Source organism: Micromonospora yongxingensis (assembly GCF_052601155.1).
Genome location: NZ_JBQXEO010000038.1, coordinates 1 through 48,433 on the forward strand (window position 1 = coordinate 1; position 48,433 = coordinate 48,433).

General features: G+C 71.7%; 41 protein-coding genes. 10 read left to right on the forward strand and 31 right to left on the reverse strand.

Features of this window, described 5'->3' with window-relative positions; translation table 11 throughout:
* Positions 1-285 precede the first annotated feature (285 nt).
* Positions 286-582 (forward strand): DUF1540 domain-containing protein, encoded by a 297-nt coding sequence (locus tag ACTWLT_RS29890; RefSeq protein WP_445321234.1) that lies wholly within the window; start codon positions 286-288, stop codon positions 580-582.
* A gap of 33 nt (positions 583-615) precedes the next feature.
* Here ACTWLT_RS29890 and ACTWLT_RS29895 read toward each other — a convergent pair whose 3' ends face one another.
* The gene (locus ACTWLT_RS29895; RefSeq protein WP_445321235.1) at positions 616-2,622 is read right to left on the reverse strand and encodes an ethylmalonyl-CoA mutase; all 2,007 of its coding nucleotides are present in this window, start codon (positions 2,620-2,622) and stop codon (positions 616-618) included.
* A gap of 151 nt (positions 2,623-2,773) precedes the next feature.
* Here ACTWLT_RS29895 and ACTWLT_RS29900 point away from each other — a divergent pair, with 151 nt between their 5' ends.
* Together ACTWLT_RS29900 and ACTWLT_RS29905 are read left to right on the forward strand one after the other, a co-directional pair.
* Complete coding sequence (locus ACTWLT_RS29900; RefSeq protein WP_445321236.1) at positions 2,774-3,625, forward strand: ABC transporter ATP-binding protein; 852 nt, start codon at positions 2,774-2,776, stop codon at positions 3,623-3,625.
* A complete protein-coding gene (locus ACTWLT_RS29905) occupies positions 3,622-4,467 on the forward strand; it encodes an ABC transporter permease (protein ID WP_445321237.1) in 846 nt (281 codons plus the stop codon). The genes ACTWLT_RS29900 and ACTWLT_RS29905 overlap by 4 nt, the downstream gene beginning before the upstream one ends.
* 51 nt (positions 4,468-4,518) lie before the next feature.
* On the opposite strand, the gene ACTWLT_RS29910 is transcribed toward ACTWLT_RS29905, so the two are convergent.
* Both ACTWLT_RS29910 and murA read right to left on the reverse strand, forming a co-directional pair.
* Positions 4,519-5,367 carry a 3-hydroxyacyl-CoA dehydrogenase family protein gene (locus tag ACTWLT_RS29910; protein WP_252418753.1) on the reverse strand — a complete coding sequence of 283 codons (849 nt, stop codon included), beginning with the start codon at positions 5,365-5,367 and terminating at the stop codon, positions 4,519-4,521.
* A gap of 76 nt (positions 5,368-5,443) precedes the next feature.
* Positions 5,444-6,886, reverse strand: coding sequence for a UDP-N-acetylglucosamine 1-carboxyvinyltransferase (murA, locus tag ACTWLT_RS29915; protein WP_445321238.1), 1,443 nt, complete (start codon positions 6,884-6,886; stop codon positions 5,444-5,446).
* On the opposite strand from murA, the gene ACTWLT_RS29920 reads away from it, so the two are divergent.
* Positions 6,885-7,457 (forward strand): cob(I)yrinic acid a,c-diamide adenosyltransferase, encoded by a 573-nt coding sequence (locus ACTWLT_RS29920; RefSeq protein WP_445321239.1) that lies wholly within the window; start codon positions 6,885-6,887, stop codon positions 7,455-7,457. The genes murA and ACTWLT_RS29920 overlap by 2 nt on opposite strands.
* Positions 7,433-7,855 (forward strand): VOC family protein, encoded by a 423-nt coding sequence (locus tag ACTWLT_RS29925; protein WP_445321240.1) that lies wholly within the window; start codon positions 7,433-7,435, stop codon positions 7,853-7,855. Before ACTWLT_RS29920 ends, ACTWLT_RS29925 begins: the two co-directional genes overlap by 25 nt.
* A 135-nt stretch (positions 7,856-7,990) precedes the next feature.
* Here the strand turns inward: ACTWLT_RS29925 and ACTWLT_RS29930 are convergent, their stop codons facing one another.
* The 13 genes from ACTWLT_RS29930 to glyA all read right to left on the reverse strand — a co-directional run bounded on the left by ACTWLT_RS29930 (position 7,991) and on the right by glyA (position 18,990).
* Positions 7,991-8,446 (reverse strand): DUF2550 domain-containing protein, encoded by a 456-nt coding sequence (locus ACTWLT_RS29930; protein ID WP_445321241.1) that lies wholly within the window; start codon positions 8,444-8,446, stop codon positions 7,991-7,993.
* 12 nt (positions 8,447-8,458) lie between these two features.
* Complete coding sequence (locus ACTWLT_RS29935) at positions 8,459-8,740, reverse strand: F0F1 ATP synthase subunit epsilon (RefSeq protein ID WP_252418748.1); 282 nt, start codon at positions 8,738-8,740, stop codon at positions 8,459-8,461.
* 89 nt (positions 8,741-8,829) lie between these two features.
* Positions 8,830-9,972 (reverse strand): LCP family protein, encoded by a 1,143-nt coding sequence (locus tag ACTWLT_RS29940; RefSeq protein ID WP_445321261.1) that lies wholly within the window; start codon positions 9,970-9,972, stop codon positions 8,830-8,832.
* Positions 9,973-10,194: 222 nt separating this feature from the next.
* The gene (gene atpD, locus ACTWLT_RS29945) at positions 10,195-11,631 is read right to left on the reverse strand and encodes a F0F1 ATP synthase subunit beta (protein WP_445321242.1); all 1,437 of its coding nucleotides are present in this window, start codon (positions 11,629-11,631) and stop codon (positions 10,195-10,197) included.
* Positions 11,631-12,560, reverse strand: coding sequence for a F0F1 ATP synthase subunit gamma (locus tag ACTWLT_RS29950; RefSeq protein ID WP_252418746.1), 930 nt, complete (start codon positions 12,558-12,560; stop codon positions 11,631-11,633). The genes atpD and ACTWLT_RS29950 overlap by 1 nt, the downstream gene beginning before the upstream one ends.
* Positions 12,561-12,564: 4 nt before the next feature.
* Complete coding sequence (gene atpA / locus ACTWLT_RS29955; protein ID WP_445321243.1) at positions 12,565-14,217, reverse strand: F0F1 ATP synthase subunit alpha; 1,653 nt, start codon at positions 14,215-14,217, stop codon at positions 12,565-12,567.
* Between the two features lie 116 nt (positions 14,218-14,333).
* On the reverse strand, positions 14,334-15,155 hold the full coding sequence (locus ACTWLT_RS29960) for a F0F1 ATP synthase subunit delta (RefSeq protein ID WP_445321244.1): 822 nt from the start codon (positions 15,153-15,155) through the stop codon (positions 14,334-14,336).
* Positions 15,155-15,694 carry a F0F1 ATP synthase subunit B gene (locus tag ACTWLT_RS29965; RefSeq protein ID WP_445321245.1) on the reverse strand — a complete coding sequence of 180 codons (540 nt, stop codon included), beginning with the start codon at positions 15,692-15,694 and terminating at the stop codon, positions 15,155-15,157. The genes ACTWLT_RS29960 and ACTWLT_RS29965 overlap by 1 nt, the downstream gene beginning before the upstream one ends.
* A gap of 28 nt (positions 15,695-15,722) precedes the next feature.
* Positions 15,723-15,965, reverse strand: coding sequence for an ATP synthase subunit C-like protein (locus tag ACTWLT_RS29970; RefSeq protein WP_130404096.1), 243 nt, complete (start codon positions 15,963-15,965; stop codon positions 15,723-15,725).
* A gap of 66 nt (positions 15,966-16,031) precedes the next feature.
* The gene (gene atpB / locus ACTWLT_RS29975) at positions 16,032-16,829 is read right to left on the reverse strand and encodes a F0F1 ATP synthase subunit A (protein WP_252418742.1); all 798 of its coding nucleotides are present in this window, start codon (positions 16,827-16,829) and stop codon (positions 16,032-16,034) included.
* 11 nt (positions 16,830-16,840) lie between these two features.
* Positions 16,841-17,077, reverse strand: a complete 237-nt coding sequence (locus ACTWLT_RS29980; protein WP_252418741.1) for an AtpZ/AtpI family protein — start codon at positions 17,075-17,077, stop codon at positions 16,841-16,843.
* A 205-nt stretch (positions 17,078-17,282) separates the two neighbouring features.
* Positions 17,283-17,708 carry a hypothetical protein gene (locus ACTWLT_RS29985; RefSeq protein WP_252418740.1) on the reverse strand — a complete coding sequence of 142 codons (426 nt, stop codon included), beginning with the start codon at positions 17,706-17,708 and terminating at the stop codon, positions 17,283-17,285.
* Complete coding sequence (glyA, locus tag ACTWLT_RS29990; protein ID WP_445321246.1) at positions 17,701-18,990, reverse strand: serine hydroxymethyltransferase; 1,290 nt, start codon at positions 18,988-18,990, stop codon at positions 17,701-17,703. The genes ACTWLT_RS29985 and glyA overlap by 8 nt, the downstream gene beginning before the upstream one ends.
* A gap of 35 nt (positions 18,991-19,025) precedes the next feature.
* On the opposite strand from glyA, the gene ACTWLT_RS29995 reads away from it, so the two are divergent.
* Positions 19,026-20,489, forward strand: coding sequence for an SDR family oxidoreductase (locus ACTWLT_RS29995; protein WP_445321247.1), 1,464 nt, complete (start codon positions 19,026-19,028; stop codon positions 20,487-20,489).
* Positions 20,490-20,651: 162 nt separating this feature from the next.
* Here the strand turns inward: ACTWLT_RS29995 and ACTWLT_RS30000 are convergent, their stop codons facing one another.
* From ACTWLT_RS30000 to prmC, 4 genes are all read right to left on the reverse strand, one after another.
* Positions 20,652-22,766 (reverse strand): transglycosylase domain-containing protein, encoded by a 2,115-nt coding sequence (locus tag ACTWLT_RS30000; RefSeq protein ID WP_445321248.1) that lies wholly within the window; start codon positions 22,764-22,766, stop codon positions 20,652-20,654.
* 106 nt (positions 22,767-22,872) lie between these two features.
* On the reverse strand, positions 22,873-23,484 hold the full coding sequence (locus ACTWLT_RS30005; protein ID WP_445321249.1) for an arsenate reductase/protein-tyrosine-phosphatase family protein: 612 nt from the start codon (positions 23,482-23,484) through the stop codon (positions 22,873-22,875).
* Complete coding sequence (locus ACTWLT_RS30010) at positions 23,485-24,132, reverse strand: L-threonylcarbamoyladenylate synthase (RefSeq protein ID WP_393214160.1); 648 nt, start codon at positions 24,130-24,132, stop codon at positions 23,485-23,487. It abuts the gene before it with no gap.
* A complete protein-coding gene (gene prmC, locus ACTWLT_RS30015) occupies positions 24,132-25,079 on the reverse strand; it encodes a peptide chain release factor N(5)-glutamine methyltransferase (RefSeq protein WP_445321250.1) in 948 nt (315 codons plus the stop codon). The genes ACTWLT_RS30010 and prmC overlap by 1 nt, the downstream gene beginning before the upstream one ends.
* A 72-nt stretch (positions 25,080-25,151) precedes the next feature.
* Here prmC and ACTWLT_RS30020 point away from each other — a divergent pair, with 72 nt between their 5' ends.
* Positions 25,152-26,699, forward strand: a complete 1,548-nt coding sequence (locus ACTWLT_RS30020) for a GGDEF domain-containing protein (protein ID WP_445321251.1) — start codon at positions 25,152-25,154, stop codon at positions 26,697-26,699.
* Positions 26,700-26,747: 48 nt separating this feature from the next.
* On the opposite strand, the gene prfA is transcribed toward ACTWLT_RS30020, so the two are convergent.
* On the reverse strand, positions 26,748-27,836 hold the full coding sequence (prfA, locus tag ACTWLT_RS30025; RefSeq protein ID WP_252418733.1) for a peptide chain release factor 1: 1,089 nt from the start codon (positions 27,834-27,836) through the stop codon (positions 26,748-26,750).
* Between the two features lie 105 nt (positions 27,837-27,941).
* Positions 27,942-28,166 carry a 50S ribosomal protein L31 gene (rpmE, locus tag ACTWLT_RS30030; protein ID WP_007464546.1) on the reverse strand — a complete coding sequence of 75 codons (225 nt, stop codon included), beginning with the start codon at positions 28,164-28,166 and terminating at the stop codon, positions 27,942-27,944.
* Between the two features lie 275 nt (positions 28,167-28,441).
* Between rpmE and ACTWLT_RS30035 the strand changes: the two genes are divergently transcribed.
* Positions 28,442-29,338: a phosphatase domain-containing protein gene (locus ACTWLT_RS30035; RefSeq protein ID WP_252418732.1), complete on the forward strand. Its 897-nt coding sequence runs from the start codon at positions 28,442-28,444 to the stop codon at positions 29,336-29,338.
* 77 nt (positions 29,339-29,415) lie between these two features.
* On the opposite strand, the gene ACTWLT_RS30040 is transcribed toward ACTWLT_RS30035, so the two are convergent.
* The 9 genes from ACTWLT_RS30040 to argS all read right to left on the reverse strand — a co-directional run bounded on the left by ACTWLT_RS30040 (position 29,416) and on the right by argS (position 46,775).
* The gene (locus ACTWLT_RS30040; protein WP_445321252.1) at positions 29,416-32,814 is read right to left on the reverse strand and encodes a phosphodiester glycosidase family protein; all 3,399 of its coding nucleotides are present in this window, start codon (positions 32,812-32,814) and stop codon (positions 29,416-29,418) included.
* A gap of 153 nt (positions 32,815-32,967) precedes the next feature.
* Positions 32,968-35,073 carry a transcription termination factor Rho gene (rho, locus tag ACTWLT_RS30045; protein WP_445321253.1) on the reverse strand — a complete coding sequence of 702 codons (2,106 nt, stop codon included), beginning with the start codon at positions 35,071-35,073 and terminating at the stop codon, positions 32,968-32,970.
* A gap of 295 nt (positions 35,074-35,368) precedes the next feature.
* Positions 35,369-36,313, reverse strand: a complete 945-nt coding sequence (gene thrB, locus ACTWLT_RS30050) for a homoserine kinase (protein ID WP_445321254.1) — start codon at positions 36,311-36,313, stop codon at positions 35,369-35,371.
* 64 nt (positions 36,314-36,377) lie between these two features.
* Positions 36,378-37,619 (reverse strand): MFS transporter, encoded by a 1,242-nt coding sequence (locus ACTWLT_RS30055; RefSeq protein ID WP_445321255.1) that lies wholly within the window; start codon positions 37,617-37,619, stop codon positions 36,378-36,380.
* A gap of 150 nt (positions 37,620-37,769) precedes the next feature.
* Complete coding sequence (locus ACTWLT_RS30060) at positions 37,770-41,051, reverse strand: efflux RND transporter permease subunit (RefSeq protein ID WP_445321256.1); 3,282 nt, start codon at positions 41,049-41,051, stop codon at positions 37,770-37,772.
* A 152-nt stretch (positions 41,052-41,203) separates the two neighbouring features.
* Positions 41,204-42,253 carry a threonine synthase gene (gene thrC / locus ACTWLT_RS30065; protein ID WP_445321257.1) on the reverse strand — a complete coding sequence of 350 codons (1,050 nt, stop codon included), beginning with the start codon at positions 42,251-42,253 and terminating at the stop codon, positions 41,204-41,206.
* A 137-nt stretch (positions 42,254-42,390) separates the two neighbouring features.
* Complete coding sequence (locus ACTWLT_RS30070) at positions 42,391-43,710, reverse strand: homoserine dehydrogenase (protein WP_445321262.1); 1,320 nt, start codon at positions 43,708-43,710, stop codon at positions 42,391-42,393.
* Positions 43,711-43,718: 8 nt separating this feature from the next.
* The gene (gene lysA / locus ACTWLT_RS30075) at positions 43,719-45,101 is read right to left on the reverse strand and encodes a diaminopimelate decarboxylase (RefSeq protein ID WP_445321258.1); all 1,383 of its coding nucleotides are present in this window, start codon (positions 45,099-45,101) and stop codon (positions 43,719-43,721) included.
* Positions 45,102-45,107: 6 nt separating this feature from the next.
* The gene (gene argS / locus ACTWLT_RS30080; RefSeq protein ID WP_445321259.1) at positions 45,108-46,775 is read right to left on the reverse strand and encodes an arginine--tRNA ligase; all 1,668 of its coding nucleotides are present in this window, start codon (positions 46,773-46,775) and stop codon (positions 45,108-45,110) included.
* Positions 46,776-46,872: 97 nt separating this feature from the next.
* On the opposite strand from argS, the gene ACTWLT_RS30085 reads away from it, so the two are divergent.
* A complete protein-coding gene (locus ACTWLT_RS30085) occupies positions 46,873-47,670 on the forward strand; it encodes a thioredoxin-like domain-containing protein (RefSeq protein ID WP_252418723.1) in 798 nt (265 codons plus the stop codon).
* An 8-nt stretch (positions 47,671-47,678) separates the two neighbouring features.
* Complete coding sequence (locus ACTWLT_RS30090; RefSeq protein ID WP_445321260.1) at positions 47,679-48,347, forward strand: DUF305 domain-containing protein; 669 nt, start codon at positions 47,679-47,681, stop codon at positions 48,345-48,347.
* The last annotated feature ends 86 nt before the right edge of the window (positions 48,348-48,433 follow it).

Sequence of the window (48,433 nt, forward strand, 5' to 3'; positions counted from 1 at the left end):
CGCCAGGCGGGTAGTGCGGGGACGAACCGGCGACCACCGACGGGGTGGGGCCCGCCGTGCCCGGCGCAGGGATCAAGCCTGACCGCCCGGAGCCGGGCACGGCGGGCCCCACCCCACCCCCCACGCACCCGGCACAGTGCAGGGGCCGGAGGCGTCCTGGGCACAACCAGCACACACCCGCCAAACCGACAGGCAAGCCCGCCCACCGCCGACGGCAGGCCGCCATAGCCAGCCCGGGAAGACGACAAAAGCCTAGGATCGGGGCAAGAGCCAGAGGAGGCCGGCATGACCGCAGCGATGGAGATGCCCCGGGTTCAGGAGTGCGTGGTCGTGGCTTGCGCGTACAACAGCGCCGGTGACTGCCACGCCTTCGCGATCACGATCGGCAGCATGGATCACGCGCACTGCCACACCTTCGTCGAGTCCCCGGTCCGTGGCGGCGCGGACGATCTCATCGCCCAGGTGGGCGCGTGCCAGCGTTCGGACTGCCGGCACAACGAGCAGTTGGAGTGCCACGCGCCGTCGATCAGGGTAGGCCCGGACAACGACATGGCCGACTGCATGACCTACGACGGCCGCTGACCTGCCGAGACGGTTCGGGCGGGTCCGACCCGGTCACGGCAGGTCGTTCGCCTCGCGGATGACTGTCACCAGGTCGTCGATGATGCCGGTGAGGGCGAAGTCCTTCGGGGTGAAGACCCGGGCCACCCCGGCGGCGCGCAACGTGTCGGCGTCGCTGGCGGGGATGATGCCGCCGACGACCACCGGCAGGTCCGCCCGGCCGGCCGCGCGTAGGCCGTCGAGCACCGCCGGCACGGCGGCCAGGTGCGAGCCGGAGAGCACGGAGAGCCCGACCAGGTCGACGTCCTCCTCCACCGCGGCGGCGACGATCTGCCCGGCCGTCAGCCGGATGCCCTGGTAGACGACTTCGAAGCCGGCGTCGCGGGCGCGTACCGCGATCTGCTCGGCGCCGTTGGAGTGCCCGTCCAGGCCGGGCTTGCCGACCAGCAGCCGCAGCCGGCCGCTGCCCAACTCGCGGGCGGTGGCGGTGACCCGCTCACGGACGGCCGTGAGGCCGGGGTCGCCGCCGGTGCCGGTGGCGCCAGCCAACCCGGTGGGCGCCCGGTACTCACCGAAGACCTGGCGCAGCGCGCCGGCCCACTCGCCGGTTGTCACCCCGGCCCGCACGCACTCCAGGGTGGCCGGCATCAGGTTGGTGGTGGTCGCGGCGTCGGCGCGGAGTCGGGCCAGGGCCGCGTCGACGGCCGCGCCGTCCCGGTCGGCCCGCCACCGGTGTACGCCGTCCACGGCGGCGGCCTCGACCGCCGGGTCGACCTGTTCGACGGCCTCCGCTCCGGCCGCGGTCAGCGGGGAGGGTTCGGTCTCGACGAACCGGTTGACGCCGACCACCACGTCCGCGCCGGACTCCATCCGGCGGCGGCGCTCCGCCAGTGAGGCGACCAGCGCGCTCTTGAGGTAGCCGGTCTCCACGGCGGCGACCACACCGCCCAGCTCCAGCACCTTGTCCAGTTCGACCCGGGCCCCGGTGACGATCTCGTCGACCAGCGCGGTCATCACGTGCGAGCCGTCGAAGAGGTCGGGGTATTCGAGCAGGTCCGACTCGTACGCCAGGACCTGCTGCATCCGCAGCGACCACTGCTGGTCCCAGGGTCGGGGCAGGCCGAGCGCCTCGTTCCAGGCGGGGAGTTGCACCGCGCGGGCCCGGGCGTCACGGGACATCGTCACCCCGAGCATCTCCAGCACGATGCGCTGGATGTTGTTCTCCGGTTGCGCCTCGGTCAGGCCGAGCGAGTTGACCTGCACGCCGTAGCGGAACCGCCGCTGTCTGGCCTCGCCGACTCCGTACCGGTCGCGGGTGATCTCAGCCCAGAGCACGCCGAACGCGCGCATCTTGGCGATTTCCTCGACGAAGCGCACCCCGGCGTTGACGAAGAACGAGATCCGCTGCACCACGTCGCCCATCCGCTCGGCGGGCACCTGCCCGGAGTCACGGACGGCGTCGAGGACGGCGACGGCGGTGGCCAACGCGAAGCCGACCTCCTGCACCGGCGTGGCACCGGCTTCCTGGAGGTGGTACGAGCAGATGTTGACCGGGTTCCAACGTGGCATCTCGCGCAGGGTGTACGCGACGACGTCGGCGGTGAGCCGCAGCGACGCGGCCGGCGGAAAGATGTACGTCCCCCGGGACAGGTACTCCTTGATGATGTCGTTCTGGGTGGTGCCCGTACAGCGGACCAGCTCGGCGCCCTGCTCCAGCCCCACCGTGCCGTAGAGGGCGAGCAGCCACATCGCCGGCGCGTTGATGGTCATCGAGGTGTTCATGTCGGCCAGCGGGATGCCGTCGAAGAGCGCCCGCATGTCGCCGAGGTGGGCGACCGGGACGCCGACCCGGCCCACCTCCCCGCTGGCCAGCTCGTGGTCGGGGTCGTACCCGGTCTGGGTGGGCAGGTCGAAGGCGACCGAGAGACCGGTCTGCCCCTTCGCCAGGTTGCGGCGGAAGAGGGCGTTGGTCGCGGCGGCCGAGGAGTGGCCGGCGTAGGTGCGCATCACCCACGGGCGGTCCCGCTCGGGCAGCCGCCCCGAAAGTGCCTTCTCGTCCATGGCCGGAGTTTAAGTTACCGTTCAGTAAAACGGGCTGTGGAAAACCACACAGGTCCATGTCGCGGACGTCCGGGTGCGAAGCGCCCGCAGTGGCGCGGACCGCCACACCCCGGGCGGCGGACCGCGCTGGCCAGGACGCACACTGGACGCCATGGATGACGAGCTGGCCATCTCCGTCCGGGGGGTGCGCAAGGCGTACGGCGACAACGTGGCGGTGGCGGGCGTGGATCTGGACGTCCACCGTGGCGAGGTGTTCGCCCTGCTCGGCCCGAACGGCGCCGGCAAGACCACCACCGTGGAGATCCTGGAGGGCTACCGGAGCCGGGACGCCGGAGAGGTCTCCGTGCTCGGCGCGGACCCGGCGCACCCGGATCAGGGCTGGCGTTCCCGGGTGGGCATCGTGCTCCAGGGCACCGGCGAGTTCGACGAGCTGACCGTGGCCGAGGTGATCCGGCACTTCTCCGGCTTCTATCCCGACGCCGACGACCCCGACAAGGTGATCGAGCGGGTCGGGTTGGCCGGCAAGGCGAAGGCCCGCACGCACACGCTCTCCGGCGGGCAGAAACGCCGCCTCGACGTGGCGCTCGGCATCATCGGCCGCCCCGAGCTGCTCTTCCTCGACGAGCCCACCACCGGCTTCGACCCGGAGGCTCGCCGCGAGTTCTGGGAGCTGATCCGCGACCTCGCCGCGGCCGGCACCACCATCGTGCTGACCACCCACTACCTGGACGAGGCCGAGGCGCTGGCCGACCGGGTCGGAGTGATCGCCGGCGGCCGGCTGGTCGAGGTGGCCGCACCGAACCGGCTGGGCAACCGGCAGGAGGCGCTGGCGACGGTCTCCTGGCGTACCCCGGAAGGGACCCTGGAGAGCGCGCAGAGCGCGACGCCGACGGCCCTCGTGGCCGACCTGGCCGCGCGCTACGGCGGCGAGGTCCCCGGCCTCACGGTGACCCGGCCGACCCTGGAGGACGTCTACCTCACCATGATCGGACACGCGCGATGACCACCACGACGAAGCCGGCGACGCCGGTCACCGCGACCCGCGGCCGTCGGCCGGGTGCCGGCGCGCTGGCCCTGCGGCAGGGCCGGCTGGAGATCACCCAGTTCCTGCGCAGCCGGGAGTCCGTGGTCTTCACGATGGGCTTCCCCATCATCATGATCCTGATCTTCGCGTCGATCTTCGACGGCACGATCGGCGGCGGGGTCAAGTTCACCCAGTACTTCATCACCGGCATGATCGCGACCGGTCTGATGACGGTGAGCTTCCAGAACCTCGGCATCTGGATCCCGATCGAGCGGGACCGGGGCGTGCTCAAGCGCTACCGCGGCACGCCGATGCCGAAGTGGGTCTGGTTCGCCGGCAAGGTGATCATGGTGGTGGCGATCGGCATCGCCGAGACGGCACTGCTGCTGGCGGTCGCGGTGGCCCTGTTCGACCTCGACCTGCCGGGCACCGCCGGGAAGTGGTTCACCTTCGGCTGGGTCTCCGTGCTCGGCGTGACCGCCTGCACCCTGTGCGGCATCGCCATCTCGTCGCTGGCCCGCACCGCCCGCAGCGGCTCGGCGGTGGTCACCCCCGTCGCGCTGGTGCTCCAGTTCATCTCCGGCGTGTTCTTCGTCTTCACCGACCTGCCCACGTGGATGCAGCAGGTGGCCGCGCTGTTCCCGCTCAAGTGGATGTGCCAGGGGCTGCGGTCGGTCTTCCTGCCGGAGAGCTTCGGCGCGCAGGAACCGGGTGGCTCGTTCGAGCTGGGCCGGGTGGCGGTGGTGCTCGCCCTGTGGTGCGTGATCGGCGTGGTGCTCTGCCTGACCACCTTCCGCTGGACCACCAAGCGCGACGGCTGACACGAGAAAGGGGGCGGGCGATGTGCGCCCGCCCCCTTTCCATGTCCCCGCTCAGTACGTGTAGAAGCCCTTGCCGGTCTTGCGGCCCAGGTCGCCGGCGGTGACCATCCGCTGGAGCAGCTCCGGCGGGAAGAACTTCTCGTCGGCCGTGTCGGTGTAGATGTTCTTCGAGGCGTGCAGCAGCACGTCCACGCCCGTCAGGTCGGTGGTGGCCAACGGGCCCATGGCGTGCCCGAAGCCCAGCCGGCAGGCGGTGTCCAGGTCCTCGGCGGACACCACGCCGGACTCGACCAGCTTGACCGCCTCCACCACGAGGGCCGAGATCAGCCGGGTGGTGACGAAGCCGGCGATGTCCCGGTTGACCACCACCACCGTCTTGCCGATCTCCTCGGCGAAGGCCCGCACGGTGGCCAGGGTGGCGTCGCTGGTCTTGTAGCCGCGGACCAGCTCGCAGAGCTGCATCATCGGCACCGGGGAGAAGAAGTGGGTGCCGACGACCGCCTCGGGCCGCTCGGTGACCGCGGCGATCTGGGTGACCGGGATGGCCGAGGTGTTGGTGGCGAGCACCGCGTCGGCCTTGCAGATCTTGTCCAGGGCGCGGAACACCTCGTGCTTGATCTCGAGGCGCTCGAAGACCGCCTCGACCACGATGTCCGCGTCCGCCGCCGCCTCCAGGTCGGTGGTCGGGGTGATCCGGGCGAGCGTCGCCTCGACCTCGGACGCCTCGATCTTGCCCTTCTCGGCGAACTTCTCCAGCGACTTCCGGATGCCGCCGAGCCCTCGGGTGGTGGCCGCGTCGTCCAGGTCGCGCAGCGTCACCTGCCAGCCCGCCTGCGCCGCCACCTGGGCGATGCCGGAGCCCATCAGCCCGGCCCCGACGACCGCGAGTCGACCCGCCATCTGCTTCTCCCTCGCCTGTTTGAGTGCCTGCCTGCACCCTAGTCGGCGGGCCTGAACGACGGCTAAGGGAGTGCCCTCAGATCTCCAGCGAGGGCTCCTCCGGCGTGGTGCCCCTCTCGACGGCCACGCCGAGCGCACGCAGGTCGGCCGCGAAGTCCGGATAGCCCCGGTCGACGTGGTGCACGTGGGAGACCTCGGTGACCCCGTCCGCGCAGAGCCCGGCGATGATCAACCCCGCTCCCGCGCGGATGTCGGTGGCCCGCACCGGCGCCCCGGAGAGCCGGTCCCGGCCCCGCACCACCGCGTGGTGCCCGTCGGTCTTGATGTCCGCGCCGAGGCGGGCCATCTCGTTGGCGAACATGAACCGGCCGTCGAAGATGTTCTCGGTGATCAGCGAGGCACCGTCGCTGACCGCGGCGAGCCCGATCGCCATGGGCAGCAGGTCGGTGGCGAAGCCGGGATACGGCAGCGTCACCACGTCGACCGCCCGCGGCCGGTCGTCCATCCGTACCCGGAAGCCGTCTCCCCGCGTCTCGACCAGGCCGCCGGCCGCGACCACCTTGTCCAGCGCGACCTCGAGGTAGGCCGGGTCCAGCCCGGTCACCGTCACGTCGCCGCGGGTCATCGCCGCGCCGAACGCCCAGGTGCCGGCGACGATCCGGTCCCCCACCGTGGCGTGCCGCACGGGGCGCAGCCCGGGCACCCCGGTGATCTGCAGGGTGGACGTGCCCGCCCCGGAGATCTGGGCCCCCATCTGGTTGAGCATGGTGCAGATGTCGACGATCTCCGGCTCCCGCGCCGCGTTGTCGATCGTGGTGGTGCCCTCGGCCAGCACAGCCGCCATCACCAGGTTCTCGGTCGCGCCCACGCTAGGGAAGTCCAGCACGATGTCCGCGCCGCGCAGCCCGTGCGGGGCGGACGCGATGACGAAGCCGTGCTCACCGGAGATGTCCGCGCCCATCCGGGTCAGCCCGGAGACGTGCATGTCCAGGCCACGGGAGCCGATCGCGTCGCCGCCCGGATGGGCCACCCGCACGAACCCCCGGCGGGCCAGCAGGGGGCCGAGCACGCAGATCGACGCGCGCAGCCGGCGGACCAGGTCGTAGTCCGCGTCCGCGCCCGGCTGGTCGGGCACGTCGATGGTCACCGAGCGGGACCGGGCCACCCCACCCCGGGCGACCATCGGGTCGACCGGGTCGTCGGCGTCGAACCGGACCTCGCAGCCCAGCCGGCGCAGCACCTCACCCATGATCGCGATGTCGGTGATCCGGGGGACGTTGGTGATCACGCTGCGGCCGGGTGCGAGCAGCGCGGCGGCCATCAGCTTCAACGCCGAGTTCTTGGCACCCACCACGTGCACGGTGCCCGCCAGGCGGGCGTCACCGCGTACCCGGATGACATCGACGTCGTTGGCCGCGGGATCGCCCGCGTCGCCGGGACCCACCACCGCCGGCCAGCCGGCGGTGGTGTCCGGCCGCGCCGGGATCGTCAGGTCCGGTATCCGTAGGCTGTGCGTCATGGCCGTCCACCTCACGCGCATCTACACCAAGGCCGGCGATGCCGGCATGACCAGGCTGAGCAACAACGAGCAGGTGCCGAAGACCGATCCACGGATCGCCGCGTACGCCGATGTCGACGAGTGCAACGCGGCGATCGGTGTCGCGCTCGCCCTGGGCCAGCTCGACGAGGAACTGCGGGCGGTGCTGGGGTCGGTGCAGAACGACCTCTTCGACGTGGGCGCCGACCTGTCCACGCCGGTCGAGCCGGACCCGAAGTACCCGCCGCTGCGGGTGACCGAGGAGTACGTCGAGCGCCTCGAGGGCTGGTGCGACGAGTACAACGCACGCCTGAGCAAGCTCGACTCCTTCATCCTCCCCGGCGGCACCGCGGGCGCGGCGCTGCTGCACGTGGCGCGGACCATCGCCCGGCGTGCCGAACGGGCAGCGTGGGCGCTGGTCAGCCACGATCCGGACCGCACCAGCACGCTCCCGGCAAAGTATCTCAACCGGCTCTCCGATCTGCTCTTTATCCTGTCAAGAACGGCAAATCCGGCGGGAGATGTGCTATGGGTGCCGGGCGGGAGGCGCTGACCGTCGGCGCGCTGCACCACGTCGAGGTCTGGGTTCCCGATCTCGGGGCCGCCACGCGTAGCTGGGGCTGGCTCCTCGGCGAGCTGGGCTGGACCGTCCACCAGGACTGGCCGGCCGGGCGCTCCTGGCGACTCGGCCCGACCTACCTGGTGCTGGAGCAGTCACCCGCGCTCTCCGGGGCGGTCCACGACCGGCTCGCCCCGGGGCTCAACCACCTGGCCTTCCACGCCGGCCGCCCGGCCGCCGTGGACCGGCTGGTGGCGACCGCACCGGCTCATGGGTGGGCCCTGCTCTTCCCGGACCGCCATCCGCATGCTGGCGGCCCGGGCACCTACGCCGCCTACCTCACCGACAACCAGGGCTACGAGGTGGAACTCGTCGCCATGCCAGACCAATAACGGCAGGTAGGAAACCACGCCTGGACGACGGACAGTGCCCCGCGAGGGTTTCCGGGGAGCCCGCCCGCGGAGGGGATCAAGCCTGACCGCCCGGAGCGGCTGGGCTCCCCGGAAACCCCCAACGGCGCGAAGGAACTAGGCAGCAGGCCAGTCTTGGGACGCCATACGTGGCGAGACCGCCCCCGGAGGGGCGGCCTCGAGCCAGGAGAGGAAACCGGTCACTGTCGACCGCGCCATGGCGATCTCCACCGGTGCGTGGTGACTGGTACAGCGGAGGATCACCCAGTCGGCCGGCATGGAGAGGCGTTCCTGCCCCTCGGGCAACCGGCGGCGCTCCACCGCGAGCCCTTTGCGGGACAGGACGCGCTTGGGTCGTAGCGCGAAGCTGAACATCCGGTACCAGCGCAGTTCGTCGCCGACGAACCGGCCGAAGCCTGGCGACCAGCCGCGGCCGTCGAGCATGGTGGTGACCCGGACGCTGAGCCGGATGATGCCTCCGCTACGGGTGACCAGTGCCCGCCGGACGAAGAGGATGAGGACCGCGCCGAGGATGACCGCGACGCCGATCCCGATTCCCTCGACGATCTCCATCCCCGGTACGGCTCAGTGGCTCTGCGCGGAGACCGGGGTAGCGCTCTCGGCCAGCACGGTGACGCCGTCGGCGCTCACCGAGAGGAAGCCGCCGTCAACGTCGTAGGCGACCTGCTGGCCACCGGCGAGCTTGATGCGTACCTGGCCGGGCTCGGCGAGCTGGCCGAGCAGCGGCGCGTGCCCCGGCAGGACACCGAGCTCACCTTCGGTCGTCCGGGCGACGACCATCTCGGCCTCACCGGACCAGACCTTCTCCTCGACGGCGACGAGCTCGACGTGAAGCTGCTGTGCCACGCTGTCTCCTTGCTGCGGCGACGGATCATCGAAAGTCTAGTCGGCTGGCCGACGCGTCCCCAACGCGGGTGGGGAGAGCTGGGCCACGACTACTTGGTCTTGTTCTGGAACTCCGGATGCTCCAGCAGGAACGGGTCCAGTTGTTCATTGTGCAGGGCGGTGAAGAAGTCCGACACACCTGGCTGGAACTGTTCGCCCTTGTACTTCTTTCCCTCGAAGACCCCGCCACCGGGAAGCTTGATCATCTCAATGGTGTTCGGTCGGATGTTCTTCAGGGCGAGCCCGAAGTCGACCACGCTGTTGCCCCGACCGTTGAAGATCAGCGACTGCCCGGCGGCGCGGAGCACCTTGTCGAGCTTGATCGGGTTGGCGACCACGTCGGCGCTGAACGCCTGCCCCACCATCGCCTTGACGAACTGCTGCTGGTGGCGCTGCCGACCGTAGTCGGCGTCGGGGACACCGTTCTTTTCATAGCGCTGCCGGACGTAGTCCAGCGCCTGCCACCCGCTGAGGTGGTGGTTGCCCTTCGGGTAGACCGCCTGCGGGCCGACGTAGCCCTCGCCGCGCGTGTTACCGGGGCGAGGCTTGCCGTCCGGCTGCTTGTGCTCGGACCGCACCTCCCGCTCGACGTACATGTCGACGCCGCCCATCGCGTCCACGATCTTCTGGAAGCCGGTGAAGTTGATGATCGCTCCGGCGTCGAACCGCTTGATCCCGGTAACCTTCTGCACCGTCGTCGCCAGCAGTTCGAAGCCGCGCGCCGCGTCGGGGTTCTCGCCCGGCACCCGGCTGCCGTACGACATGGCGGCGTTGAGCTTGTCGGTGGTGCCGTGAAAGTTCGACTTGGGGAACGCCGGGATGTCGACGTAGAGGTCGCGGGGCAGCGAGAAGAGGTACGCCCGGTCCATCGAGGCCGGCACGTGCAGCACCATCACCGAGTCGGCCAGCGGCGCCGCCGTGGGCGTGCGCGGGTCGATGCCGACCAGCAGGATGTTGAGCGGTCCCTTGATGTCGCTCTTCTTCGCCTGGGCACCAGCCGCCTGGTCGCCGAAGAGGTCGGCCTTGCCGACCGCGCCCTCGTAGCGGGCCATCAGCACCTCGGTGCCGACCAGCACCGCCCCGCTGAGCACCATCAGCACCGTGCCGAACACCGTGCAGATCCTGGCCCAGCGCGGCACACCCCGCCAGACGGACGACTTTCGGCCACTCTTGCCGGCCTTACCCACGAGAATCTCCGATCGTTACGCCCACGATCCAGGAGACGGGCGCACGTAGCCGAAAGGTTGCAAAGATCAACGCTCGTTCAGGTGAACGCGCGGAACGACCGTATCTCGGGTGGCGCGGAACCGACGACCGCAAGAAACGGACTGCGGCGATGGTAGGTCCTGAAGATGAACAAAAGACTGCCCCGGCATTGCCGGGGCAGTCTTTTATTTCCGATCAGATCGAGCTTGTCAGCTCTTCATCAGTTCCTCGGCCTTGCGCTCCAGGTCCTCAAGACCGCCGCACATGAAGAACGCCTGCTCGGGGAAGTGGTCGTACTCCCCCTCGCTGATCTTGCGGAACGCCTCGATGGTCTCCTTGATCGGGACCGTCGAGCCCGGCACGCCGGTGAACTGCTCCGCAGCGTAGGTGTTCTGCGACAGGAAGCGCTCGATCCGCCGCGCGCGCTGCACGGTGATCTTGTCTTCCTCGGAGAGCTCCTCGATGCCGAGGATGGCGATGATGTCCTGCAGGTCGCGGTAGCGCTGCAGGATCCGCTTCACCTCGGTGGCGACCTGGAAGTGCTCCTGGCCGACGAACTCCGGGGCGAGGATCCGGGACGAGGACGCCAGCGGGTCCACGGCCGGGTAGATGCCCTTGTCGGAGATCGACCGCTCCAGGTTGGTGGTCGCGTCCAGGTGGGCGAACGTGGTGGCCGGGGCGGGGTCGGTGTAGTCGTCCGCCGGCACGTAGATCGCCTGCATCGACGTGATGGCCTGGCCCCGGACGGAGGTGATCCGCTCCTGGAGCTCGCCCATCTCGTCGGCCAGGGTCGGCTGGTAACCCACCGCGCTCGGCATACGGCCGAGCAGGGTGGAGACCTCCGAACCCGCCTGGGTGAAGCGGAAGATGTTGTCGATGAAGAGCAGCACCTCCTGCTTCTTCACGTCCCGGAAGTACTCGGCCATGGTCAGCGCCGAGAGCGCCACCCGCAGCCGGGTGCCCGGCGGCTCGTCCATCTGGCCGTAGACCAGCGCGGTCTTGTCGATGACGCCGGACTCGGTCATCTCGGCGATGAGGTCGTTGCCCTCACGGGTGCGCTCACCCACCCCGGCGAAGACCGAGGTACCACCGAAGTTGCGGGCCACACGGGTGATCATCTCCTGGATGAGCACCGTCTTACCCACACCCGCGCCGCCGAACAGGCCGATCTTGCCGCCCTTGACGTACGGGGCGAGCAGGTCGATGACCTTGATGCCGGTCTCCAGCATCTCGGTCTTCGGCTCCAGGTCCGCGAAGGCCGGGGCCTTGCGGTGGATACCCCAGTGGTCGTCCGGGGTCAGGGTCTCGCCCTCTTTGAGGTTGAGCACCTCGCCGATCGCGTTGAACACGTGGCCCTTGACCGCGTCGCCCACCGGCACGGTGATCGGCTCGCCGCGGTCACGCACCTCCGCGCCACGGACGAGGCCGTCCGTCGGCTGCATCGAGATGGCGCGGATCAGGTTGTCACCCAGGTGCTGGGCGACCTCCAGGGTCAGCGTCTTCTCACCGCCGGACAGGTTGACGTCAACGTTCAGGGCGTTGAACAGGGCCGGCATGGCGTCGCGCGGGAACTCGGCGTCGACGACCGGGCCGATGACCCGGACCACGCGACCCGTGGCCGTCTTGGTCTCTACTGGTGCAGTCATCACACTTCACTTCCCGACGCGGCCAGCGCGTTCGCGCCGCCGACGATCTCGCTGATCTCCTGGGTGATCCCGGCCTGGCGAGCCGAGTTCATCTCACGCGTGTACTTCTCGATCATGTCCTCGGCGTTGTCGGTGGCGCTCTTCATCGCCCGCCGCCGTGCCGCCGACTCACTCGCCGCCGACTCGATCAACGCCGCGTAGATCCGCGTGTTGATGTACCTCGGCAGGAGCGCGTCGAGCAGCGCCTCCGCCTCCGGTTCGAACTCGTACGCCGGCAGCAGCCCTTCGGAGCGCGGCCGGTCCTCGACCTGCATCGGCCCGATGATCTTGGCGACCGGGCTCTGCGTCATCAGCGAGTGGAACTCGGTGTAGACGATGTGCAGCTCGTCGACGCCCAGCACCCCGTCCGCCCCGGCGCCGCCGTCGGCGTCGTCCGCACCGGCCGTGAACGCCTTGATCAGCGTCTCACCCACCGTGCGGGCGTCCTCGAACGACGGCTGCTCGCTGAAGCCGGTCCAGTTCGCCTCGATGGGCCGGTCGCGGAACCGGTAGAACCCGACACCCTTACGCCCGATGACGTAGAGCACCGGCTCCTTGCCGTCCGCGCGGAGCCGCGCGATGAGCGACTCCGCCGTCTTGATCGCGTTGGAGCTGTAGCCGCCGGCCAGGCCACGGTCGCTGGTGACCAGCAGGACCCCAGCCCGCCGCACCCGCTCGCGCGGGGTGAGCAGCGGGTGGTCGATCCGCGCGTTGGACGCCAGCGCCGTGAGCACGCCGGTGATGGCCTGGGCGTACGGCAGGGACGCCTGCACCCGGGCCTGGGCCTTGGCGATCCGGCTCGTCGCCACGAGCTCCATCGCCTTGGTGATCTTCTTCATCGACTTCGCCGAGCGGATCCGTTGACGAAGAACGCGTACCTGGGCCGCCATGGGATCAGCTCTCGGCCGGGCGGTCGGTCGCGCCGTCGCGGAAGCGGGTCACCGTCTCGCGGTTCTCCTCGCCCTCCAGCGGCGCGGCCGGCGCGTCGTTGACCCGACGCTCGTCGCCCTTGCCGAGGAAGACCTGCTTGAACTCGCTGATCGCGTTGTCCAGGGAGCCGATGATGTCGTCGTTCCACTGGTTGTCGGCGATCCCGGCCAGCACACCCGCGTGCTTGTGCCGCAGGTACTGGAGGAACTCCGACTCGAAGCGCCGGACGTCACCCACCGGGATGTCGTCCAGCTTGCCCTCGGTGCCGGCCCAGACCGAGACGACCTGCTCCTGCACCGGGAACGGCGAGTAGTTCGGCTGCTTGAGCAGCTCGACCAGGCGCGAACCGCGGTCCAGCTGGGCCCGGGAGGCCTTGTCCAGGTCGGAGGCGAAGGCGGCGAACGCCTCCAGCTCGCGGTACTGGGCCAGGTTGAGCCGCAGCGAACCGGCGACCTTCTTCATCGGCTTCACCTGCGCGGCGCCACCGACCCGGGAGACCGAGGTGCCGACGTTGATCGCCGGACGGACGCCCTGGTTGAACAGGTCGGTCTCCAGGAAGATCTGGCCGTCGGTGATCGAGATGACGTTGGTCGGGATGAAGGCCGAGATGTCGTTGGCCTTCGTCTCGATGATCGGCAGACCGGTCATCGAGCCGCCACCCAGCTCGTCGGAGAGCTTCGCGCAGCGCTCCAGCAGGCGGGAGTGCAGGTAGAACACGTCACCCGGGTACGCCTCACGGCCCGGCGGGCGGCGCAGCAGCAGCGACACGGCCCGGTACGCCTCGGCCTGCTTGCTCAGGTCGTCGAAGACGATCAGGACGTGCTTGCCGCCGTACATCCAGTGCTGCCCGATGGACGAGCCGGTGTAGGGGGCGATGTACTTGAAGCCCGCCGGGTCCGACGCCGGGGAGGCCACGATGGTGGTGTACTCCATCGCGCCCGCCTCCTCCAGCTGGCCCTTGATGGAGGCGATCGTGGAGGCCTTCTGGCCGATGGCGACGTAGATGCAGCGGACCTGCTTCTTCGGGTCGCCGGTGCGCCAGTTGTCCCGCTGGTTGAGGATGGCGTCCAGGGCGACCGTGGTCTTGCCGGTCTTCCGGTCACCGATGATCAGCTGCCGCTGGCCCCGGCCGACCGGCGTCATCGCGTCGATGGCCTTGATGCCGGTCTGCAGCGGCTCGAACACCGACTGCCGGGACATCACGTTCGGAGCCTGCAGCTCCAGCTCGCGGTAGCCCTCGTCGGCGATGTCGCCGAGGCCGTCGATCGGCTGGCCGAGCGCGTTGACCACGCGGCCGAGGAAGGCGTCGCCGACCGGCACGGAGAGCACGCGGTCGGTGCGCTTGACGCGCTGCCCCTCCTCCAGCTTGGCGGAGTCACCGAGAACGACGACACCGATCTCCCGGACGTCGAGGTTCAGCGCCACGCCGAGCGTGCCGTCCTCGAACTCCAGGAGCTCGTTGGTCTTGGTCGAGGGCAGGCCCTCGACGTGGGCGATGCCGTCACCGGTGTCGGCGACGGTGCCGACCTCCTCGCGGGAGACGTCGGTCGAGTAGGAGGAGACGTAGCGCTCCAGGGCGCCGCGGATCTCCTCCGTCGAGATGGTCAGCTCGGCCATCCTCTGCTTCCTTAAAATTCAGGGGCCCGGGATACCTAGTACCGACCGGTCCGAATGGCGTCTGTCAATCGGGCGCTGGGCAGCGGAGCCGCCCCAACGCTGGGCGGCGGAGCCGCTTAGCGCTTCGCGAGCGCGTTGCGGGTCTCGTTGAGGCGGCGCAGGATGGTGCCGTCGTACAGGTCGGAGCCGACCCGCACGCTCACGCCACCCAGGACGTGGGGGTCGACCGTCTGCTTGACGGAGACCTCTCGACCGTATATCGCGGCGAGGCTCGCGCCCAGGCGCTGCTCTTCCTCGTCACTCAACGGGGCCGCCACGGTGACGTACGCCACCTGACGGTCCCGCCGTTCTGCGGCGAGTTCCACGAGCCGGGTGAGCGATCCGGCGAAGGAACGCCCCCCGAAGCCGGCCAGCGCCACCTCGATGAGGCGGACGGTGGACAGGTGCGCCTTGCCGGCGAGCAGCTCGCCGACCAGGACGCCCCGCTGGTCCAGCGGGGCCGCCGAGTTGGACAGCACCGCGGCGAGCTCGGGCTGGCCGGCGACGACCTGCCCGAAACGGAACAGCTCGTCCTCGACCTCGCCCAGGTCGCCGGTCGCGTCGACGCTGGCCAGCACGGCCTCCACGCCGAGCCGCTCGACGCCGTCGAGCAGCTCGGTCGGGGTCGACCAGCGGCCGGAGACCACCGAGGCGAGCAGGTCGATCGCCCCGTCGCCGATCTTGCCGCGCAGCATTCCGCTGAGCAGTTCGGCGCGGTCCGCGCCGGACCGGGCCGGGTCCGAGAGCGCCCGGCGCAACCGCGGCTCCCGCCGCAGCAGCCCGGCGACGGCGAGCAGGTCGTTCGCCGCGTGGGCCACCGCGACCGGGTCGGTGCCGCGGACGTACGCGTCGAGGCTCTCGGCCGCGATCTTGTACGACTCCCGGCTGGCGGCCTGCATCAGCGGGCCCCCGTGCTCTCGAGACCGCTCAGGAACCGGTCGACGGTGCCCTTGCGCCGCGCCTCGTCGGCCAGCGACTCGCCGACGATCTTGCTGGCCAGGTCCACCGCGATCGCGCCAACCTCGGAGCGCAGCTCGCGCACGATGGTGGCCCGCTCGGCGGCGAGCTGGTCCTTGCCGGCCTGGATGATCCGGTCGGATTCCTCCCGCGCCTTGGCGAGGACGTCCTGCCGGATCCCCTCGGCGTCGGCCCGGGCGTCGTCGCGGATCTTCGCGGCGTCGGTCCGGGCTTCGGCGAGCTGGGCACGGTACTGCTCGAGCAGCTGGTTCGCCTCGGCCTGAGCGGCCTCGGCGCGCTTGATGCCGCCCTCGATCGCGTCGACCCGAGCCTGGAACGTCTGCTCCATGCGGGGGAAGACGAACTTCATGAGCACGAAGCAGAGCACAGCGAAGGCGACCGTACCGACCACGATCTCCTGCCAGAGCGGGATGATCGGGTTGTGGGTCGACTCACCACCCTCAGCGGCGAGGAAATACATGGTTACCTCCCGGTCGAAAAGGGCGGGATCAGGCAGCAGAGCCGGCCCAGATGAAGCCGAAGGCGATGCCCAGCAGCGCCAGCGCCTCGATGACGGCGAAGCCGATCCAGACGTAAGGCAGGGTCATCCGCGAAGACTCCGGCTGACGGGCGGTCGACTGGATGTAGGCGGCGAAGACCAGGCCGACGCCGATGCCGGGGCCGATGGCGGCGAGGCCGTAGCCGATGGCAGCGGTGCTACCGGTGACCTCGGCGAGAACGCTAGCGTCCATTGGTGTGGTTCCTCCTGGTTATCACGCGTGACTCTCACGCGGGACGACAACGGTTGGTGCGGTGGATCAGTGCTCTTCGGCGAGCGCGCCCTGCACGTAGCTGGCGGTCAGGACGGTGAAGACGTAGGCCTGCAGGACGATCACCAGGAACTCGAGGAAGGTGAGCGCGATGGTCATCACCCAGGAGAGCACCGAGACCGGGGCCAGCCAGGCGTTGGCGCTCAGCATCGCGAAGCCGCCGAGCGTGAAGACCAGCAGGAGCATGTGACCGGCGAACATGTTCGCGAAGAGACGAACCGCGAGCGAGAACGGCCGGACGATGAAGGTCGAGAAGAGCTCGATGGGGATCAGCAGCGGCAGGATGTACCAGGGTGCCGGCGGGATCAGCGAGTTCTTGAAGTACTTCACGAAGCCGTGCTGCCTGATGCCGATGTAGTTGAACAGCACGTAGCTGATGATCGCGAGGATCGCCGGGAAGGCGATGTGCGAGTTCGGCGAGATCTGGAAGAACGGGATGATCGCGAACGCGTTCGTCAGCAGGACGAAGCAGAACAGCGTGGTGAAGTACGGCGCGAACCGCACACCCGCGTGCCCGATCATGTCGACCGCGATGTTGTTCCGCACGAAGCCGTAGATCGACTCGGCGAACCACTGCTTCTTCGTCGGCACCAGCTGCGGGTTCCGGTAGCTCGCCAGGAAGAAGATGATCAGGACGCCGACCGCGATCCAGACCATCGCCGTGATCTTGGTGAACCAGTACGACTCGTGCGCACCCCAGGGCAGGATGCTGGGCAGGTAGAAGTCCTCCACAGTGGGTGGGAATGCCGCCTGGCCAGCTGCCAGAACGTTCGCCTGTCCGAACACCGCGTCCCTTCCTAAGTAGGCGTGCCGAGCCGGCGGACGACGAGGATGATTCCCCCGGCCATACCGAGCACGACGCCGATCCCGGTGGCAACGCCTCCGGTGTCGAGCCACTGGTCAACCAGCCAGCCGATGAAACCCCACACGAGCATGCCTCCGACGAGGTAGCTGAGCGCGGTCCAACCCTGACCGGCGCCGGACGGAATGTCGTCCGGTTCACCGGCGGGACGGGGGGTTTGGTCACCAGCCATGACGGGGCGAACGATATCAGCCGGGAAGACGAGGCTGTGCCTCACCCCCCGCACAACCGTCGTTGTGTGGGCATCTCGGGGGCCGCGTCGTCTGTGGGCACGCTACTCCCCTTCCGGCCATGAGAGAATGACCGGTGGCCGACAGCTTGTCGCGCGTCCGATGGATGAGACGACCGGCCGATCGCCAGGTCAGCCGATCGCCAGGTCAGCTGCGCGATCGACGCGCGTGGACGGTGGTCAGCCACCAGATGTGCACCGCGGTCCACACCGCCACCCCGGCGACGATGCCGAGACAGAGCGGCACCAGCCCGGGCCAGCCGGTAGACGCCACCGCCACCATCACCACACCCAACAGGCTGAACTTCAGCACATACAGGCCCAGCCCGAGCGGCAGCAACAGCTGCGGGTTGATCTGGTCGGCCCGGGCCAGCACCACGGTGGTGAGGGTGTAGCTGAACACCGTGACACCCACCCCGGCCGCCGCGCCGAACGCCGCCGTCGTGCCGCCGGTCGCCCCGCCGACCACGGCGGCGACCGCCGCCAGCGCCACCGACGCGATCAACAGCACCGGCAGGTGTCGCAGTCGCCAACGCCGGTCGGTGTCCGCCTCGACCACCCCGGGCTCAGCCACGGGGGTACGCCGGGAACGCGGCGACCAGCTCGGCCACCTCGGCACGGACCCGGGTCAGCTCGTCGGCGCCGCCCGGGGCGCCGGGATCGGCGCGTACCGCACGGGCGATCAGGCCGGCGACCTGCCGCAGCTCTCCCTCCCGCATGCCCTGCGTGGTGACACTGGGCGTGCCCACCCGCAGGCCGGACGCGACCATCGGCGGCTGCGGGTCGTACGGGATCGCGTTCTTGTTGAGGGTGATCGACGCCGCGTCGCAGCGCGCCTCGGCCTCGGCACCGGTCACCCCCACCTCACGCAGGTCGATCAGGGCGAGGTGGGTGTCGGTGCCGCCGGACACCGGGCGCATCCCCTCGGCGGCCAGCCCGGCGGCGAGCGCCTGGGCGTTGCGGATCACCTGGCCGGCGTACGTCTGGAACTCGGGCTGGGCGGCCTCCCGCAGCGCGACCGCCTTCGCCGCGACCGCGTGCATCAACGGGCCGCCCTGGGTGAACGGGAAGACGGCCTTGTCGATCCGCTGGGCCAGCGACTCCCGGCAGAGGATCATGCCGCCGCGCGGACCGCGCAGAACCTTGTGGGTGGTGGCGCAGACGACGTCGGCGTACGGCACCGGGGACGGGATGGCCCGGCCGGCGACCAGGCCGATGAAGTGCGCCGCGTCCACCATCAGGTACGCGCCGACCTCGTCGGCGATCTCCCGGAACCGGGCGAAGTCGATCGGCCGGGGGTACGCGGTGGCCCCGCAGATGATCATCTTGGGCCGGTGCGCCCGAGCCAGGTCCCGCACCTCGTCGTAGTCGATCAGCTCGGTGTCCCGCCGGACCGTGTAGCCGACCGTCGCGAACCACTTGCCCGAGAAGTTCACCCGACTGCCGTGCGTCAGGTGCCCACCGTGCGGCAGGTCCATCGCCAGCACCGTGTCGCCCGGCTGCACCAGAGCCGCGTACGCGGCCAGGTTGGCGCTCGCCCCGGAGTGCGGCTGGAGGTTGGCGTGCTCGGCGGCGAAGAGCTCCTTGGCCCGGGCGATGCCGATCTCCTCGGCCCGGTCCACCTCGGCGCAGCCTCCGTAGTAGCGCCGGCCCGGGTAGCCCTCGGCGTACTTGTTGGTCAGCGTCGACCCGAGCGCGGCCAGCACCGCCGGCGAGGTCAGATTCTCGCTGGCGATCAGCTGCAGGCCGCCGCGCAGCCGGTCCAGCTCGCCGAGGACCACCCCGGCGATCTCCGGGTCGGTGGCCCTGAGCTGCGCGAAATCCGGCCCCCAGAAGGTGCTCGTCTCGGTGTCCACAGCGAACGAGTCTAGGGGGCGGCACACTGACAGCTGTGAGATGCCTGGTCACGGGAGCCACCGGATACATCGGCGGGCGGCTGGCGCCGCTGCTGCTCGCCGACGGGCACAGCGTGCGCTGCCTGGCCCGCAGGGCCGTCCGGCTGCGCGACGTGCCCTGGGCGTCGGCCGTCGAGATCGCCGAGGCGGACCTGAGCCGGCCGGAGACGCTGCCCGCCGCGTTCGCCGACGTGGACGTCGCCTACTTCCTGGTGCACTCGCTCGGCCGGGCCGACTTCGAGGCGGCCGACCGGGCGGCGGCGACCAACTTCGCGGCGGCGGCCCGGGCGGCCGGCGTACGCCGGATCGTCTACCTGGGTGGTCCGGAGCCGGCGTCCGACGAGACGGTGCCGTCCCCGCACCTGCGGTCCCGGGCCGAGGTGGGCCGGATCCTGCTGGCCAGCGGAGTGCCGACGGCGGTCCTCCGGGCCGCGGTGATCATCGGCTCCGGCTCGGCGTCGTTCGAGATGCTGCGCTACCTGACCGAGCGACTGCCCGTCATGGTCACTCCGCGCTGGGTGAGCAACCGGATCCAGCCGATCGCGGTCCGCGACGTGCTGCGCTACCTGGCCGGCTGCACGGCGCTGCCGGACGAGGTCAACCGGGGCTTCGACATCGGCGGGCCCGACGTGCTCACCTTCCGCGAGATGATGCAGCGCTACGCCCGGGTGGCCGGGCTGCGCCGCCGCATCATCGTGCCGGTCCGCCCGCTCACCCCGTCGCTCTCCTCCCACTGGGTCGGTCTGGTCACCCCGGTGCCGAACGCCATCGCCCGACCGCTGGTGGAGAGCCTCGTCCACGAGGCGGTCGCACACGACCACGACATCGCCCGCCACGTGCCCGACCCGCCGGAGGGGCTGACCGGGTTCGACCAGGCCGTGGCGCTGGCGCTGGCCAAGGTGCGTGACGCCCAGGTGGAGACCCGCTGGTCGACCGCGAGCCTCCCGGACGCCCCGGCCGAGCCGCTGCCCTCCGACCCGGGCTGGTCCGGCGGTACCGCCTACACGGACGTCCGGGAACAGGCCGTGAAAGCGCCTCCGGCCGCGCTCTGGCGAGTGATCGAGGGCGTCGGCGGCGAGCACGGCTGGTACTCGTTCCCGCTCGCCTGGTCCATCCGGGGTTGGCTGGACCGGCTGGTCGGCGGGGTCGGGCTGCGCCGCGGCCGGCGCGACCCGCACCGCCTCCAGGTCGGCGAGGCACTGGACTTCTGGAGGGTCGAGGAGATCGTCCCGGGCGAGCTGCTGCGGCTGCGCGCCGAGATGCGGCTGCCCGGCCGGGCCTGGCTGGAGATGCGCGCGCTACCCGGCGACGACGGAGGCAGCCGCTACGTGCAGCGCGCCGTCTTCCTGCCGCGCGGGCTGGCCGGGCACGCCTACTGGGGGTCGGTGGCCCCGTTCCACGCCGTGGTCTTCGGTGGAATGGCCCGCAACATCGCCCGAGGCGCCGAACACTCCCCCTAACCCCACCCGCCTCCCGCTCCCGCTCCCGCTCCCGCTCCCGCTCCCGCTCTCGACGATCTTGCACTTCCTGCCTGGACAAAAGGCAATGAGCTGCGCGAATCGGCGACCCAAAGTGCAAGATCGACGGGGTGAGGGGTGGGAGCAGGCAGGGTGGGGTGGGTGTTAGTTGCCGGTGCGGGCGCCGGTCACCTGGAAGGCGGCCCGTTCGCTCGGCGGGACGAAGTCCCGCACCGGCTGGTCGCGCAGGGCGGTGGCGAGCACCGCGCCGACGGCGTCCACCATCCGGGCCTGCACCGCCTGACCGACCGCGTCGCGCGGGTCGTCCGGGTTGGCAGCCATCGAGGCGACCGCGAGCTGCGGGGTGAAGGCCACCACCGTCTCCGACTCGTACCGCTCGGAGCTGCCGGTCTTGCCGGCCACCGGACGTCCGAGTCTGGACCGCAGATCGGGCGCGGTGGCGCCGTCGCAACGCCCGTACATCGACTGGTCGCCGACCGGGCAGCGCGCCGCGTCGGTGGCCGCCCGGGCCACGTCGGCGTCGAGCACCTGCCGGCAGTCCGGCTTGGCGGCGTCCACCGGCCGGCCCGCCGAGTCGGTGATCGAGACCACCGGCAGCGGCGCGCACCAGGTCCCCTCGGCCGCCACCGTGGCGTACGCCGTGGCCAGGTCGAGCGGGGTGGTCGCGGCGACGCCCAGGGTGAACGGCCCCCAGTTCTTCGCCCCGTAGCGGGCGAGCCGGGCATCGGAGTCGGCGCGCAGCACGATGCCCAGCCGCTCGGCCATCTCCACCACCCGGTCGGCGCCCACCCGCTCGGTGAGCCACGCGAAGTAGGTGTTCACCGAGCGCCCGAACGCGGTCCACATGGTGCGCGGGCCGTCCATCGACGAGGGGCTGGCGTTCGCCGGGCACCAGAGGCCGTCGCAGCTCGCCTCCCCGGTGACCGGGAAGCGGGTGACCAGCCGGGTCGGCGCGGTGAAGTCGGTCGACAGCGGCAGGCCGGACTCCAGCGCGGCCAGCATGGTGAAGAGCTTGAACGTGGACCCACCCTGGTACCCCTCGATCGTCCCGCCGCCGGCCACCAGCTGGTTCACCGTGTTCGGGTGGTTCTTCTGCCCGACCGGGTTGTCCGCCACGCTGTAGCTGCGGTTCACCGACATCGCCAGCACCCGACCCGTGCCGGGTTGCACCACCGCCGTGGGCACGGCCCGGGCGTCGGTCGGCTTGTAGATGCGCAGCACCTGCTCGGTGGTGGCCCGCTGCACCCCCGGGTCCAGTGAGGAGACGATGGAGAAGCCGCCCCGGCGCAGCGTGCGCTGCCGCTCGTCGGCGCTCGACCCGAACGCCGGCTGGCTGCTCCACCAGCGGGTGAACCAGTCGCAGAAGAAGCCCCAGTCGTTGTGACCGTCGGGCACCGCCGTGCAGTCGTTGGGGGTCTCGCTGGGCTTCAGCTCCAGCGGCTCGGCCCCGGCCGCCGCCGCCTGCTGCGCCGACACCTGGTCCGCCTCCACCATCTGGTCCAGCACGTACGCCCGCCGCTGCAACGCGCTGTCGGCGTCGCCGTTGATCGGGTCGTCGCTGTCCGGTGACCGGACCAGACCGGCCAGCATCGCCGCCTGGGCCAGGGTCAACTCCGCCGGGGAGCGCGAGAAGTAGCGCTTGCTGGCCGCCGCGATGCCGTACGCCCCGGCGCCGAAGTAGGCGATGTTGAGATACCGGGTGAGGATCTCCTCCTTGCTGAGCTCCCGCTCCAGCGCCAGCGCGTACCGCATCTCCTGGATCTTGCGGGCGGTGGTGATCTCGGTGGCCGCCTCGCGCTGCCGCTCGGTCAGCCGGGGGTCGCTGCTGAGCACGTTGCGCACGTACTGCATGGTCAGCGTGGAGGCGCCCTGCCGGGTCTGGCCGTCACGCTTGTTCACGGTGAAGGCACGCACCACGCCGCGCAGGTCCACGCCGCTGTGCTGGTAGAACCGGACGTCCTCGGCGGCCACGATGGCCTGGCGCATCACCGGGGCGACCTCGTGCAGCGGCACGTCCACCCGGTCCTCCTGGTAGAAGGAGGTGATCAGGGTGGTGCCGTCGTTGGCGTAGAGGTTGGAGCGCTGCGCGGTGGGCGGCGTGCGCAGCGTGTTCGGCAGCTCCGAGTAGGGCGTGGAGAGGGCCGTGAAGCCGATCCCGAAGACCAGGGCCGCCGGCAGGGCGGCCGCTGCCAGCACCAACCCGGCCAGCACACCGGCGATCACCACGGTCAGCAGTTTGTCGAGATGGGCCCGGATCATCAGCTCTCCCCGCAGGAGCCGGTCACGCTAGGACCCGTTCAGAATGACCCGGAACGCCCCTTTCGCCCCGCGTTTTCCCCAAACCCGGAGGAAACTCGCACGAGCCTCAGGGCAGCAGCACGCCGGCCAGCGGGTGGACGGTCTCCTCGATCTCGTCGGCGACCCGGCTGAAGCACTGGTCGCCGCGACCCCACGGGTCGTCCAGATCGTCGGTCGGCAACGACGAGGCGCCCAACCGGGCGTTGTGGGCCGCCGCCACCAGGGCCACGCCCCGGGCGTACACCGCCTCCGGGGTCGCCTCCGCCGGCGGCAACGCGGCGGCGTCGACCGCGGCCAGCAGCCGACCGAACTCACCCAGCACGAACGTGCGGGCCGCCGCGTCCGGACGCAGCGCCACCACGTACTCCTGCTGGTCGGCCGTGGCGGTCAGGACCAGGTCGGCGGCGTCGATGTGGTCCGAGCGCAGCTTGCGTGCGGCGAACCCCTCCACGGCCCCACCCCGACCGATGACCTGCCGCGCCGCCGGTGGGTTCATCTCCTCACCGGCGTGCCAGCCGCCGGTGCCGGCGCTGTGACTGTGCAGCAGCTCCTCGGCCCGGGCCGGGTCCTGCTCGCGCCGGGTCAACCGCTCCCGCACCGCGAGGGCCAGCAGCCGCTCCGCCATCGGCGAGCGGCAGATGTTGCCCATGCAGACGTGCAGAACGGTGAACGGGGGCACTCAGGCCCCCTGGACGTCGAGGAGATCCGGCACCACGTCGCGCAGCTTCTCCAGCGGGATCGCACCGGCGCGCAGCAGCTGCGGCACCTCGCCGGTCAGGTCCACGATCGTGCTGGGCACCGGATCCGGGCAGGGGCCGGCCTCCAGGTACGCGCGCACCGAGTAGCTGAGCTGGTCGCGCGCCTCCTCGGCGGTCACCGCGGCGGGCTGGCCCGTCTTGTTGGCCGAGGAGACCGCCATCGGGCCGGTCTCGCGCAGCACCTCCAGGGCCACCGGGTGCAGCGGCATCCGCACCGCCACCGTGCCGGTCTTGTCGCCCAGGTCCCACTGGAGGCTCGGCGAGTGCTCGACCACGATCGTCAGCGCACCCGGCCAGAACGCCTCCACCAGATCCCGCGCGGCCGAGGGCAACGAGAAGACCAACCCGTCCAGGGTGTGCCGCGAGCCGATCAGCACCGGCGGCGGCATCTGTCGGCCCCGGCCCTTCGCGTCCAGCAGCGCCTTGACCGCGTACGGGGTGAACGCGTCCGCGCCGATGCCGTAGACGGTGTCGGTCGGCAGGACGACCAGCTCGCCGTTCTTGACCGCCTCGATGGCCGCAGCGATGCCACGGTCGCGATCAGCGGGTGAGCGGCAGTCGTAGAGCATCACGAGGAGTCAGTCTGCCACGCCGGCCCGACCGGGGCTTGCTGGCCGTCCGCCCGTCGGGACGCGGTGGCGTACCGGGGGCGGCCGGTGAGGTCCCGACGCTCCGTCACGTCGGCGAACCGGCCGTCCTCGGCGAGCAGCCCCGGCACCGCCGCGCCGTGCGTGTCGTCGTGCTCCACGCCGAACGCGCCGCCCGGGCGCAGCAGCGCCGCCGCGCGGGTGATCACCGGCCGGATCACCGCCAGACCGTCCGTGCCGCCGAAGACCGCCTCCGCCGGATCGTGCCCGGCCACCTCCGGCGGCACGACCACGTCGACCGGCACGTACGGCGGGTTGCAGAGCAGCACGTCCACCCGGCCGACCAGGTCGGCGAGCAGGTCCGGCGCGGTGACGTCGGCCTCGACCACCTCGATCGGGCGGTCCCCCGCCGCGACCCGCTCCGCCGCGTTGCGGCGAAGCCAGGCCAGCGCCGCCGGAGACCGCTCCACCGCGATCACGCGGGCGTTCGGCAGCTCCTGCGCCACCGCCAGCGCGATCGCGCCGGAGCCGCTGCACAGATCCACCACCAGCGGGTCGGGCCGGCCCCGGGCCTGCTCGACGCCCCAGCCGGCCAGCAGCTCGGTCTCCGGCCGGGGCACGAAGACCCCCGGGCCGACCGCCAGCTCCAGGTGCCGGAAGCCGGCAAGACCGGTCAGGTGCTGCAACGGCTCCCGGGCGGCGCGGCGGCGCACCAACTCGTCCAGCCGGTCCGCCTGGTCGCCGGTCAGGTCGTCGGCGAGGGCCAGCCGGCCCCGGGGCACGCCCAGCACGTACGCCGCCAACAGCTCGGCCTCCACGCGGGCCGGACCCACCCCGGCGGCGGTCAGCGCCCGGGCCGCCCGGGCCACCGCGGCGGACGGACGGAGCCGGCCTGTCCCTTCGGGGGGGTGTTGCGGCAGAGTGGTCACGCCATAATCATGAAGCGTCGCGAGCGGCGCCACGAACGGGTGCGCCGGTGCGCACACGACGGGAGGTTGCGAGTGGGCTGGCTCGACCGGGTCGATGACCAGGTTGACGCCCTCACGCGCGCTCGGGCGTTGCAGGAGGCCAGTCGTTCCGCAGAGGCGTACACCCTGCTGGAACGGGTGATCCGCACCACGACCGACCCGGCGGCGCGAGCGGACGCGATGGTGCAGCGGCTCTCCGCGCTGATCAATCTCGGTCGGACGGCGGAGTACACCCGGGCCATCGAGGAGGCCTCGGCGGCCGTGCGCGACCTCGCCGAGCCCTACCTGCACGGCCACCTCAACGCGCTGGCCGCGCTCGCCGCCCACCACCAGGGCGCGCTGGACCGCTGCGTCACCCACCTGGTCAAGGCGGCCCGGGCGCTGGGCGCCGTGGAGGACCCGGACCGGGACACCGCCTGGGGCTGGCACGACCTCGCCATGGCCTACAGCTATCTCAGCTTCCACGGGTACGCCCTGGGCGCGATCGAGCGCGCCCGGCAGCTCGGGGTCACCGCCGGGATCCCGGAGGAGACGTTCGCCGCGCCGGGGATCCGCCTGCGCAACGCCGTGGCGCTGGACCACAACGGCGACAGCGACGGGTGCCTGCGAGTGCTGCGGGACGTCGCCGCCGACCTGGCCCGGTTCGTCCGCACCGGGCGGGCCGGCCGGCTTCGCCCGAGCAGCCTCGCCGCGTACGGGTACGCGGCGGCCCGGCAGGCGGCGCTCGGCGACCGGGTGGAGGCCACCGGCGACACCGAGCCGTCCCGGCTGCTCAACCACGGCGGGGACAGCGCCCGCGCCCGCGACATGCGTCAACTCGGGCTGGTCTGCCTGGCCGTCGCCGACGGGCGCCCGATCGAGGCGGTCACCCGGCTGGACACCATCCTGGTGTCCACCGAGACGCTCGGCGCGGCCGAGCCCGCCCGGCTGCGCAGCATCGCGCTGAGCCGGGCCGGCGACCACCTGGCGGCGCACCGCGCCGACCGGCTGGCGTTCCGGCTCGCCGCGCAGCGCAACGACCGTCTGCGCGACGTCTACATCGACGGCATCGCCGCCCGGATCGACCACGAGGAGATGCGCCGGGAGGCGGCGCGGTTCGAGGGCGAGGCGCTGACCGACCCGCTCACCGGGCTGCCCAACCGGCGGCGTCTGGAGCGGTACATCACCGCTGTGGTCACCCGTGGCGAGCAGGTCGTGATCGGCGTCTGCGACCTGGACGGTTTCAAGGCGGTCAACACCCGGCACGGGCACCACACCGGGGACCTGGTGCTCCAACGCATCGCCGGAGTGATCAACCGGGTGATGCGGCGGGGCGACTTCGTGGCCCGCTACGGCGGCGACGAGTTCGTGGTGGTGCTGCCGGACACCGGCATGGCCGAGGCGGCCGAGGTGGCCCGCCGGATCGAGGCCGCGGTCCTCGCGGAGGACTGGGAGTCGCTGGTGCCGGGCACCCCGGTCGGGGTGAGCATCGGGTTCGCCGAGGTCTCCGGCGGCAGCGGTCTGCGCAACGCGCTCAGTGTCGCCTTCGAGCAGGCCGACCGGGAGATGCTGGCCGCCAAGTCCCGCCCCCGCGCGAGCTGAGCGCCGGTGCGATGAGCCCCGCCGCCGGACGCCGACGGCGGCGATCGCTCAGCGGCGGGTCAGCTCGGTGTCGCCGGCCAACCGGGCGGCCCGGTCGGCCTCGGTGAGGGCGTCCAGCACCCCGTCCAGCTCACCGGCGAGCGCCAGATCCAGGTTGTACGCGGTGTAGCCGATCCGGTGATCGGTGATCCGGTTCTGCGGGAAGTTGTAGGTGCGGATCCGCTCCGAGCGGTCCACCGTGCGCACCTGCGCCTTGCGGGCGTCCGAGGCGGCGGCGTCGGCCTGCTCCTGTGCCGCGGCGAGCAGCCGTGCCCGCAGGATCCGCATGGCCTGCTCCCGGTTCTGCAACTGGGACTTCTCGTTCTGGCAGGAGACGACGATGCCGGTGGGCAGGTGGGTGATCCGCACCGCCGAGTCGGTGGTGTTGACCGACTGGCCACCCGGGCCGGACGAGCGGAACACGTCGATGCGCAGGTCGTTCTGGTCGATGGTGACGTCGACGTCCTCGGCCTCCGGCAGCACCAGCACTCCGGCTGCGGAGGTGTGGATGCGGCCCTGCGACTCGGTGACCGGGACCCGCTGCACCCGGTGCACGCCGCCCTCCCACTTGAGCCGCGACCAGACGCCGTTGCCGCCCTCCGGGACGCCCTTTGTCTTGATCGACAGCGAGACGTCCTTGACCCCGCCGAGGTCGGAGTCCTGCGCGTCGATCACCTCGGTGATCCAGCCGTGGCGCTCGGCGTACCGGCTGTACATGCGCAGGAGGTCACCGGCGAAGAGCGCGGACTCCTCACCGCCCTCGCCGGCCTTGATCTCGACGATCACGTCCTTGGCGTCGTGCGGGTCACGCGGGATGAGCAACTCGGCGAGACGCTCCTCCAGGGCCGGCAGGGACGCCGCGATCGCCTCGGTCTCGGCCGCGAAGGAGGGATCCTCGGCGGCGAGTTCCCGGGCCGCGGCGAGGTCGGCGCGTGCCTGCTCCAGCTCACCGGCGGCCTTGTACAGCGGCACCAGCTCGGCGTACCGGCGGCCGACCCGACGCGCGGTGGCCTGGTCGGCGTGGATGGCCGGATCGGCCAGCCGCTTCTCCAGCTCCGCGTACTCGTCGAGGAGACCGGCCAGACGCTCGCTGCTCATGCTGCGGATGCTCCTTCGACGGGTGCGGTGCCAGGGCGAAGACGGGTGGAATGCGGACGGCGCCCGCGTCCGGTGCGAAACCGGACACGGGCGCCGAACGGTAAGTTACTTGGCCTTCTTCGCCTGAACCTTGGCGTACTTCTGCTGGAACTTCGCGACCCGACCGGCGGTGTCGAGAACGCGCTGCTTACCGGTGTAGAACGGGTGGCAGGCGCTGCAGGTCTCGACGTGGATCGCCCCGCCCTTGGCGGTGCTGCGGGTCGTGAACGTGTTGCCACAGGAGCAGCTGACCTCGGTGGTCACGTACTCCGGGTGGATGTTTGCCTTCATCTCGCCTCGGTCCTCTCGTTGGTGGTCGCCGGGTCGCCGTCACCGCCCGTCGCGCCGTGCACGACGGGCTCGGGCGTGAACCGGAACCGGTGGCCGATTGACCAGTGTGCCATGGGCCTGAGCCGACCCGATAATCGGGCCGCACACCTCGTCCAGCATCGTCAACACGTGCCCACCCGTCCGCATTCCCGCCGCCTGGCCGGGCATTCACCCGGTCGGCGGCCCGCCGCCGAGTACCCCGTCGGGGGTACGCACGCCGAGCCGGAGGGGAGCCGATGACCCGCCTGATCGCCACCCGTGGACTGCCCGCGTCCGGCAAGACGACCTTCGCCCGGACCCTCCAGCCCTCCGTGGTCCGGGTCAACCGCGACGACCTGCGCCGCATGCTGCACGGCGAGCGGCTCTTCACCCAGTGGGCGGAGGCGCAGGTGACCGTGGTCCAGCGAGCCCAGGTCGAGGCGCTGCTGCGTGCCCGCGCGGACGTCTGCGTGGACGACACCAACCTACGCTCGCGGACCCTGCGGGACTGGGCCGACCTGGCCGCCCGGTACGGCGCGGAGTTCGAGGTGCACGACTTCACCGACGTGCCGTTGGCCGAGTGCCTGCGCCGCGACGCCGCCCGTCCGGAGGCCGACCGGGTCGGTGCGGACGTGATCTCCCGACTGCACGAGCGGTACCTGGCGGGGCGGGCGCTGCCGTTGCCGGTGCCGCAGGCCCGCACCGGACGGCCCGCCACCGTCCACCCCCCGTCGACCGAGCCGCCGGAGATCGTGCTCGTGGACATCGACGGCACCGTCGCGCTGGCCGTCTCGCGCAGCCCGTACGACATGACCCGGGTCGGCGAGGACGAGCCGAACCCGGCGGTGATCGCGGCGGTCCGGGCGATGCACGCGGCCGGCTACGGGGTGGTCTTCTGCTCCGGGCGGGACGCCTCGGCCCGGGCCGCCACCGAGGCGTGGCTGGCCCGGCACGTCCGGGTCCCCTACCTCGGTCTGCACCTGCGTGCCGTCGGCGACTCACGCAAGGACTCGATCGTCAAACGCGAGATCTACGACCGGGAGATCCGGGACCGCTACCGGGTGGTCGGCGTCTTCGACGACCGTGTCCAGGTGGTCCAGATGTGGCGCGCCCTGGGCCTCACGGTCTTCCAGGTCGCCGACGGGGACTTCTGAGGGTCGCGGCTTCCGAGGTCTGCCGCGCAGGGAAGGGTCCCTTCCTGGGAAGACAGGAAGGGACCCTTCCGCACACGTCAGCGGATGATGGCGATGGTCGCTTCGGTGCGCATCTCGTTGACGGTGACCGTCAGGCGTACCGGGGCGCCGGGACGCAGGGCGGTCAGGGTGCCGGTTGCCGGGTCGAAACGGGCGGTGTGCCAGGGGCGTACCCCGGCCGCCGAGCCGACGTACACCTGCGGTGAGGCGGCCCAGTCGGCGCTGACCGGGGCGGCCACCGGGACGGTACGGCCACCGGGCTGGGTCAGCGTGGCGGTGACCCGCGCCGGGGTGCCGACCGCGACGCTGGCCGGGGCGGTCAGCGCCAGACGGTCCACGTGGGCGTGGAACTCCACGTCCACCCAGCGGGGTCCCTCGGCGCGCGGGTCGCGCCGGGCCTGGTCGGCCTCGGCCGGGGTGACCGGGTCCACGCCGAACTCCGACCATCCGGTGAAGCCGCCCTGGTCCGCCGGGGTGGACGGCGTCTTGCCCGCATTGCCGTTGATCACGTACGGCACCCCGTCCACCCGCTCGGCGTGGAAGGTGCCGACGTGCCCGCCGACGAAGAGCGCGCCCTTGCCGGTGCGGTGCTGGAAGTCGGCCAGCCACTGCTCCAGCAGCGCCGCCTCCTTGCGGTCGCCGAGCTGGCTGGCCTCAGCGGGGCTGGGGTCGCGCGCCGGGTGGTGGTGCAGCACGACGACCGAGCCGACGCGTTTGTCGGTGGCCGCCGCGTCCAGCGCCTCCCGCAGCATCCGGACCTGGTCGAAGCCACCGCCGCGCAGCGTGCCGGTGGACGAGTTCAGCGTGACGAACCGCGTGCCCGCGTGGTCGAAGACCCGCGAGGTGGCACCGAACGCGGCCTGGAAGTTGCTGATCGGCGCACCCATGATCTCGTGGTTGCCGGGCACGTAGTACCAGGGCAGCGCATCGCCCAGCTCCTCGTCGAGGATCCGCCTGGCCAGCGCGAAGTCCGCCGGGTAGGCGGTGTCGACGAAGTCCCCGTTGATCAGCAGGAAGTCCGGCCGGGCGGCCTTCACCTCGCGCAGCGTCCGACGGGCCTGGGCGACCAGGTCGCTGTTGGGGGCGGCGGCGACGAACTGGGCGTCGGACAGCACGGCGAACCGCCAGGGAGCGCCGTCCACGGTGCCGTCGCGGACCACCACCCGGTCGGTACGCGGCGTCTCCGCCGGCACGTCCACGGAGGGCGGCACCTTCGCCACCAGGTCGTCGATGACCACCTCGCTGGTGTACTGCGCGGCGGCGTTGGTCTCGGCCACGTAGAACCGGCGCACCCGCACCGGGTACTGCACCCCGGCGGGCACCGCGAACTCCACGTACCGCCAGCCGGTCCACGTGATCAGGGGACCGCGCAGCACGTGCTGGGTGTCCTGGGCGTCGTGCAGGTGCAGGCTGGGCCACTCCCCCGTGCCGTTGCCGTGGATCCACATGCCGAACGCCTGCGGCTGGCCGGGCACCTCGATCCAGGCCGGCGGGTCGGCGTACGCGGCCCGGGTGCCGGTGGACTGGCTGAAGTCGTACGACATCCGCAGGCCGGTGCCGGTGTGGCCCGGCGCCGGCGCGACCGATCCGCTGGCGCGGGCCTGGCTGAACCGCCAGGACGCGGCGTCCTCGAAGCCGGCCACCGGCACGTCGGTCAGCCCGACGGTGACCGGCACGACGGCACTGGTCCGTCCGACGTGGACAGTGATGAGGCCGGAGCCGGTGTCCCGCAGCGCGGTGACGGCGAGGTTGCCGTTCCCGGTGGGTACGACACGCAGCAGGTCCCGGTCGTAGTCGAGGGTCAGGTCGGCCGGCTCGATCGGCGCCGTGTTGCCCTCGGCGTCGTAGCCGACCACCCCGACCACCGCGCTGCCGTCCCGGCCGGTCAGCCCGACGCGGTCGACTGTGGAACCGATCCGTTGCAACGGGCCGAGCACGGTGAGGCCCAGCGAGCCGGAGGCCCGGCCACGGGCGGCGGTGACCGTGCTGGCCCCCGGAGCGCCGGCGTGGAACACCCCGTGCCGGTCGACCCGGCCGCGTACCGCCGGAGTCGCCCGCCAGGTCGGCGTGCCGGCGGCCGGGCCGTACGTCTCGTCGTAGCCGGCCGCCGTGAGAGTGCGGGTCAGCCCGGGGAAGACCCGGTCCGGCCGGCCACCGCCCACCGGCGAGACGCCCGGGGCGGCGGTGGGGTCGCTGGCGGTCTCCACCCAGTAGCCGGTGAGCCGGCCGCTGCCCTTCGGTGCGTAGATGGCCAGGCCGTTGGGCACGGGCCGCTCACTGCCGTCGGAGGGGCTGTTCTCCACCTGCACGGCCGGCGCACCCGGCTCCCGGGCCAGCAGCGTGGACGAGCCGCCGCCATCCAGGTTGAGCGCGTGGTGGGCGCCCAGCTCGGCCATCATCCGGCCCATCTCGGTCTGGGTGACGCCACGGCTGTCGGCCTGCCGGCCGTCCACCGTCAACATGATCATTTTGCGACCGTCGGCGGTGAAGCCGACCGCGGTGCGCGGGGCCAGCGCGGGATCGGCGATGGTCTGCACGACTCCGTCGCGGACCAGGACGTTGCCGCCGCCGACCGCCGCGTGCAGGGTGCTGCCGTCGGACGGCTTGGGCCGCCAGGCCACCGTCACCGGGTCACCGGCGCGGAGCCCGGCCAGCGCGTCCGCGCCGGCGTCGCGACCGAGCAGCACCGTGCTGCCGGCGACGATCGGGCCGCTGCCGGCCGCGCCGGCAACCGCGGCCACCCGGCCGCCGACGACGGTGACCTCGACGACCCGGGCCGCGCCCTCCACCGCCCGCTGCCGGGAGTACGTCCCCCAGAGCTCGGTGAACGCACCGATGCCGTCGGCCTGCACGATGTTGTTGAACTGGGTGAGCGCAACCGGGCCGCCCGGCAGGGTGGCGGTGCCGTCGAAGTTCACCTCGATCACGCGCCCGAGCCCGTCGGCGGTGACCGCCACCGCGTTACGGTGCCCGCTGACCGCCGACTGGATCAGCTCACCGTCGCGGATGCCGACCCCCTGGGCGGCGCCGGAGTTGTTGATGTCGAAGAAGTCGCCGTTGACCGCCGCGACCGCGCGCGAGCTGTCCACCGCCGTGCGCAGAGGCTCGGCACGGCTGACCGCTCCGGAGTTGACGTAGTCGACGGTGGCCCCACCGGTGAGGTCGGTGGTGAGCGCGTCGGCACGCAGCCAGCCGTCGGCGTCGTACCGGTCGAAGGAGGTGAGCTGCACCCCCGGCGCGACCGGTCGGGTGGCCTTCGTGGTCTCCAGGCCGCCGGCCGGCTCCAGGCCGGTGGCGGCGGCGGCCGGAGCGGCCGTCGGGGCGGCGACGGCGGGCGGGGCCGGCGCGGCGGTCGCCGGCACCGGAACGGCCAGGGCGAGCAGCGGCGTCAGCAGCAGGACGCCGGTGCGGCGGGCGGATCGTCTGCGGGTACGCATGGACGACAGTCAACCCGATTGTGAATAGAAGTTTCAAGACGTACCGACTGAACCGAAGGAAAACTTCACACCCGTCGCCCGTCCGCACGGCGGGTGGACACGACGAAGGGGCACGGCCATCTCGGCCGTGCCCCTTCGGCGGTCACCCGGGGATCACTCCCCCGGCGTCGACTTCGCGATCTGCATCAGGAACTCGATGTTGGTGCGGGACTGCTTGAGCCGGTCCAGCAGCAGGTCCAGCGCCGCCTGCGAGTCCAGCGAGTGCAGCACCTTGCGGAGCTTGTGGATGATGGCCAGCTCCTCAGGCGCGAGGAGGACCTCTTCCTTACGGGTGCCGGACGGGTTGATGTCGATGGCCGGGAAGGTCCGCTTGTCGGCGATCTTCCGGTCCAGCTTCAGCTCCGCGTTACCGGTGCCCTTGAACTCCTCGAAGATGACCGTGTCCGCCATGGACCCGGTCTCCACCAGCGCGGTGGCGAGGATGGTCAGCGACCCGCCGTTCTCGATGTTGCGGGCCGCGCCGAGGAAGCGCTTCGGCGGGTAGAGCGCGGTGGAATCGATACCACCCGACATGATCCGGCCGCTGGCCGGCGCCGCCAGGTTGTACGACCGGCCCAGCCGGGTCACCGAGTCCAGCAGCACGACCACGTCGTGCCCCAGCTCGACCAGGCGCTTCGCCCGCTCGATCGCGAGCTCGGCCACCGTTGTGTGGTCCTGCGGCGGCCGGTCGAACGTGGCCGCGATGACCTCGCCCTTCACCGAACGCTGCATGTCGGTGACCTCTTCGGGCCGCTCGTCGACCAGCACCACCATGAGGTGGCACTCCGGGTTGTTGCGGGTGATCGCGTTCGCAATCGCCTGCAGCACCATCGTCTTACCCGCCTTCGGCGGCGACACGATGAGCGCCCGCTGGCCCTTGCCGATCGGCATGACCAGGTCGATGACCCGGGTGGTCAGGATGTGCGGCTCGGTCTCCAGCCGCAGGCGCTCCTGCGGGTAGAGCGGCGTGAGCTTGTAGAACTCCGGCCGGCGCCGCGCCTCCTCCGGCTCCATGCCGTTGATGGTGTCCAGCCGCATCAGCGGGTTGTACTTGTCGCGCCGCTGGTCGCCGCTGTTGCCGCCCTCGCGGGCCGCACGCACCGCACCGGTGATCGCGTCACCGCGGCGCAGGCCGTACTTCTTGATCTGGGACATCGAGACGTACACGTCGTTCGGACCGGCCAGGTAACCGGTCGTCCGCACGAAGGCGTAGTTGTCGAGCACGTCGATGATGCCGGCCACCGGAACGAGCACGTCGTCCTCGTTGACCTGCGGCTCACGCCCACCGGAGTCGCCACCGGTCTCGGTGCGCTCGCCACGGCCACGCCGACGGTCCCGGAAGCGGCTGCGCCGGCCACGCCGGCCGCCGCCCTCGCCGTCATCGTCGTCGGTGTCGCGCTCGGCGCGCTGACCCCGGTCGTTGCGGTCACCCCGGTCGTTGCGGTCGCCCCGGTCAGTGCGCTCGTTGCGCTCGGCGCGCTCGCCACGGTCGGCACGCTCGCCACGGTCGTTGCGCTCGCCACGGTCGGCACGCTCCGCACGATCGTTGCGGTCGCCGCGCTCGGCACGGTCGCCCCGGTCGGCACGCTCGCCACGCTCGGCACGGTCGCCCCGCTCGGCACGCTCGCCCCGCTCGCCTCGGTCACTGCGCTCGGCACGGTCGCCCCGCTCGCCGCGGTCCGCACGCTCCACGCGGTCCGGACGCTCGGCCCGGTCCCGGCGGTTCTCGCCCCGGTCGGTCCGCTCGCCGGCTTCCGCCTCGTCGGTACGCGCCTCGGCGGCACGCGCCTCGGTCGGACGCGCCTCAGTGGTACGCGCCTCCGCCGCGGTGGTGCGGCTCCGCCGGGTACGACCCCGGGTCTCGGTCTCGGCGGCCGGCTCGGCCGGCGCCTGGTCGGTGCTGCGTGCCTCGGCCGCCGGACGGTCCACGGTCTCCCGCACCTCCTCACGGGTCGGAGCGGCCGCAGCCGCTACCTCGGCCCGCGGTCGAGGGGTCCCGGCGGCGTTGCCGCCCTGCCGCTCGGAGATCGCGGCGATCAGCTCGCCCTTGCGCATGCGAGCCGTGCCGGAGATGCCGAGCGACGCGGCCAGGCTCTGCAGCTCTGGCAGCAGCATCGCCGACAGACCGGTGCCGCTACGCCGCCGACGGGCGGGAGCGGCGGTGGTGGCATCGCCAGCGACGTTGGAAACATCCGACGTCACGTCGGTGGTGTCGCTCAATGGATTCCTTCCCTCGATAGGCCGGGACTGCCCGGAGTCGGAGCTCAGGTGGCCGGGCGGCCTCGGTGCACCCGCCTCGCAAGGACGCGTCGCGGGAGTCTGTGACACAGCAGCCGGTCGGTATCCCGACTCACCAGAGGTCGGTGAGCAGGTCTCGCCGTCTGCGGCGACCTGTGGAAACTGCGGTGCGGCGTGGGCCTTGGCAGGGGTGACGGGCTGACCGCCGAGAGCTTCGGGGGTGCGCCGCCCCGCAGGAGATCGCGTGCTTCGCGGCTGTGCTAGGTCTAGAGCGTAATCAACTCTTCCGACCTGCGGCAACAGGGTCCCGCTCGGCGTGTCCAAGTCTACCCCGGGCGACCCGCGCACCGCTGACGTCTATCGGTAACTTCCAGATCTGCCAGTCTGTTCCCAGCGGGAAGCCCGCTGAAGGCTCGCTGAGCGCCAGAACGGTCGGGCCGGCCCCACTGACCACAGCCGCCACACCAGCCGCTCGCAACGCGTTGACCAGGGCCGATGTCGCCGGCATCGTGGGTGCGCGGTAATCCTGGTGGAGCCGGTCGACGGTGGCGGGCAGCAGCAGCGCCGGGTCCGTGGTCAGCGCGTGCACCAGCAGCGCCGCCCGCCCGGCGGTCAACGCGGCGTCGCCGTGCGGCACGGTGGCCGGCAACGCGGCCCGCGCCGACGCGGTCAACCCGCGCACCTCGGGCACAAAAAGAGTGGGCCGCACCCCTTCGGCGACCGGCAGGGAAACCGCGCGGGCGCCGGTCGGCTCGGACCAGGCCAACGTGAAGCCACCCAGCAGGCACGGCGCCACATTGTCCGGGTGGCCCTCGATCTCGGCGGTCAGCCGGAGGACTGCCGCCTCGTCCAGCCGCCGCTCCCCGTCGGTGACCAGGGCACGGGCCAGCAACACCCCGGCGACGATCGCGGCGGACGACGAGCCCAGCCCGCGCGCCTGCGGGATCCGGTTGACGCACTCCACGCTCAGCCCCTCGGGCTGGGCGCCGAGCACGTCGAAGGCGGCCCGCATCGCCCGCACCACCAGGTGCCGGTCGTCGTCGGGCAGCTCACCGGCGCCCTGCCCGGTCACCGTCACCCGGACCCCACCCGTCGTGACCTCGGCGGCCAGGTCGTCGTGGAGACCGAGGGCGAGGCCCAGCGCGTCGAAGCCCGGGCCCAGGTTGGCACTGGTGGCGGGGACCCGGACCCGGACCGGCCCGGCGGTGAAGTTCGTCGGCACGGGCTCATGCTAGGGGTCGGCACCGACGTTCCGGTCCCGCGCCCGCAGCATGGGACCGGTGCGCTCAGCCGGCCGGGTCCGGAACCGGCGTGGCGGTCGGCTCGGTGAGCGAGAGCCGGCGGGTCGCGATCCGCCAGCCGACCGCGTACACGAGGGTGACCAGCCCGCAGCCGGCCAGCACCACCCGCTCGTCCACCACGTCCACCACCAGGGCGACCGCGAGCTGGCTCACCGAGATGGCCAGCGTCGCGAGCATCATGTCGGTGGCGAAGACGCGCCCCCGCAGCCGGTCCGGCACCTCGCCCTGCAGCGCGAAGTTCGACATCACCCAGTTGCTGCCGCCGGCGAAGTGCGCCACGAAGACCAGCAGCAGCACCAGCGGAAACCAGCGGACCACCGAAGCACCCAGGTAGGACAGGCCGTAGAGCGACATGGACAGCGCCAGTCCGGGCAGCAACCAGGACCTGTTGGTCAACACCCGACGCATCAGGATCGGGCCCACCAGAGCCCCCGCCCCGCGCACCGCGAAGAGCAGGCCGGCGCCCAGCGAGCCGACCCCGTACACGCCGGCGAGCAGCGGGAACACGGTCAGGACCCCGTTGCCCAGGCCAACCGCCGACTTCACCGTGACCAGCGCCAGCACCCGGGGCCGGTGCCCGATGTAGCCGAGCGCCTCGCGGACCGCCGCCCAGGTCCGCTGGGCCGGCCGGTCGGCGTCCCGGGGCGCCTGCAACGGCCGGCGGATCCGCCCGGCGAGGCCCGCGGCGAGCGCCAAGCCCACCGCCGCCACCCAGAAGCAGACGTACGGGCCGGCCGCCGAGCTGAGCACGCCGCCGAGCGAGGCGCCGACCACCGTCATGGTGCCCCAGGCCGAGCCGGCCACCGCGTTGCCGGCCGCCAGCTCGTCGGGCTCCAGCACGTTCGGCAGCGCGGCCTGGGCGGCCGGCGAATAGAACGCCTTGGCGACCGCGACCACGCCGATCGCGACCAGCGCCAGCCAGGCCGTTCCGGCCCGTACGCCGAGCAGCAGCAACACGCCGAGCAGCGCGGCCACGTTCGCGGCGATCATGATCTTGCGGCGGTCGAACCGGTCGGCCACCGTGCCGGTGTACGGCAGCAGCAGCGCCACGATGCCGGTGTCCACCGCCAGCACCAGCGCGCCCCAGACACCGCTGCCGGTCAGCTGGGGCAGCAACACCAGCAGCGGCACCATGACGAACCAGTCGGCACCGAAGACCACCAGCTCGGCGAGGAAGAGGTTACGGAAACTCCGGTTACCGGTCAGGACGGAGAGGGTGGACGCCACGGAGCAGGACCATACCCGGATGACAACGTTCGATACCGCGCCCGACCAGCCACGACCGGTCTCCGGTCCACCCGCGACGTTCCGACCCGGAAAGTCGCGACGCCCCCGGCGGGTCGAAACCCGCCGGGGGCGTCGCACGACGCGGTCCGACTACTCGGTCGGCTCCGACGGGGGCAGCGGCGAGGTACGGCTACGGGGCAGCCGCAGCACCTCGAACTGGTCCGTGCCGTCCACCAGCGCACCCGACGGGGCAGGTCGCCCCGCCACCGGCTGCGAACCCTCGGCGTGTGCCACGGCCGGCGCACCGGACGGCACCGCGACCTGGTTCGGGCCGGCCGGTTCGTCGGTCGCCGGTCCGGTCACCACCGGCTCGCCGGAGCGCCGCTGGCGGCGCCGCTCCCGCAGCGACTCCTTGGTGTGCTCCACCATCGTGTACAGCGTCGGCACCAGGATCAGGGTGAGCAGCGTCGAGCTGAGCAGGCCACCGATCACCACGACCGCCAGCGGCTGGGAGATGAAGCCGCCCTCACCGGTCAACCCGAGCGCCATCGGCAGCAGCGCGAAGATGGTCGCGACGGCGGTCATCAGGATCGGGCGCAGCCGGCGACGGCCACCCTCGACCACCGCCTCCCCGACACCCATGCCCTGGGCCCGGTACTGGTTGATCAGGTCGAGCAGCACGATCGCGTTGGTCACCACGATGCCGACCAGCATCAGCACGCCGATCAGCGCCGGCACACCCAGCGGCGTCCCGGTCACGAGCAGCAGGCCGATCGCGCCGGTCGCCGCGAACGGGATGGAGATCAGCAGGATCAGGGCCTGGGTGAGGCTGCGGAACGTCGCCACCATGATCAGGAACACGATCGCGATCGCGGCCAGCACCGCCAGGCCCAGGTCGCCGAACGCGTCCGCCTGGTCCGCGCTGACGCCGCCGATGACGAAGGTCGCCCCCGGCACGTCGATGCCGTCCAGCCGCTTCTGCAGCTCCTGGCTCGTGGCGCCCAGGTTCGAGCCGGTCGCCGTGCCGGTCACGGACACGCTGCGCTCACCGTCGATCCGGGTGACCTGCTGCGGCCCCTCGGCCTGGGTGACGTCCGCGATGTCGTCCAGCTTGACCGGACCCACCGGCAGCGCCCGCAGTTCCTCCACCGACACCGGCGGCCGCGCGCCCAGCCGCAGCACCACGTTCTGCTGCTGGCCGTCGAGCGCGACCTGACCCAGCGGCGCGCCGCGGAACGCCTGCGACACGAGCTGACCCACCGCGGCCTCGGTGAGCCCGACCCGGCCCGCGGCGACCCGGTCGACGGTCACGTCGACCCGCGGCACCCGCGCGGCCAGGCTGGTGGTGACGTCCTCGACGTCCGGAACGCCGGCCATCGCCGTCCGCGCCGCCTCGGCGGCCCGGGTCAGCACCTCCGGATCGCTGCCCTGGACGATCACCTCGAGCTGGCTGGTGGAGGCGTCCTGCCCGCCGCCGAAGCTGATCTCGCCCAGTCCGGTGCCGAGCTTGTCGAACTCCTTGCGCAGCACCTCGCGCATCTGCTTAGCGTCGGTGTCCCCGTCGAGCGCCACCGACCAGGTCGCGGTGTTGTTGCCGCCGCCACCCGCCCACGGGTTGTCCCCGCCGCCGGCGGTCACCTGGTAGGTCTCCACCCCGTCGGTACGCCCGAGCACCGTCTCGACCTGCTTGGCGGCCGCGTCGGTGGCGGTCAGGCCGCTGCCCGCCGGCAGCTCCTGCTGGAAGCTGAGTGTGTCCTGACCGGAGTCGTCCAGGAAGTTGGTCTCCAGCTTCTGGGCCAACCCGAAGGTGCCGAAGAGCACCAGCAGACCGAGCCCGACGGTGATCCAGCGGGTCGACCGCTTGCGGGTCGCGAACCCGATCACCGGCAGGTACGCCCGCTGCAACGGGCTGCGCAGTTCCTTCTCCTCCGCGCCGCGCCGTACCGCCTCGTCGTCGGCGGTGCCGCCACGCGGCTTGAGGAACCAGTACGCCAGCACCGGGATCACGGTCAACGACACCAGCAGCGAGGCGAGCAGGGCCACCGTCACGGTGATCGCGAACGGCGCGAAGAGCTGCCCGACGAACCCGCCGACCAGCGCGATCGGCGCGAACACCGCGACCGTGGTGAGCGTGGACGCGGTCACCGCGCCGGCCACCTCGCGGACGCCGGTGATGATCGCGTGGCGCTTCTCCTCGCCGTACTCCAGGTGGCGTTTGATGTTCTCCAACACCACGATCGAGTCGTCGACCACCCGCCCGACCGCGATGGTCAGCGCGCCGAGGGTGAGCAGGTTGAGCGAGTAGTCGCCGATCCAGAGAGCGATCAGCGCCACCAGCACCGAGAGCGGGATGGAGACCGCGGTGACCACGGTCGAGCGCACCGACAGCAGGAACACCAGGATGACGATGACCGCCATCAACAGGCCCAGCAGGCCCTCGGTGGTCAGCGACTCGATCGACTTCTCGACGAACGGCGCCTGGTCGAAGACCACGGTCAGCTCCGCGCCGGAGGCGTCCCTCAGGTCGGCGAGCCGGTCCCGGATCTCGTGGGAGATCTCCACGGCGTTGCCGTCGGGCGCCGCGGTGACCGCGATGCCGAGGCTGTCCTTGCCGTTGGTCCGGGTGATGGCGGTGGCCGGCGCGAGCGTCTGCTCGACGGCCGCGACGTCACCGAGACGGACAGGGGTCGCGCCGGGGGCGACCACGATGCCGCGCAGGTCGTCCAGGGTGGTGACCGGCGTGCCGACCTGCACCGGGAGGGCCAGGTTGCCGTCGTTCACCGCGCCGGCCGGGACCGCCACGCCGTTGGTCTTCAGCGCGGCGCCGATCGCCGTCGGCTGGAGCTTCGCCGCCGCCATCCTGGCCGGGTCGGGGGTGACCACCACGACGTCGTCGCGGGTTCCGGTCACCTCGACCGTGCGGACCCCCTCGATGCCCTCCAGCTCCGGCACCACCGTCGCGCGCAGCTTCTCGGCGAGCGCCCGCTCGTCCGCGGTGCCGGCCGCAGCCAGCACCACCGCTGGCAGGTCGTCGGTGCTGCCCGCGATGACCTGCGGGTCGACGCTCTCCGGCAGTTGGGCGTCGATGCGGCTCAGCGCGGTCTGCATCTTGTTGACGACGTCGTCCAGGTCGGTGCCGAACTCGTACTGCACCTGGACGGTGGCCGACCCCTCACGGGAGGTGGAGGTGACCTTGTCCAGACCGGGGATGCCCTGGAGGGCGTTCTCGATCGGCTCGGTCACCTGCGACTCGACGATCTCGGGTCCGGCGCCGGGGTAGGAGGCCACGATGAACGCGGCCGGGAACTCGAGCGACGGCAGCAGTTGCTGCTTCAGCGACGGTACGGCGAACGCTCCGAACGCCGTGGTCACCACCGCGATGAGGGCGATCAGCCCTCGGTTGGCGAGGCTGAATCTGGCGAGCAGCGACATCGGCCTGGCTCACTCCTGGAAGAGACTGCGGGCGGGGATACCCGAAAGTGTGCCGGACTGGATCACCCTGACCCGCGCCGGCCCCACGCCGACCGTCACCGGCCCCGTTTCCGGAGCTGACCGCCGCCCAGGCGCGGCGGCGCGGCGGCCGCTCAGGCCAGGTCGAGGGCGCGGGCCGCCGCCAGCGGGTCGTTCGCGATGGTCAGCGGGGCGGGCGCCGTGGAGATCGCCCACTCCGGGTCCTTCAGGCCGTGGCCGGTCACCGTGCAGACCACCGTCGAACCGGGCGGCACCGCACCCGCCGCCGCGTGCTGGAGCAGGCCGGCGACGCTGGCCGCGCTGCCCAACTCGACGAAGACCCCCACCTCGCGGGCGAGCAGCCGGTACGCGGACAGGATCTCCCGGTCGGTCACCGCCGCGATCAGACCACCGGAGGCGTCCCGGGCGTCCAGCGCCTTGGTCCAGCTCGCCGGGTTGCCGATCCGGATCGCGGTGGCGATGGTGGACGGCTCCGGCACCACCTGGCCGGTGACGATCGGGGCCGCGCCGGCGGCCTGGAAGCCGTACATCTTCGGCGCCCGGGTGGTGGTGCCGGCGGCGTGCTCCTCCGCGTACCCCATCCAGTAGGCGGCGATGTTGCCGGCGTTGCCCACCGGCAGGCAGTGGATGTCGGGCGCGTCACCGAGCGCCTCGACGATCTCGAAGGCGGCGGTCTTCTGCCCGTGCAGCCGGTCGATGTTGACCGAGTTGACCAGCGCGACCGGGTAGTCCTGGGCGAGCTTGGCGGCCGTCGCGAGGCAGTCGTCGAAGTTGCCGCTCACCTGGAGCAGCTTCGCGCCGTGCACCAGCGCCTGGGCCAGCTTGCCCAGCGCGATCTTGCCCTGCGGCACCAGCACCGCGCAGGTCAGCCCGGCCCGAGCCGCGTACGCCGCCGCCGAGGCGCTGGTGTTGCCGGTGGAGGCGCAGATGATCGCCTTGTTGCCGGCCTCGACCGCCTTGGAGACCGCGAGGGTCATCCCGCGGTCCTTGAACGAGCCGGTCGGGTTGGCGCCCTCCACCTTGAGGTGCACGTCGCAACCGAGCCGCGCGGAGAGCACCGGCGCGGGCAGCAGCGGGGTGTTCCCCTCGTGCAGCGTCACGACGGGCGTGGCCGCGGTGACCGGCAGCCGATCCCGGTACGCCTCGATCAGACCCCGCCACATGTCGCTCTCCTCGCCTCTACCGCCGCGTCGACCTGAGGACCAGGCCACCCTGGACCAGCCTGCCCGAGCCACCGGTGGCGCACCCCGGGTTACCCACCTGGCGGGACGCGCGCGCCCCACCACCGGGTGTCAACGACTCACGCCCCGCCCTCGACCCGCAGCACGCTCGTCACCGACCGGACGATGTCCAGACCACGCAGCTCGCCCACCGTCGCGGCGAGTGCGGCGTCCGGCGCCACGTGGGTGACGATGACCAGCTCGGCGTCACCGGCCCGGCCGGTGGCGCCGGTCGACCCACCCGCCGAGCCCTGCCGCACCGTCGCGATCGACACATCGTGCCGGGCGAACACGCCGGCCACCGCGGCCAGCACACCGGGACGGTCGGCCACGTCCAGGCTGACGTGGTAGCGGGTCAGCGCCTCACCCATCGGCCGCACCGCCAGGTCGGCGTACGCGCTCTCGCTGGCCGCCCGCACCCCGGCGAGCCGGTTGCGGGCCACCGCCACCACGTCGCCGAGCACGGCGCTCGCGGTCGGCGCCCCACCGGCACCCCGGCCGTAGAACATCAACTGCCCGGCCGCGTCCGCCTCGACGAAGACCGCGTTGAAGGCGTCGCTGACGCTGGCCAGCGGGTGACTGCGCGGGATCATCGCCGGGTGCACCCGGACGCTGACCGTCTCCCGGCCGGCGGGGTCGACGCCCCGGGCCGCGATGCAGAGCAGCTTGATCGTGCAGCCCATCGCCTGGGCGCTGGCCACGTCGGCGGCGGTGACCTCGGTGATGCCCTCCCGGTGCACGTCGGCGGCGCCGACCCGGGTGTGGAACGCCAGCGAGGCGAGGATCGCGGCCTTGGCCGCCGCGTCGAAGCCCTCCACGTCGGCCGTCGGGTCGGCCTCCGCGTAGCCCAGTTCGGTGGCCTCCTCGAGCGCCTCGGCGAAGCCGGCGCCGGTGGCGTCCATCGCGGAGAGGATGAAGTTGGTGGTGCCGTTGACGATGCCGGTGACCCGGTTGATCCGGTCCCCGTGCAGTGACTCGCGCAGCGGACGCAGCAGCGGGATGGCCCCGGCCACGGACGCCTCGTAGTAGAGGTCACCGCCGCCCTCGGCCGCCGCTTCGTGCAGCGCCACGCCGTCCTCGGCGAGCAGCGCCTTGTTGGCCGTGACCACGCTCTTGCCGGCGCGCAGCGCCTCGACCAGCCAGCCTCGGGCCGGCTCGATGCCGCCGACCACCTCGATCACCACGTCCACGTCGTCGCGCTTGATCAGGCCGAGCGCGTCGGTGGTGAACAGGGCGGGGTCGACCGGCAGGTCACCGCGGTCGCGGCCGAGCCGCCGGACGGCGATGCCGGCGATCTCCAGCGGGGCGCCGATCCGGGCGGCCAGGTCGCTCGCCTGCTCGTGCAGCAGCCGGACCACCTCCTGGCCGACCGTGCCGCAGCCGAGCAGTGCCAAGCGCACAGGTGACGTCATCCAACATCCAATGCCAGCAGGTCCTCTTCGGTCTCCCGCCGGACGATCAGGCGTGCCTGGCCGTCACGCACCGCGACCACCGGCGGCCGGGGTACGTGGTTGTAGTTGCTGGCCATGCTGCGGCAGTAGGCGCCGGTGCCGGGCACCGCGACAAGATCTCCGGGCTGCACGTCGGCGGGCAGGAATTCATCCTTCACCACGATGTCCCCGGACTCACAGTGCTTTCCCACCACGCGGGCGAGCAACGGCTGCTCCGTCGAGGCACGGGAGGCCAGCGTCGCCGAGTAGGACGCGTCGTAGAGCGCCGTGCGGATGTTGTCGCTCATCCCGCCGTCGACGCTCACGTACGTCCGGATGCCGTCGAGGTCCTTGACCGTGCCGACCTCGTAGAGGGTGAACACGGCCGGCCCGACGATGGCCCGCCCCGGCTCGATCGACAGGTGCGGGACGGCCAGGTTCTCCGCCGCGCACTCCGAGTCGACGATCTTGCGCAGCCGCTTGGCCAGGTCCTGCGGAGTGGCCGGGTCGTCCTGGGTGGTGTAGGCGATGCCGAAGCCGCCGCCGAGGTCCAGCTCGGGCAACTCCACCCCGCGCGCGTCGCGGATCTGCGCCTGCAGGGCGAGCACCCGGCGTGCCGAGACCTCGAACCCGCTGGTGTCGAAGATCTGCGAGCCGATGTGCGAGTGCAGCCCTCGCAGCTCCAGCACGTCCTCGTCGAGGATCTTGAACGCGGCCGTCGCGGCGGCGCCACCGGCCAGCGAGAAACCGAACTTCTGGTCCTCGTGCGCGGTGGCGATGAACTCGTGGGTGTGCGCCTCCACGCCGACGGTGACGCGGACCAGCACCCGGGGGCGTACCCCCCGCTCGCGGGCCAGCGCGGTCAGCCGGTCGATCTCGGTGAACGAGTCGACGATGATCCGCCCCACGCCGGCGTCCAGCGCCCGGCCCAGCTCGGCCACCGACTTGTTGTTGCCGTGGAAGCCCATCCGCTCCGGCGGCATCCCGGCCGCCAGCGCGGTGGCCAGCTCGCCACCGGTGCAGACGTCGAGGCACAGCCCCTCCTCGGCGATCATCCGGACCACCGCCCGGCAGAGGAACGCCTTGCCGGCGTAGTAGACGTCCTCGGTCGGGAAGGCGGCCCGGAAGTCCCGGCAGCGTGACCGCAGGTCGTCCTCGTCCAGCACGTACACCGGGGTCCCGAACTCGGCCGCGAGGTCGCGCACGCTCAGGCCCGCGACGGCGACCGCGCCGTCGGCGCCGCGCGTCACGTTGCGCGGCCACAGCGCCGGCACGAGGGCGTTGACGTCGTCCGGGGTACGCAGCCAGGGCGGCCGGCTGCCGATGTCGCCGTGCAGCGCACCAGCCTCGTGTGCACGCATCAGGGACTACATCCTCTCGGGAGCGGACACACCCAGCAGGTGCAGCCCGTTGGCGATCACCGTGCGGGTGGCGTTGTTGAGCCAGAGCCGGGCGCGGTGCAGGTCGGTGACCTCCTCGTCGCCCAGCGGCAGCACCCGGCAGTTGTCGTAGAACCGGTGGAAGGAAGCGGCGACGCTCTCCTCCAGGTAGCGGGCCACCCGGTGCGGCTCCCGCAGCTCGGCGGCCGTGGCCACCACCGCCGGGAACTCGGCGAGCGCCTTGAGCAGCTCGTTCTCCTTCTCGTGCCCGAGCAGCTCGGGGCGGAAGTCGTCGGCGTCGCCCTGGAGCAGCCCCACCTCGGCGGCGTTGCGGGCCACGCCCGCCGTCCGGGCGGCCACGTACTGCACGTAGTAGACCGGGTTGTCGCGGGTGGCCCGCGTCCACAGCTCGATGTCGATGTCGATCGGTGAGTCGCTGGAGTAGCGGGCCAACGCGTACCGGGAGGCGTCCACCCCGATCGCCTCGACCAGGTCCTCCAGAGTGATGACCGTGCCGGCCCGCTTGCTCATCCGCACCGGGGCACCGTCGCGCAGCAGGTTGACCAGCTGCCCGATGAGGATCTCCAGGTTGCGCTCCGGGTCGTCACCGAAGCAGGCGGCCATCGCCTTCATCCGGCCGATGTAGCCGTGGTGGTCGGCGCCCAGCATGATCACGACCCGCTCGAAGCCGCGCTCCCGCTTGTCCAGGTAGTAGGCGCAGTCCGCGGCGAAGTACGTCCACTCGCCGTTGGACTTGCGCAGCACCCGGTCCTTGTCGTCACCGAAGTCGGTGGTCCGCAGCCAGGTGGCGCCCTCGGACTCGTACACCTGGCCCTGCTCACGCAGCCGGGCCAGGGCGAGGTCCAGCTCACCCCGGTCGTGCAGGTCCTTCTCGTTGAAGTAGGTGTCGAACTCCACCCCGAAGTCGCGCAGCGAGGAGCGGATCTCGTCGAACATCAGCGCGACGCCCTCGACCCGGAACACCTCCTGGGCGGCGTCGTCGTCCATGGTCAGCACGTCCGGCCGGCGGGCCTGCACCTCCGCGGCGATCTCACCGATGTACGCCCCGCCGTAGCCGTCCTCCGGCGCGGACTGACCCTTCGCGGCGGCGAGCAGCGAGCGGGCGAACCGGTCGATCTGGGACCCGGCGTCGTTGAAGTAGTACTCCGTGCCCACGTCGGCGCCCGTGGCCCGCAGCAGCCGGCTGAGCGCGTCACCGACGGCCGCCCAGCGAACCCCGCCGATGTGCACCGGCCCGGTCGGGTTGGCCGAGACGAACTCCAGGTTGATCTTCTCGCCGGCGAGCCGGTCGCTGCGGCCGTACTCCGCGCCGGCCTCGACGATCACCCGCGCGAGCTGACCGGCGGCGGCCGCGTCGAGGCGGATGTTGAGGAAGCCCGGCCCGGCGATCTCCACCGACTTGACCCCGGGCGCGCGACCCAGCTCGTCGGCCAGGGCGGCGGCCAGATCACGCGGCGGAACGCCGACCTTCTTGCTCAACTGCAGGGCGAGCGTGGAGGCGTAGTCGCCGTGCTCGGGGTTGCGGGGTCGCTCCACCGTCGTACGCTCCGGCAGCGCGGCCTGGTCCAGGCCCCGCTCGGCGAAGACGGCGTGGGCGGCGGCAAGGACGACCGAGGCGAGTTCTGCAGGAGTCACCCAGCCATGTTATCGGGGGTAGACTCGGGCACTCGGCGGCTACCCTGCGCGTCATCCGGCCCGCCACTCCCCTGACCGACCGACCTGACGAGGCACGATGAGCATCAGCACCCCGGGCGGCCCTGAGCGCCGCCCGACCGTGGTCAGCACCGGCAAGAAGCCGGCCGCGGGCCGGCCGGCGTCCGGCGCCAAGGCCGGTTCCGGCAAGCCGGCGAGCACTCCGCGGGCAGGTGGCAAGGGTCCCCGCAAGCCGATCGCGCCCGTCAAGGTGAGCCAGGGCCGGGCCTGGGGCCCGATCGCGCTCTTCGTCGCCGTGGGCGTGCTCGCCGCCGGCATCATCGGCTACGGCGCCTGGGCCTCGTTCCAGGGCTCCAAGCCGTGGGACAAGCGGGCCAACGCCATCGACGGCATCGTCAACATCCGCAAGTCGGACCCGGACAGCCTGAAGTACGAGGCGCACAAGTCCGGCCCGCTGACCTACAAGTACTCACCGCCGGTGGGCGGGGTGCACAACGCCGCCTGGCAGAACTGCATGGGCGACGTCTACGACGCCCCGATCGCCAGCGAGCACGCGGTGCACAGCCTGGAGCACGGCGCCGTCTGGATCACCTACCGGCCGGGTCTGCCGCAGGACCAGATCGACAAGCTCGCCGGCAAGGTGCGCGGCGTCGAGAAGATGATGCTGAGCCCGTACGAGGGCCTGGACAAGCCGATCTCGCTCCAGGCGTGGGGCTACCAGCTCAAGGTCGACAACGCGGACGACAAGCGGATCGACGAGTTCATCAAGGACCTGCGGGTGAACGCCTCCGTCGAGGGCCCGACCGCCCTGTGCAACACGGGCATCACGGCCACCGGCACCACGCCGCGTGAGCTCCAACAGCAGCCCACCCAGTAAGGACGGCGATGACTGCTCCCGCCACGACGGACACCGAGCACGACGAGGCACCGGGCGCCCCGGACGAGGGCGTCCGGGCGCCGGTGCGGCGCTACGGCCTGCTGGCGCTGGCCGCCATGCTGGTGGTGGGCCTGCTGCTCGGGTACGCCGGCGGCCTGCTCACCCCGGGGCTCACCCGGCCCGGTGACACCTCGGTCGAGGCGGGCTTCGCGCGGGACATGACGACCCACCACAGCCAGGCGGTCGAGATGAGCCTGACCGCCTACCGGTCGGCGACGCTGCCCGAGGTGCGCCAGATCGCCGTCGACATCGCCACCGGGCAGCAGGGTGAGATCGGGGCCATGCAGACCTGGCTGCGGCAGTGGGAGCTGAGCCCGACCGGGTCTCAGCCGCCGATGTCGTGGATGTCCGACGGGGCTTCGGTCAAGAACGGGCTGATGCCGGGCATGGCCACCCCACAGGAGATGGCCGCGCTGCGGGACGCCCAGGGCATCGAGGTCGACCGTCAGTTTTTGAAGCTGATGATCAACCATCACCTCGGCGGCATCCACATGATCGACGCGGCACTCGGCGAGACGGACAACGCCGAGGTGCTCCGGGTGGCGCAGACCATGAAGGCCACCCAGCAGAGCGAGCTGAACAACCTCCGGCAGCTCCAAGCGCAGGCCAAGGGCTGACCCACCGCACGGCCATGCTGGGCCCGCGTAGCCGCCGTACACCGGCGGGGGGGGGGAAAACAGCGAAGGAGGAAAACGACGCGGCG

Bases quoted from the DNA above. Each gene is read 5' to 3' on its own strand.
- ACTWLT_RS29890 (WP_445321234.1), top strand. From the start codon at position 286: ATGACCGCAGCGATGGAGATGCCCCGGGTTCAGGAGTGCGTGGTCGTG.
- ACTWLT_RS29895 (WP_445321235.1), bottom strand. From the start codon at position 2,622: ATGGACGAGAAGGCACTTTCGGGGCGGCTGCCCGAGCGGGACCGCCCG.
- ACTWLT_RS29900 (WP_445321236.1), top strand. From the start codon at position 2,774: ATGGATGACGAGCTGGCCATCTCCGTCCGGGGGGTGCGCAAGGCGTAC.
- ACTWLT_RS29905 (WP_445321237.1), top strand. From the start codon at position 3,622: ATGACCACCACGACGAAGCCGGCGACGCCGGTCACCGCGACCCGCGGC.
- ACTWLT_RS29910 (WP_252418753.1), bottom strand. From the start codon at position 5,367: ATGGCGGGTCGACTCGCGGTCGTCGGGGCCGGGCTGATGGGCTCCGGC.
- ACTWLT_RS29920 (WP_445321239.1), top strand. From the start codon at position 6,885: ATGGCCGTCCACCTCACGCGCATCTACACCAAGGCCGGCGATGCCGGC.
- murA (WP_445321238.1), bottom strand. From the start codon at position 6,886: ATGACGCACAGCCTACGGATACCGGACCTGACGATCCCGGCGCGGCCG.
- ACTWLT_RS29925 (WP_445321240.1), top strand. From the start codon at position 7,433: ATGGGTGCCGGGCGGGAGGCGCTGACCGTCGGCGCGCTGCACCACGTC.
- ACTWLT_RS29930 (WP_445321241.1), bottom strand. From the start codon at position 8,446: ATGGAGATCGTCGAGGGAATCGGGATCGGCGTCGCGGTCATCCTCGGC.
- atpD (WP_445321242.1), bottom strand. From the start codon at position 11,631: ATGACTGCACCAGTAGAGACCAAGACGGCCACGGGTCGCGTGGTCCGG.
- ACTWLT_RS29950 (WP_252418746.1), bottom strand. From the start codon at position 12,560: ATGGCGGCCCAGGTACGCGTTCTTCGTCAACGGATCCGCTCGGCGAAG.
- atpA (WP_445321243.1), bottom strand. From the start codon at position 14,217: ATGGCCGAGCTGACCATCTCGACGGAGGAGATCCGCGGCGCCCTGGAG.
- ACTWLT_RS29960 (WP_445321244.1), bottom strand. From the start codon at position 15,155: ATGCAGGCCGCCAGCCGGGAGTCGTACAAGATCGCGGCCGAGAGCCTC.
- ACTWLT_RS29965 (WP_445321245.1), bottom strand. From the start codon at position 15,694: ATGTATTTCCTCGCCGCTGAGGGTGGTGAGTCGACCCACAACCCGATC.
- ACTWLT_RS29970 (WP_130404096.1), bottom strand. From the start codon at position 15,965: ATGGACGCTAGCGTTCTCGCCGAGGTCACCGGTAGCACCGCTGCCATC.
- ACTWLT_RS29980 (WP_252418741.1), bottom strand. From the start codon at position 17,077: ATGGCTGGTGACCAAACCCCCCGTCCCGCCGGTGAACCGGACGACATT.
- ACTWLT_RS30000 (WP_445321248.1), bottom strand. From the start codon at position 22,766: ATGATCCGGGCCCATCTCGACAAACTGCTGACCGTGGTGATCGCCGGT.
- ACTWLT_RS30010 (WP_393214160.1), bottom strand. From the start codon at position 24,132: ATGCTCTACGACTGCCGCTCACCCGCTGATCGCGACCGTGGCATCGCT.
- prfA (WP_252418733.1), bottom strand. From the start codon at position 27,836: ATGAGCAGCGAGCGTCTGGCCGGTCTCCTCGACGAGTACGCGGAGCTG.
- rpmE (WP_007464546.1), bottom strand. From the start codon at position 28,166: ATGAAGGCAAACATCCACCCGGAGTACGTGACCACCGAGGTCAGCTGC.
- ACTWLT_RS30035 (WP_252418732.1), top strand. From the start codon at position 28,442: ATGACCCGCCTGATCGCCACCCGTGGACTGCCCGCGTCCGGCAAGACG.
- ACTWLT_RS30040 (WP_445321252.1), bottom strand. From the start codon at position 32,814: ATGCGTACCCGCAGACGATCCGCCCGCCGCACCGGCGTCCTGCTGCTG.
- ACTWLT_RS30060 (WP_445321256.1), bottom strand. From the start codon at position 41,051: ATGTCGCTGCTCGCCAGATTCAGCCTCGCCAACCGAGGGCTGATCGCC.
- thrC (WP_445321257.1), bottom strand. From the start codon at position 42,253: ATGTGGCGGGGTCTGATCGAGGCGTACCGGGATCGGCTGCCGGTCACC.
- lysA (WP_445321258.1), bottom strand. From the start codon at position 45,101: ATGCGTGCACACGAGGCTGGTGCGCTGCACGGCGACATCGGCAGCCGG.
- ACTWLT_RS30085 (WP_252418723.1), top strand. From the start codon at position 46,873: ATGAGCATCAGCACCCCGGGCGGCCCTGAGCGCCGCCCGACCGTGGTC.
- ACTWLT_RS30090 (WP_445321260.1), top strand. From the start codon at position 47,679: ATGACTGCTCCCGCCACGACGGACACCGAGCACGACGAGGCACCGGGC.